Origin of the sequence: Alteromonas sp. MmMcT2-2 (genome assembly GCF_022348305.1) — a bacterium.
Lineage (GTDB): Bacteria > Pseudomonadota > Gammaproteobacteria > Enterobacterales > Alteromonadaceae > Alteromonas > Alteromonas macleodii.
This window is the reverse complement of the sequence record NZ_JAKRFA010000011.1, coordinates 57,672-115,342: the sequence shown is the minus strand read 5'-3', so window position 1 is coordinate 115,342 and position 57,671 is coordinate 57,672. Positions and strand designations below refer to the sequence as shown.

Annotated in this window: 56 protein-coding genes and 4 tRNA genes (2 of these 60 cut by a window edge); 17 read left to right on the top strand and 43 right to left on the bottom strand. The window is 44.5% G+C overall.

Going from position 1 to position 57,671, the window contains the following annotated elements; translation table 11 throughout:
• A protein-coding gene (locus tag MHM99_RS09110; protein WP_343213276.1) for a diguanylate cyclase crosses the window boundary here: on the top strand, window positions 1-172 show its 3' portion. It extends 125 nt beyond the left edge of the window; only the last 172 of its 297 coding nucleotides appear in the window; its start codon lies beyond the left edge, outside the window; the stop codon is at window positions 170-172.
• Here the strand turns inward: MHM99_RS09110 and MHM99_RS09105 are convergent.
• Window positions 149-715, bottom strand: coding sequence for a cytochrome b (locus MHM99_RS09105; protein WP_014948879.1), 567 nt, complete (start codon window positions 713-715; stop codon window positions 149-151). The two genes, MHM99_RS09110 and MHM99_RS09105, sit on opposite strands and share 24 nt — an antisense overlap.
• Before the next feature lie 480 nt (window positions 716-1,195).
• Between MHM99_RS09105 and asd the strand changes: the two genes are divergently transcribed.
• The gene (asd, locus tag MHM99_RS09100; RefSeq protein ID WP_014948878.1) at window positions 1,196-2,320 is read left to right on the top strand and encodes an aspartate-semialdehyde dehydrogenase; all 1,125 of its coding nucleotides are present in this window, start codon (window positions 1,196-1,198) and stop codon (window positions 2,318-2,320) included.
• A gap of 118 nt (window positions 2,321-2,438) precedes the next feature.
• Here the strand turns inward: asd and MHM99_RS09095 are convergent, their stop codons facing one another.
• Window positions 2,439-2,798 carry a VOC family protein gene (locus MHM99_RS09095; protein WP_168532646.1) on the bottom strand — a complete coding sequence of 120 codons (360 nt, stop codon included), beginning with the start codon at window positions 2,796-2,798 and terminating at the stop codon, window positions 2,439-2,441.
• A 125-nt stretch (window positions 2,799-2,923) separates the two neighbouring features.
• Between MHM99_RS09095 and MHM99_RS09090 the strand changes: the two genes are divergently transcribed.
• A complete protein-coding gene (locus MHM99_RS09090; RefSeq protein ID WP_239219067.1) occupies window positions 2,924-5,449 on the top strand; it encodes an ATP-binding protein in 2,526 nt (841 codons plus the stop codon).
• Between the two features lie 4 nt (window positions 5,450-5,453).
• Here MHM99_RS09090 and MHM99_RS09085 read toward each other — a convergent pair whose 3' ends face one another.
• Together MHM99_RS09085 and MHM99_RS09080 are read right to left on the bottom strand one after the other, a co-directional pair.
• Window positions 5,454-6,644, bottom strand: a complete 1,191-nt coding sequence (locus tag MHM99_RS09085; RefSeq protein ID WP_239219065.1) for a porin — start codon at window positions 6,642-6,644, stop codon at window positions 5,454-5,456.
• 163 nt (window positions 6,645-6,807) lie between these two features.
• On the bottom strand, window positions 6,808-7,824 hold the full coding sequence (locus MHM99_RS09080; RefSeq protein ID WP_239219063.1) for a 2-dehydropantoate 2-reductase: 1,017 nt from the start codon (window positions 7,822-7,824) through the stop codon (window positions 6,808-6,810).
• Between the two features lie 220 nt (window positions 7,825-8,044).
• Here MHM99_RS09080 and MHM99_RS09075 point away from each other — a divergent pair, with 220 nt between their 5' ends.
• The 4 genes from MHM99_RS09075 to MHM99_RS09060 all read left to right on the top strand — a co-directional run bounded on the left by MHM99_RS09075 (window position 8,045) and on the right by MHM99_RS09060 (window position 12,505).
• Complete coding sequence (locus MHM99_RS09075; RefSeq protein ID WP_239219061.1) at window positions 8,045-9,214, top strand: patatin family protein; 1,170 nt, start codon at window positions 8,045-8,047, stop codon at window positions 9,212-9,214.
• A 225-nt stretch (window positions 9,215-9,439) separates the two neighbouring features.
• Window positions 9,440-9,874, top strand: a complete 435-nt coding sequence (locus MHM99_RS09070; RefSeq protein WP_239219059.1) for a hypothetical protein — start codon at window positions 9,440-9,442, stop codon at window positions 9,872-9,874.
• Between the two features lie 373 nt (window positions 9,875-10,247).
• On the top strand, window positions 10,248-10,415 hold the full coding sequence (locus MHM99_RS09065; protein WP_239219057.1) for a hypothetical protein: 168 nt from the start codon (window positions 10,248-10,250) through the stop codon (window positions 10,413-10,415).
• A gap of 212 nt (window positions 10,416-10,627) precedes the next feature.
• Window positions 10,628-12,505, top strand: a complete 1,878-nt coding sequence (locus MHM99_RS09060; RefSeq protein ID WP_239219055.1) for a GGDEF domain-containing protein — start codon at window positions 10,628-10,630, stop codon at window positions 12,503-12,505.
• Between the two features lie 300 nt (window positions 12,506-12,805).
• On the opposite strand, the gene MHM99_RS09055 is transcribed toward MHM99_RS09060, so the two are convergent.
• The 18 genes from MHM99_RS09055 to aspS form a co-directional block, all read right to left on the bottom strand.
• Window positions 12,806-13,126 (bottom strand): hypothetical protein, encoded by a 321-nt coding sequence (locus tag MHM99_RS09055; RefSeq protein ID WP_239219053.1) that lies wholly within the window; start codon window positions 13,124-13,126, stop codon window positions 12,806-12,808.
• Between the two features lie 299 nt (window positions 13,127-13,425).
• Window positions 13,426-13,516, bottom strand: a tRNA-Ser gene (locus MHM99_RS09050).
• Between the two features lie 122 nt (window positions 13,517-13,638).
• Complete coding sequence (nadA, locus tag MHM99_RS09045; protein ID WP_239219051.1) at window positions 13,639-14,694, bottom strand: quinolinate synthase NadA; 1,056 nt, start codon at window positions 14,692-14,694, stop codon at window positions 13,639-13,641.
• Between the two features lie 241 nt (window positions 14,695-14,935).
• A tRNA-Lys gene (locus tag MHM99_RS09040) sits at window positions 14,936-15,011 on the bottom strand.
• 38 nt (window positions 15,012-15,049) lie between these two features.
• Window positions 15,050-15,125, bottom strand: a tRNA-Lys gene (locus tag MHM99_RS09035).
• A gap of 24 nt (window positions 15,126-15,149) precedes the next feature.
• Window positions 15,150-15,225 (bottom strand) — tRNA-Lys (locus tag MHM99_RS09030).
• A 292-nt stretch (window positions 15,226-15,517) separates the two neighbouring features.
• Entirely contained in the window at window positions 15,518-16,312 is a 795-nt protein-coding gene (gene ybgF, locus MHM99_RS09025; RefSeq protein WP_014948871.1) for a tol-pal system protein YbgF, read from the bottom strand.
• Entirely contained in the window at window positions 16,312-16,878 is a 567-nt protein-coding gene (gene pal, locus MHM99_RS09020; protein WP_014948870.1) for a peptidoglycan-associated lipoprotein Pal, read from the bottom strand. The genes ybgF and pal overlap by 1 nt, the downstream gene beginning before the upstream one ends.
• A gap of 40 nt (window positions 16,879-16,918) precedes the next feature.
• Window positions 16,919-18,274, bottom strand: coding sequence for a Tol-Pal system beta propeller repeat protein TolB (gene tolB / locus MHM99_RS09015; protein WP_014948869.1), 1,356 nt, complete (start codon window positions 18,272-18,274; stop codon window positions 16,919-16,921).
• 4 nt (window positions 18,275-18,278) lie between these two features.
• Window positions 18,279-19,172, bottom strand: a complete 894-nt coding sequence (gene tolA / locus MHM99_RS09010; RefSeq protein WP_187446119.1) for a cell envelope integrity protein TolA — start codon at window positions 19,170-19,172, stop codon at window positions 18,279-18,281.
• A gap of 7 nt (window positions 19,173-19,179) precedes the next feature.
• Window positions 19,180-19,599 (bottom strand): protein TolR, encoded by a 420-nt coding sequence (tolR, locus tag MHM99_RS09005; protein ID WP_061485248.1) that lies wholly within the window; start codon window positions 19,597-19,599, stop codon window positions 19,180-19,182.
• 29 nt (window positions 19,600-19,628) lie between these two features.
• Window positions 19,629-20,318, bottom strand: coding sequence for a protein TolQ (tolQ, locus tag MHM99_RS09000; protein WP_014948866.1), 690 nt, complete (start codon window positions 20,316-20,318; stop codon window positions 19,629-19,631).
• Window positions 20,308-20,706 (bottom strand): tol-pal system-associated acyl-CoA thioesterase, encoded by a 399-nt coding sequence (gene ybgC / locus MHM99_RS08995; RefSeq protein WP_187446118.1) that lies wholly within the window; start codon window positions 20,704-20,706, stop codon window positions 20,308-20,310. Before ybgC ends, tolQ begins: the two co-directional genes overlap by 11 nt.
• Window positions 20,707-21,291: 585 nt before the next feature.
• On the bottom strand, window positions 21,292-22,296 hold the full coding sequence (ruvB, locus tag MHM99_RS08990; protein WP_187446117.1) for a Holliday junction branch migration DNA helicase RuvB: 1,005 nt from the start codon (window positions 22,294-22,296) through the stop codon (window positions 21,292-21,294).
• A 68-nt stretch (window positions 22,297-22,364) separates the two neighbouring features.
• Complete coding sequence (gene ruvA, locus MHM99_RS08985; protein ID WP_014948863.1) at window positions 22,365-22,985, bottom strand: Holliday junction branch migration protein RuvA; 621 nt, start codon at window positions 22,983-22,985, stop codon at window positions 22,365-22,367.
• A gap of 36 nt (window positions 22,986-23,021) precedes the next feature.
• On the bottom strand, window positions 23,022-23,540 hold the full coding sequence (gene ruvC, locus MHM99_RS08980) for a crossover junction endodeoxyribonuclease RuvC (protein ID WP_025254596.1): 519 nt from the start codon (window positions 23,538-23,540) through the stop codon (window positions 23,022-23,024).
• Window positions 23,540-23,980, bottom strand: a complete 441-nt coding sequence (gene nudB, locus MHM99_RS08975) for a dihydroneopterin triphosphate diphosphatase (protein WP_014948861.1) — start codon at window positions 23,978-23,980, stop codon at window positions 23,540-23,542. Before nudB ends, ruvC begins: the two co-directional genes overlap by 1 nt.
• 3 nt (window positions 23,981-23,983) lie before the next feature.
• On the bottom strand, window positions 23,984-25,744 hold the full coding sequence (aspS, locus tag MHM99_RS08970; RefSeq protein WP_239219049.1) for an aspartate--tRNA ligase: 1,761 nt from the start codon (window positions 25,742-25,744) through the stop codon (window positions 23,984-23,986).
• A 247-nt stretch (window positions 25,745-25,991) separates the two neighbouring features.
• Between aspS and MHM99_RS08965 the strand changes: the two genes are divergently transcribed.
• Both MHM99_RS08965 and MHM99_RS08960 read left to right on the top strand, forming a co-directional pair.
• Window positions 25,992-26,843, top strand: a complete 852-nt coding sequence (locus tag MHM99_RS08965) for a DUF72 domain-containing protein (RefSeq protein ID WP_239219047.1) — start codon at window positions 25,992-25,994, stop codon at window positions 26,841-26,843.
• 124 nt (window positions 26,844-26,967) lie between these two features.
• Window positions 26,968-27,453 (top strand): GAF domain-containing protein, encoded by a 486-nt coding sequence (locus MHM99_RS08960; RefSeq protein WP_110287783.1) that lies wholly within the window; start codon window positions 26,968-26,970, stop codon window positions 27,451-27,453.
• A gap of 86 nt (window positions 27,454-27,539) precedes the next feature.
• On the opposite strand, the gene MHM99_RS08955 is transcribed toward MHM99_RS08960, so the two are convergent.
• From MHM99_RS08955 to MHM99_RS08920, 8 genes are all read right to left on the bottom strand, one after another.
• Window positions 27,540-28,880, bottom strand: coding sequence for a sigma 54-interacting transcriptional regulator (locus MHM99_RS08955; RefSeq protein ID WP_014948857.1), 1,341 nt, complete (start codon window positions 28,878-28,880; stop codon window positions 27,540-27,542).
• Window positions 28,877-29,461: a hypothetical protein gene (locus MHM99_RS08950; RefSeq protein WP_014948856.1), complete on the bottom strand. Its 585-nt coding sequence runs from the start codon at window positions 29,459-29,461 to the stop codon at window positions 28,877-28,879. The genes MHM99_RS08955 and MHM99_RS08950 overlap by 4 nt, the downstream gene beginning before the upstream one ends.
• A 1-nt stretch (window position 29,462) precedes the next feature.
• Window positions 29,463-30,860, bottom strand: a complete 1,398-nt coding sequence (locus tag MHM99_RS08945) for a HAMP domain-containing sensor histidine kinase (protein WP_110287782.1) — start codon at window positions 30,858-30,860, stop codon at window positions 29,463-29,465.
• A gap of 60 nt (window positions 30,861-30,920) precedes the next feature.
• Window positions 30,921-31,202, bottom strand: coding sequence for a calcium-binding protein (locus MHM99_RS08940; RefSeq protein ID WP_223866688.1), 282 nt, complete (start codon window positions 31,200-31,202; stop codon window positions 30,921-30,923).
• A 298-nt stretch (window positions 31,203-31,500) separates the two neighbouring features.
• The gene (locus tag MHM99_RS08935) at window positions 31,501-33,573 is read right to left on the bottom strand and encodes an EAL domain-containing protein (protein WP_239219045.1); all 2,073 of its coding nucleotides are present in this window, start codon (window positions 33,571-33,573) and stop codon (window positions 31,501-31,503) included.
• Between the two features lie 181 nt (window positions 33,574-33,754).
• Window positions 33,755-34,195 carry a TerB family tellurite resistance protein gene (locus MHM99_RS08930; protein WP_239219043.1) on the bottom strand — a complete coding sequence of 147 codons (441 nt, stop codon included), beginning with the start codon at window positions 34,193-34,195 and terminating at the stop codon, window positions 33,755-33,757.
• A gap of 251 nt (window positions 34,196-34,446) precedes the next feature.
• Window positions 34,447-36,123, bottom strand: a complete 1,677-nt coding sequence (locus MHM99_RS08925; RefSeq protein ID WP_049585867.1) for a fused response regulator/phosphatase — start codon at window positions 36,121-36,123, stop codon at window positions 34,447-34,449.
• Window positions 36,124-36,166: 43 nt separating this feature from the next.
• On the bottom strand, window positions 36,167-36,472 hold the full coding sequence (locus tag MHM99_RS08920; RefSeq protein ID WP_014948848.1) for an STAS domain-containing protein: 306 nt from the start codon (window positions 36,470-36,472) through the stop codon (window positions 36,167-36,169).
• A 171-nt stretch (window positions 36,473-36,643) separates the two neighbouring features.
• Between MHM99_RS08920 and yciH the strand changes: the two genes are divergently transcribed.
• The 3 genes from yciH to pheA all read left to right on the top strand — a co-directional run bounded on the left by yciH (window position 36,644) and on the right by pheA (window position 39,377).
• Complete coding sequence (yciH, locus tag MHM99_RS08915; RefSeq protein ID WP_014948847.1) at window positions 36,644-36,976, top strand: stress response translation initiation inhibitor YciH; 333 nt, start codon at window positions 36,644-36,646, stop codon at window positions 36,974-36,976.
• Window positions 36,977-37,039: 63 nt separating this feature from the next.
• The gene (locus tag MHM99_RS08910; RefSeq protein WP_014948846.1) at window positions 37,040-37,840 is read left to right on the top strand and encodes a response regulator; all 801 of its coding nucleotides are present in this window, start codon (window positions 37,040-37,042) and stop codon (window positions 37,838-37,840) included.
• Window positions 37,841-38,195: 355 nt separating this feature from the next.
• On the top strand, window positions 38,196-39,377 hold the full coding sequence (gene pheA, locus MHM99_RS08905; RefSeq protein ID WP_039227282.1) for a prephenate dehydratase: 1,182 nt from the start codon (window positions 38,196-38,198) through the stop codon (window positions 39,375-39,377).
• Between the two features lie 42 nt (window positions 39,378-39,419).
• Here pheA and MHM99_RS21365 read toward each other — a convergent pair whose 3' ends face one another.
• From MHM99_RS21365 to MHM99_RS08870, 7 genes are all read right to left on the bottom strand, one after another.
• A complete protein-coding gene (locus MHM99_RS21365) occupies window positions 39,420-41,180 on the bottom strand; it encodes a GGDEF domain-containing protein (RefSeq protein WP_239219041.1) in 1,761 nt (586 codons plus the stop codon).
• Between the two features lie 17 nt (window positions 41,181-41,197).
• Window positions 41,198-41,410, bottom strand: coding sequence for a hypothetical protein (locus tag MHM99_RS08895; protein WP_239219039.1), 213 nt, complete (start codon window positions 41,408-41,410; stop codon window positions 41,198-41,200).
• A 171-nt stretch (window positions 41,411-41,581) separates the two neighbouring features.
• The gene (locus tag MHM99_RS08890) at window positions 41,582-42,085 is read right to left on the bottom strand and encodes a GNAT family N-acetyltransferase (protein WP_239219037.1); all 504 of its coding nucleotides are present in this window, start codon (window positions 42,083-42,085) and stop codon (window positions 41,582-41,584) included.
• The gene (locus MHM99_RS08885) at window positions 42,085-42,855 is read right to left on the bottom strand and encodes an SAM-dependent methyltransferase (protein ID WP_039227276.1); all 771 of its coding nucleotides are present in this window, start codon (window positions 42,853-42,855) and stop codon (window positions 42,085-42,087) included. Before MHM99_RS08885 ends, MHM99_RS08890 begins: the two co-directional genes overlap by 1 nt.
• Window positions 42,856-42,883: 28 nt before the next feature.
• A complete protein-coding gene (locus tag MHM99_RS08880; RefSeq protein WP_239219035.1) occupies window positions 42,884-44,176 on the bottom strand; it encodes a pepsin-like aspartic protease in 1,293 nt (430 codons plus the stop codon).
• A gap of 45 nt (window positions 44,177-44,221) precedes the next feature.
• Complete coding sequence (gene tyrA, locus MHM99_RS08875; protein ID WP_014976023.1) at window positions 44,222-45,376, bottom strand: bifunctional chorismate mutase/prephenate dehydrogenase; 1,155 nt, start codon at window positions 45,374-45,376, stop codon at window positions 44,222-44,224.
• 75 nt (window positions 45,377-45,451) lie between these two features.
• Window positions 45,452-46,540 carry a 3-deoxy-7-phosphoheptulonate synthase gene (locus MHM99_RS08870; protein ID WP_014948838.1) on the bottom strand — a complete coding sequence of 363 codons (1,089 nt, stop codon included), beginning with the start codon at window positions 46,538-46,540 and terminating at the stop codon, window positions 45,452-45,454.
• Window positions 46,541-46,969: 429 nt separating this feature from the next.
• Here MHM99_RS08870 and MHM99_RS08865 point away from each other — a divergent pair, with 429 nt between their 5' ends.
• Window positions 46,970-47,686, top strand: a complete 717-nt coding sequence (locus MHM99_RS08865; RefSeq protein ID WP_239219033.1) for an enoyl-CoA hydratase/isomerase family protein — start codon at window positions 46,970-46,972, stop codon at window positions 47,684-47,686.
• A gap of 97 nt (window positions 47,687-47,783) precedes the next feature.
• Here MHM99_RS08865 and MHM99_RS08860 read toward each other — a convergent pair whose 3' ends face one another.
• From MHM99_RS08860 to rpsP, 5 genes are all read right to left on the bottom strand, one after another.
• Window positions 47,784-48,413, bottom strand: a complete 630-nt coding sequence (locus tag MHM99_RS08860; protein ID WP_014948836.1) for a trimeric intracellular cation channel family protein — start codon at window positions 48,411-48,413, stop codon at window positions 47,784-47,786.
• A gap of 129 nt (window positions 48,414-48,542) precedes the next feature.
• A complete protein-coding gene (rplS, locus tag MHM99_RS08855; RefSeq protein ID WP_024015986.1) occupies window positions 48,543-48,902 on the bottom strand; it encodes a 50S ribosomal protein L19 in 360 nt (119 codons plus the stop codon).
• A gap of 18 nt (window positions 48,903-48,920) precedes the next feature.
• On the bottom strand, window positions 48,921-49,682 hold the full coding sequence (gene trmD, locus MHM99_RS08850) for a tRNA (guanosine(37)-N1)-methyltransferase TrmD (RefSeq protein WP_080986369.1): 762 nt from the start codon (window positions 49,680-49,682) through the stop codon (window positions 48,921-48,923).
• Window positions 49,683-50,204 carry a ribosome maturation factor RimM gene (gene rimM, locus MHM99_RS08845; RefSeq protein ID WP_049585864.1) on the bottom strand — a complete coding sequence of 174 codons (522 nt, stop codon included), beginning with the start codon at window positions 50,202-50,204 and terminating at the stop codon, window positions 49,683-49,685.
• A 23-nt stretch (window positions 50,205-50,227) separates the two neighbouring features.
• The gene (rpsP, locus tag MHM99_RS08840; protein WP_014948832.1) at window positions 50,228-50,479 is read right to left on the bottom strand and encodes a 30S ribosomal protein S16; all 252 of its coding nucleotides are present in this window, start codon (window positions 50,477-50,479) and stop codon (window positions 50,228-50,230) included.
• Window positions 50,480-50,867: 388 nt separating this feature from the next.
• On the opposite strand from rpsP, the gene MHM99_RS08835 reads away from it, so the two are divergent.
• Complete coding sequence (locus tag MHM99_RS08835; protein ID WP_239219031.1) at window positions 50,868-51,362, top strand: hypothetical protein; 495 nt, start codon at window positions 50,868-50,870, stop codon at window positions 51,360-51,362.
• A 25-nt stretch (window positions 51,363-51,387) separates the two neighbouring features.
• On the opposite strand, the gene MHM99_RS08830 is transcribed toward MHM99_RS08835, so the two are convergent.
• A complete protein-coding gene (locus tag MHM99_RS08830) occupies window positions 51,388-52,062 on the bottom strand; it encodes a DsbA family protein (protein WP_061094607.1) in 675 nt (224 codons plus the stop codon).
• A 191-nt stretch (window positions 52,063-52,253) separates the two neighbouring features.
• Between MHM99_RS08830 and MHM99_RS08825 the strand changes: the two genes are divergently transcribed.
• From MHM99_RS08825 to MHM99_RS08815, 3 genes are all read left to right on the top strand, one after another.
• On the top strand, window positions 52,254-54,062 hold the full coding sequence (locus tag MHM99_RS08825) for an ABC transporter transmembrane domain-containing protein (RefSeq protein WP_239219029.1): 1,809 nt from the start codon (window positions 52,254-52,256) through the stop codon (window positions 54,060-54,062).
• 131 nt (window positions 54,063-54,193) lie between these two features.
• The gene (locus tag MHM99_RS08820; RefSeq protein WP_101563870.1) at window positions 54,194-55,252 is read left to right on the top strand and encodes an efflux RND transporter periplasmic adaptor subunit; all 1,059 of its coding nucleotides are present in this window, start codon (window positions 54,194-54,196) and stop codon (window positions 55,250-55,252) included.
• On the top strand, window positions 55,245-57,671 hold the 5' portion of the coding sequence (locus tag MHM99_RS08815) for an efflux RND transporter permease subunit (protein ID WP_239219027.1). It continues 690 nt past the right edge of the window; the window shows 2,427 of its 3,117 coding nt (coding positions 1-2,427); its start codon is at window positions 55,245-55,247; the stop codon falls past the right edge of the window. Before MHM99_RS08820 ends, MHM99_RS08815 begins: the two co-directional genes overlap by 8 nt.

Genomic DNA, 57,671 nt, shown 5'->3' with positions numbered 1-57,671 from the left:
ACTCACAGGTATTTATAATCGCAATGGCGGTGAAAAACCGATTGCGAAGTTAATGAGAAAAAACCGCCACTTCGCTCTCGCGTTAATTGACCTGAACGGCTTCAAAGCGGTGAACGATATTTTCGGTCATGATACGGGCGACGAAGCACTACTCCCCAATGGTTTTGCCTAGCATGCGCTTCAATGTGCCATCTTTATCAACGAAATGATGCTTAAGAGCGCCAGCAATATGTAGCAAGAGTGCGACAATAACGGTATAACCAAGATAGAAGTGTATAGCGCCACCTGCTTTGGAAAGCTCGTAATTTATCGGTAGCGTTTTCTCAGGATCTTCAACACTATAATTTGGCGCGAAAACCTCCAGACCAAAAACTGACAGCCCGTGCCCACCCAATACCGACGCCATCAAGCCTGAAATTGGCATTAAGAGCGTGGCGATAATTAACACCCAGTGCACAACTGACGCTAATTTATGCTCTATTGGCTTATAGTTAGCAGCAGCGCTAGGCCAACCATTTTTCATGCGCCATACCACACGTGCTAGTGCGACAAAGAGTACAAGAAAACCAATCGCTTTGTGCCAGGGGTATAGTGCATACACACCGTTTTCCGACATGTAAATCCCAGTGGCAAGCAAGCCAATAATGGTTAATCCAACCAACCAGTGCAAAAATACCGTAGTGGTAGCAAATTTGTTATGACTATCGTACTGCATGCGTTCCTCACTTTTATTTTCATATTAAGAACTACGTTTTCCTTAAAGCGTATCTCAATATTGTATATCTCCTCACACATTGTGAGGGATTAATTCTATTTATAAAGCAATTTTTAGACCGTAAGCAGTGCATAGACACAATGAGGGGTTAATACAGGTTCACTCTCTACCCTGCGCTTTGATTGCTCCTTCAAGTGTTTTGTTTAAATTTTTTGCCATGAACTAGCCGTTTCTAAAATGCTTATATCAGCGATAGATTATTTATAAAAACCATCTAGCCAGCGGGATAAATAACACTTAGACTGCAAAGACAAAAATAAAAACGACAGGTATTGCGCCAGCACAATAAAGCAGCGGCGTTCGACATCATTCTACGTTCAATTGATAGACACGTTAATTCATAAGTACATGTGTTAGCGTTGAGCAAAAGACATAGGTGGTGAAGTACTTTTCATTTTAGTAACAAGGGTTCTCAATTTAATGTCACAACAAAAAGTAGGTTTAGTGGGCTGGCGCGGTATGGTTGGCTCAGTATTAATGCAGCGCATGCAAGAAGAGCAAGATTTCGCGCACATTGAGCCCACCTTTTTCACTACCTCGCAAAAAGGTAGTGCAGCACCAGATTTTGCTGGAAAGGATGCTGGTGTTCTAGAAGATGCGCACGATATTGAAGCGCTATCTAAACAGGATATCATTATTACCTGTCAGGGCGGCGACTACACAAAAGCCGTGTACAACGATTTAAGAGCCACTGGCTGGAACGGTTATTGGATTGATGCTGCGTCAGCGCTTCGTATGAAAGACGATGCCGTAATTATTCTAGATCCAGTAAACCGTAAAGAAATTGATAGTGGCATTGAAAAAGGCATTCGTACCTACGTAGGTGGAAACTGCACGGTTTCCCTTATGCTTCTGGCACTCGGTGGCCTGTTTGAGAAAGACTTGGTTGAATGGGCTTCGCCAATGACCTATCAAGCCGCTTCAGGTTCAGGTGCACAGCACATGCGTGAGCTAATTAATCAAATGGGTGCAATTCACAGTAATGTGAAAGCTAAAGTTGAAGATCCTGCTACCGCGATTTTAGAAATTGACCAGCAAGTGTCTGAGTTTATTCGAAGCGCAGACTATCCTAGTGAACAGTTCGGTGTTCCGCTTGCAGGTAGCTTAATTCCGTACATCGATTCGCAACTACCTTCAGGTCAAAGCCGCGAAGAGTGGAAAGCCCAAGCGGAAGCCAACAAGATTTTAGGTATTAAAGGCAGTGAAGTGCCGATTGACGGTATTTGTGTACGTGTTGGCGCCATGCGCTGTCATAGCCAGGCTATCACACTTAAGCTAAAGAAAGACTTGCCTCTAGCCGAAATTGAAACAATCTTGGCTAACCACAACGACTGGGTAAAAGTGATTCCTAACGATCGCGACGCGACGATGCAAGAACTTACGCCAGCGAAAGTGACCGGTACACTGTCTATTCCCGTAGGCCGTATTCGCAAGCTTAACATGGGTCCTGAATATATCTCGGCATTTACTGTCGGCGATCAGCTATTGTGGGGTGCCGCAGAGCCGCTTCGCAGAATGCTGCGCATTGTGCTTGAGCAAAAGTAACGACAAGCCAATAGCTAATTAAACTGAATTTAGAGCGCCTTGCTGTGTCGTTACACGCAAGGCGTTTTTTATCAGACTATAAAAGCCAGAATCACTAGACATCGTAGACACGATAGCGCTATTTTGCCGACTCAGACCAAACAGCAAGCTCATTACCACCTGGCTCGACAAAATGAAAGCGACAGCCCCCCGGGAAGTCAAACAACGGTTTAGTAATTGTTCCACCTGCTTTTTCTACACATTCTTGCGATTCAGAAATGTTATTGGAATACAACACCAATAAAGGCGCACCACTTTCTGCCTTCATCACACGTTGTGCAGAAAAAATCCCTCCGTCCATGCCAGCATTGCTAAACGCACTGTATTCACTGCCATAATCGGTAAAACACCAGCCAAACGCACTTTCAAAAAACGCTTTTGAGCGGCGAATATCTAGAGATGCAAATTCGACATAGTTGAGTTTGGTGCTTTCTTGCATGTCACTCTCCTCTTTTTAAAAAATGATGAGCTCATACTATCACCAACTTTAGACTTATTGATTAAATTCTAAACGTGCTTAATCGTTTAATATAAGACAAATAGCATTTATTCGGGTCACTTAGTTTGCAGCATTTTATTAGTTTGGCTTTATTGCTTGCCCTAACTTGGAGTATGGGAGCGGTTAGTGCTCATGCATCTATCTCAGACAAGGTCAGCGAAATTAAAGTGGACGTTGAGACCTTAGTGCCTATGCCTATAGGGGCAGCAATAAAAAAGCTTGAAACTTGGTTGTTATCTGACACATTAACGCAAGATGAAAAAAGAAAAGTGGGCGCGCTTTATGTTCAGTACCAACTCTCGATACACCAACGCCCTTCCGAAAAAATCTTAAATTCGCTGATTGCGTTGCAAGACAACTCGAGTGAAGGGCTTACAATCGCTACTGGTGTAGCAAGAATGTATGGTATTTCAGCAGACTACGACAAAGCCTACGAGCACTTTAACCGCGTTGTTGCAGCGCCTGATATTCCACCAAGCGTAAAGGCCTACGCGCTTATTTACCAGGTATTAACTTACAGCGAGGGGCAGGTTTTTGCGCCTAACGCTGAGCTTATCAACACGGTAAACGATATACTAACCAAACATACGCTTACCAAGCTTCGACCGTTGTACTATGCAATTGTGGCAGACTACTATCAATCAGTCAGTGCTTATGACATTGCGCTGTCTTACTATGAGAAGTCGCTTGATGGCGCCAAAGTTGAAAACCAGCGAATTTTGGTCAGTGACAACCTATACGCCATTGGTATTCTGTATAGAAATTTAGGAAACTATAGCAAGGCCATCGACTACTTTGAGCGCGCCATAGAATTCGATTCGCAAATTGATATTAACTATTCTGAGTTTCTTGCCACTTACGGTATCGCTACAACCTATTATCGTTCAGGTAACCTCCAGAAAGCACTGACACTGTCTGATATTGTTCTTGCTCATCCTCTCTCATCTTCTTTTTACAATAGCGAAATTTACCGTTTAAAAGCGGAAGCTCACCTTAGTTTAGGAGAACTGGATAAGGCGTCAAACGCGCTTAGTAAAGCACGTGTACTCTACGATGAAAACCGCGAAGCCGAGCAAACGACTTGGCGCGCACAGCTGGACAAAACAGAAGCCTACATTACTGCTGCGAAAGGTGATCACGCGCTGGCATTCAAACAATTTGAGGTTTTCCATGAAGCCTATTTGAATGCAAAGAAATATGAAGACTTAGAGCTAATAAAAAGCGCCAACTTAATTGATCAGATAACCCAAGAGAAAGACAGAGCAAATCAACTTGAGAATGAGAATAAAGCATTCGAGGAAGCGCTTTTGTTGAAAACAGAGGCTCAGCGCACCCAATCACTTTTTTCCACGTTGCTCGTCATACTTATTACACTCACACTAGTAACAATTGTTATCATTCTGATTTTATTGAGTAAATCAAGACAGGCTAATGCGCTTTACTTAACGGCGAAAGAAAAAGCAGAATTAAACAATCGGTTGAAGTCTGAGTTTATTTCTAATATTAGTCACGAGATTCGCACGCCTTTAAATGCCATTATTGGTTTTGGACAATCATTAGCGAGCCGCGCAGCAGACGTGCAAGCAAAGGATCTTACCAAGAAAATCGTCAATGCATCTGAAATGCTGCTTCAACTTATTAACGACCTACTCGACTTTTCGAAGATTGAAGCGGGCAAGCTAACGTTGGCTATCAGGCCTCACGACATCAATGAAAGCCTGTGTACATTAGTCGACATATTTTCAGACCAAGCGAAACGCAAAGGATTAGTGCTCCAGCTTCATATCGACAAAAACCTTAATAACGATTTGATGTTTGACGAACTTAGATTTAAGCAAATATTGGCAAACTTAATAAGCAATGCCATCAAGTTTTCTGATAAAGGAATTATAGAAATTGGATTATCCGTATCAGAGTCGAACGATAGTCATTGTGCCCTGCACTGCTGGGTAAAAGACAACGGGATTGGTATTTCGAAAGAAAACCAAGTAAAGCTGTTTACGCCTTTTACGCAAGCTGAAAGCTCCATAGCGAGAAAGTATGGCGGCACAGGCCTAGGGCTTAACATCAGTAATAATCTGCTTAAGCTAATGGGCTCTTCACTAACGCTTGAAAGCGAATTAGAACGAGGCTCTACTTTTTCTTTTGATGTCACGTTTGCTGTTGCAGCAGATATTGATGCTCCGCTGTCTGAGACAACTCAGCAACACGTTACGCTAGAAGGCGCTCGTGTCCTCCTTGCAGAAGACAACGACATAAATGTTGAAGTAATAAAAGCGCTTCTTGATGAATTCCATTTAGATTTAACACACGTATCAAACGGACAAAAGGCCATTGATGCATTGAAAGCGTGCACTTATGATTTGGTACTAATGGATATTCAAATGCCTGAAGTTGATGGGCTTAGCGCCACACGGCATATAAGAAATGTGCTTAAGTTAAAAACCCCCATCATTGCCCTGACGGCTAACGCCATGCAGCAAGATATCGACAGCTGTCACGCGGCAGGAATGGATGCCCATGTGGGCAAGCCCGTAGACAAGGCTCGCCTTGTTAACACACTAGGTGAGTTTCTTGCTCACTCGGCGTGAGTAGTTAAAAACTGACGTCCCACTGCAGAGAATAGATGGTCTCGTCCCCTACTTCAGTATCGAACTGATCCAGTGAAACCCTGCTTACCTCTGCGGTTAGTTTGTTTTTGTGGCCATTAAAAAAATAGTTGAATGCTACTGTCTTTTCAAAAAAGCGTTCGTCTTTTTCACTGTCTCGGGGCGAATAGGTCCCGAAGCGTGCAGCCATTTCAAGGGGCTCTGGCCACCAGCTGATTGATTCACTCAAAAAATAACCCGCCTGCACATAATAGCCGCGCAGCGTAGTTTCTCTATTGTTGTTCGCTAAATCTACAATATCTTTTTCATGATATTCCGCTTGAGCATTAAACCCTTTATAAAAATAGGCACCATCAATCACAAACTGCTGAATGTCGTACTGACCTTCGATTTCGCCCGCACTAAAGTTAGCTAAATTACCAGCGCCAGACGATGAAAAACGTGTAAACTGGCTTTTGAACTTCGCCCCTGCTATTGCTAGCGCTGCTTTGGGGGTAGCTGTTCGTTTAATGTCACTGTTTTTAAACCCGACAGACTCACCTAAGAAATTCCACTGTAATCGCCCTGTATACATATTCTCGCCATCGTGATTGCTATAATCACCACGGCCTGAGCCATTGAATACTCCTACCCAGTAATTGAAATTGGCCGCGCCTGGGCCATCAAGATTTCCGTAAAGGGATGCCCCCATTTGCCTATCTAGCGTAAATATTCTGTTGATGATTGAACGATCCATCATTTGCTGGCCGCCACTGCTAACACTGCGCTCTCTGGAATACTCGACTTTCCACTGACCAACCTTAAACCGAAGCGCGTCATACTTTTCAAAGGATAGTGTAGCGGTGAGCGTGCGCTGATCGACAGCATCGTATTCCACACCATATTTAATCCAGGGCAAACCAATGTGACCGTCTAATTTAACCCGCGCCCTGTTAACGCCAAATTGATTACCGGCATTATGCTCAAAGTCAGCACGCTCGGTAGGCTGGCTTATACCGGGATTGGCATAGCGAAACTGAAGTCTACCGCGCACGCGTAGTGAGAAGGTATTGTTGTCGCTTTGAAATGAAAGGCCGTTGCCATTGTACTGAGAGAACGTTGCGCTAGATTCACGCTCGACATCAACCTCAGACGCTAAAACCGTCGTATGGAAAAGCGACGCACATAAAGTACTCAACAGAAGACAAGAAGAAAAATGATTTTGGAAAAGCAAAGCACACTAAATATAACGGAAGTTTGCACGCAGGATATATATTTTAGTACAAGAATCAAGTGCTCTGACATAAAAATGACACAAAACTGTAATATTTAACGTTGAAATACACCGTTAGATAGATCTTTCACTTAAGCAGTAAAGCATTTGCCGGTAAGTGAGGACTTCCTTTCTGAGCAACTTCGTGTTGTTTGATCAGGTTAACAATATGCTTATTCACTGGCGTAGCTATGTGATTTTTTTCACCGAGCCTGACTATCTCGCCGTTCAAATAATCAATTTCCGTTCGTCGCCCCAGCGCTAAATCTTCAAACATTGATGAACGTGCTTCGGGATCTATTTTAAGCGTAGATGAAGCCACCACATTGAATAAAAAATTAGGTAGCTTCATAATTTTTGGCATCAGTTTGGGAATGACCTTACCGGTTCTTGCTGGTGTAATTCCTTCCGCTTTTAATACTGCTAACGCCTCTGACAACACCTTTGCCATAACCAACCTGTATTGCCTATCCCCTAGCTGAGATTTTAGCGGTATACCCGACAGTGCATTGACCGCGTTATTCAAGTTCATAATGAGTTTGCCATACTGTACAGCTTCCATATCGTTATAGACCTTAACGGGCAACGACGCGTTGTTAAGCGCTTTTATGATGTCAATACATTGGTTATTGGGGTCTTCAAGGGCAATATTACCTTCAGTACCACAGTGAAAATGGCCGTTACCTTTATAAAAAACATTGAAAGGTACCATGCCTGCAATTACGCATTGTTTTATGTACTGGCGAAGCAGGTGTGCATTACCCACTCCGTTTTGAAGACTGACTACGACTGCAGATTGCTTTGCATGCTGATTGATTATCGCAGCAGCCTGCTCGGTATCTTGGCTTTTAACGCAAAGCAAAATGACGTCAGCATCAACTAAACTATCGTTCTCAATTGAAAAAGCTAAATGCTCAGGCTTTGTTAGCTGCTCACGCCCTTGCCAATCCGATACTTTAAGACCATTGGCAGTAATATCATCATATAAACGCTGACGGCCAATGAGCGTAAGCGCATTAGCGGCGCTTAAGGTGGGGTCAGAGGCTAACAGGCAGCCCGCTACATAACATCCAATACTTCCCGCACCTAAGACGGCAATTTTCATTATTGACTCCCAATGAAAGTTTAGCTTTCAACACTTTGTTAGACTGCGATTAAACGATCAAAATGTAAACACAAAAATCACAATGAAATAACAAAAAGTGTTTCAGTATCAGTTATTTCCTATCAGTCCGATTTATTCTTTCAATTTTCCCCGGCGTCGTGATCTCCCTACAATTAGACCAAGTAGTCAATTTATAGTCATGGTCAAATAGAGGGTTATCATGTCGGGTCAACAATCTGCTCCTTCTCTCGCTTATTCAAAAGCACACAATGCTGAAATGTCGAACAATGGCAAAGTTGCCTTGGTTGCGGAAGGTGGTGGACAGCGAGGAATTTTCACGGCAGGCGTACTCGATACATGGCTAGACGCCGGACACGACCCTTTCGATATTCTTATCGGCACATCAGCAGGTTCTCAGAACTTAACGAGTTTTGTGGCGCGTCAAAAAGGCTATGCAAAGCGTCTTATTCGCGGCTTAACTCGACACAAACGCTTTTTCCAAATGGGAAGAGGTTTAATGGGCAAACATATTGTCGATTTAGACTGGTACTTTGACAAAACCCAAGAAGCGAACCGTTTACTTGATCTTGATACTGCGAAGGCTAATGTTGCGGACAGAGAAATTTTATTTACCGCCACAAATTCCAGAGACAGACAGGCGTATTTTCTCGATCCAATGAAAAGTACTCACAACTGGGTCGATCTTATCAAGGCTTCGAGCGCCCTCCCCTTACTTTACAAACAGGGCGTACCGCTGCACATTGATGTCGAAACAAAACAGGCAGCCAATACCGATTTCTTTCTAGACGGTGGCTTGGCTGCACCGTTGCCTGTTACCGAAGCATACAAGCGCGGCGCGACGAAAATCGTAGTTATTCGCACCGTAGATAGAGGCTTTCAAGTACAGTCGCCTTGGCTACAAAAGTTAAGCGCGGTAATGTGCGCAACGGGCACGTGCCCAAAGACCATCGACTATCTGCTGCAGCACGAACAAGCGTATCAAAAAGAATTGGCATTTATTGAAAACCCGCCAGAAGGCGTAGAGGTTATTCAAATTTTTGCGTCAGATAAGCTTCAAAGTAAATTGTTAGGTAGTACAGACGCACAACTTCGTCATGATTATAAGCTCGGTAAGCAAGCTGGAAGTGCCTTTTTAGAAACCGAAAACAAAGTCATTGCTTACCAGCTAGAGGAAAACAGACAGCCTGCTGCTCCGTTTTTCGATGTAACTGATCCACCCAAGGGCATGCATAGTAAAGACAGCGCTAATTATAGTGTGAAATCAGAACATGCTGCATTAAATGGTAAACGTCCAATTAAGTTGCCTTTCCCAGCACGTCGAACAGGCAAGATAGAAAAAGTAGACAAAGAGAATAGGATCTCCGCGTAGCCCGTTTACTCATTTGATAAAGGGTGCTTGGCAGCAGGTGCCTTTTCTCTATTTTGCTACTCTTTCAGTAATATTTCTGTGTTATTTCGGTGCTTGGTTCGCCATGTTTACATAATGACTTAGCAAGCCCCCCTCCCGTTCTTGCCTCTATTAGCGGCAAACGGGTTGACATTGTCTGGCAGAATATTTATAACGCGCTCACCCACATAATCATTAAATGTAACCATGTCAGAATTATCAACACCCGTAAAACAAACTGAAGCCCATAAACTTATCGAAGGCCTATTGAAGTCGAACGACCCAACTGCTGATCTAGATAAGATTGCTGAAGAATTCAACATTGCGAACTGGGGACAGTCTAACGCTGTTTCTGCTGATTTATACTCAGCAGTTAGAGACTTGCTTGGCAAAGGCGTTGTGACTGGTAATGACCTAGTTTCTGGAAAAGACACCATGGACCCGATTGTACATAAAGTACAAGCGGAGACAGAAAAGCTTATTGCTAACCCAAGTGATGCAGACGCTGATCGCGTTCAAACGTTTGTACTTGGCTTCCTACGCACGTTCGTGAGCCAATTACTTCACCCAGGTACAAAGAAAGCGATTTACGCGAAAAAGCTTCCTGACCTAATTAAGCTTCATCAGCAAGTTGCGAAGTAATTCGCAGCGGCGCGACATAAGAGATGAGAAGCCGTAGGCTTTAGCATACCAGCGTCGCCATAAACGCGTTTAAAAAGAAAGGTATTGCTGCGTTGATAAGCACTAATTGATAGACACAAAAAAACCGGCATAAAGCCGGTTCTTTGTATTTGGCGGAGAGAGAGGGATTCTCCGCCAGACATTTTTTATCACATAACCTATTGATTTGTGGTAGCAACATAGCAGTTTTGATACATTGTGGCAAAGTTTTGTGGTAAAGCTCATTGCCCCTTTGCTTGCGCTTTCACTGCCCCATTAGTCGCTTCCATTTGTTCATCAGCGGTTAAGAAGTTGAACGTATTTGTCATCATTTTCAAAGCGAAGACCAGCATCAATGACCTCTGACAGACATGGATTCCACGCAACGAAAAAAACTCACGCTTTCGAAATCGCTGACCCAGCCATGTCAGAAAATGAGGTTGTAAAGTGCACTAACGCGATTGACGCAATGCGCATCAATGCCTTAGAAGATAACGTCATCAAAAAGCCCAATAAAGTATAGGTTTAGTGCCACTATTCCCCCCTCACCTTCGTCGTTTGATGTCGATTTCGCGAAGCGTATGCTAAAGGTAACGACACCTTCTTTTCTCTTCTACTTCGTGGCATACTCATTTTAGACGCAGTGTTAGGGAAGTCAGCACAATGAGAGATAAAAGGATATGTCTGAATTGCGGTATCAGTGTTTTTATTTTGCTGAGTAGCTGCCTGCCTTTTATGGCGTTCGCTGAAAGTGATATTGAAAAAGAAAACCGTTATTACCGTGTCTCTTCCAAAATCTGCTGGAATTGGGAAGATAGTGCAGCCCCTGAAAAAAATGCGCCGCTAGCGGCGTTATACCAAGAGTCTGGTATAGCCACAGACCCATCCCCCCTTGGCGTAATCTATCGAGCTTTACAATGGGAATGCGAGCATTGGTCCTCTTCGGCATCAAATGTCGACACCCCACACCCCATTTCTGGTGACGATTGGGCGTATATGAAATCCCTTAACCCTGTTCATTATGCAGCGGTAAGAGTAGGGTTAATGACATACGAAATTGGCATTCCTCGTGACGTAAATAAAAACATATTGTTCGGTTATATCGAAATGCTGAGAATCTTGAAGCGCGAGATGCTGAACGAAAAAAACTCATTAGCGGTAGCCATCTTAAGCGCCCGGATTGGCTATTATTTATCTTTCGTCGGAGTAAAGGCTATTGAGGAGTACGAGTACGCATTCCCCCACTTAAATTCAAATACCACTAATGAGCAATGGCTGTGGGAAGACGCTATTGTTAGAGAAGACTTAATGTTGAACTTAGCAGACGAGTATAATGATGTGGGGATGCACACAATGGCGCTGCCTTACGCAGAACAATTGATTACATCGACACCTTATGAGGAGCGCAGCCCTGCTACATACAACCCTGCTATTTATGCGTTGGTAAAACTTAGACGGTTTGATGAAGCATTTGCATATGCTAGCGAGGCCTATGAGATAGCGGGAAACAACCCGTCATACCAATTTGTTGCATTGCTGCTGAAGTTGTCCGTATTCACTCACAGGCAACAGCCTAGTGACAAAGAAAAAATGTCATTAACCATAGACCAAGCGTTGGCTCTGAAAGACAAGGTAGACTTTGAAAGAGCGGAAAAATATATAGCACTCCTTAGGGCATTCCACGCGGCAATAAATAGTAAGAGATCAGAAAGATTTGAAAGCATCGTTGCTGACTACATAGACACTGTAATGGATGACCCAGAGAGAAAATGGCTAAATGAAAGAATAGAACAAGAAAGCCTATATAGTAAATTAGCCAGGGTTTATCAGCTTCGAGGCGACTACCAAACCGCGTACGAGTACGAACAGCGTTTAAAGCAGACTATCGTAGATTTCAACGCATTGGAAAGCGAAGCCCGTGCGTCGAGTCTTATTGAAGATCCCCTGATGCAGGATATCAATATAATTGCATTGCGCCAGCTCGAAGCGCAACAACAACAGCAAGCGCTTGAGCTTCAGTCACAAAAACAGCAATTTATCATTGTTGCCCTTCTTGCGTTAATGCTTGCATTACTGGCATTTTGGTTTTGGCAATGTCAGCGCATTAATAAACGGCTCGCTGAGCACGACTCGCTTACAGGGGCAATGACACGACGTGCATTTTACTCCTGGTATGACAAAGCACTTAGCCACGATTCTGCGGGCTGCGTAGCGCTGATTGACCTCGACCACTTTAAACAAATTAACGATACCTATGGACACCTGACCGGGGATGAAGTGCTCACCACGTTCACACGCATCGTTCAACAGCGAATAAGAAAGACGGATAAGCTTTGCCGATTTGGCGGCGAGGAATTTTTGCTGATCCTGCCAGATGTCAATAAAACCGAAACAGAACGACTAATCGATGATATTCGGCAGCAGATCAAGTTACATGCTAAGTGGACTTCTACCGACGCTACCTTTTCAGTTAGCTTCTCTGCTGGCGTGATTGAAGTCACCCGAAAAGGGGAATTGAATGCAATTATTAGCCAGTGTGATGCTCTACTTTACGATGCAAAAAGGAACGGACGTTCACGAACAGAGTCAGCGGTATTTGCAACAAGCTTATAGACTTACCTAGCTGTAGTTTTTGGCCATTACCCACTCACTGTTTGTTTAACTGCCATGTTAACTTCTTCCACTTGCTCGACAAAGAGTAAGAAGACGAATGTATCGCGCATCATTTTCAAGTCGAGGTTCCGTCGTTATGATCTTGACCAAAGATTGACTCAACTCATTTTGAATACAGTCTTGTTCACCAATCAGTAGACTCAGAAACATTAGCGATGCTTCAGGTTGAGTTTCGCATAGGTTTTATTGATGTAGCATATGTAAAATATAGTGAAAGTGCTGAATAGGAACAAACCAGTTTTACAGTAATTCCACCGCATTGGAAAACTCTGCGCCTGAGGCAATGGCGAATCGAGCAAGCGATTCTGATATTTCGCTATTGACTAATGCTACAGACTTAGGCCATACCTTATGCCAGAATGGTTTGATTCGATTGTTCCAGTATTCTTTTTTTTGTTCACCGGCTGCCTCTACAGCTTGAACAAGTGCCTGAGCGCATTCTGCTAACCCACTTGCAGGAAAAGCCGCGAACGCTTCTTGATATTCGGCTTGACTAAAGTTGTCCGTCATGTCTAACGCAGCAAAGGTTAAAAATACTGCATACTGTTCTACGTTTTCCATGTTCACTTCTCCCTTTTAATCGTTTCACTATGAATTGTGCTAACCACATTGCCTCATCAAACTTAGAGGTCTTAAGCGATGCGACAAAATGTGACGAGTCGAGGGTAAGGTAGCTTAATTTTTGAAAAACGAGATTTTTTCTTATACGAAAATAATAATTTTTAGAGTTTTTAATGCGGTATAGATATAAAGGAGTGCGCAACATAATTCACCTTTTGCGTGGCAAAGTTATGTGGCAAAAAAGAAAACCCCATTTTTAAAATCAGATAAACTGTTTTAAATCATGGGGTTATAGTATTTGGCGGAGAGAGAGGGATTCGAACCCTCGATACGCTATAAACGTATACACACTTTCCAGGCGTGCGCCTTCAGCCACTCAGCCATCTCTCCAAATTTTGTATCAAGAAGATTTCAACGACGAAAACCCTTGAGCGCGCGTATAGTAGGTAAAGCCGCGCGCTTAATCAAGAACTTGCTGGAAAATATTCAGCAAGTGCTTATAAAACGTGCGCTTATAGCCCGCCTTTCGCTTTTAACTCGGCTGAGAAGTTAAGCATGCGATCAAGTGGAACTAGTGCACCTTTACGCAACTCATCATCAACAAAGATTTCATGACCATCAGTTTCGCCCGTTAAAGACGCCTTAATCGCTTCTAAGCCGTTCATTGCCATCCAAGGGCAGTGAGCACAGCTTTTACACGTAGCGCCGTTACCGCCCGTTGGAGCCTCTATAAACGTCTTATCTGGAGTAAGTTGTTGCATCTTGTAAAAGATGCCTTTATCGGTAGCAACCATAAAGGTGTCGTTATCCATGGTTTGCGAGGCTTTTATTAATTGACTGGTTGAGCCAACTGCATCTGCCATTTCAACCACGCTCGCGGGTGATTCAGGGTGAACCAGTATCGCGGCATTTGGATACAGTGCTTTCATGTCTGCTAGTTTCTGTGCAGAGAACTCGTCGTGAACGATACACTCGCCCTGCCACATTAGCATGTCGGCACCTGTTTGCTTGGCAATGTAAGAGCCTAAGTGTCGGTCAGGGCCCCAAATGATTTTCTTGCCTTGGCTGTCTAAGTGCTCAACGATTTCAAGCGCGATGCTCGACGTCACTACCCAGTCAGCGCGCGCTTTTACCGCTGCAGATGTATTTGCGTAAACCACTACAGTATGATCGGGGTGCTGGTCACAGAACTCGCTGAACTCCTTTACCGGGCAACCAATATCAAGTGAACACGTCGCTTCAAGCGTTGGCATTAGCACGGTTTTTTCTGGGCTAAGAATTTTTGCGGTTTCGCCCATAAAGCGAACGCCTGCAACAATTAAGGTCTGCTCTTGAGCGTCTCTACCAAATCGCGCCATTTCCAACGAGTCCGCTACACAACCGCCGGTTTCTTCAGCAAGCGCCTGAATTTCATGGTCGGTGTAATAGTGTGCGACAAGCACAGCGTTGCGAGCCTTAAGTAAGGCTTTGATCTCTGCCTTTAACTCAGCTTTACGTGCTTCTGATAATGGCTGTGGTTTTGCTGGGAACGGGTACTCTACCTGATCCACTCGAAATGCTACTGACATTAACCTACATCTCTGTTGCGACAAGGGTGCGGATTATACCCAACTGTCATAAAAATTACACACTACCTAATCAACATAAGCGTAATTAAATAGTCGTATTTGTACTTACTCTTCTACTACATGGGGTTAAGTTAACCAGATCAAAGTAAAAATGAGATAAGTGACAGTGCAAAGAGAAATAAAATTTTGATTTCAGAAAGTGCGATTTGAGTAGCGTTGTTTGAACATTAAGAAGACTTGATGGTGGGTCGTGCTGGATTCGAACCAGCGACCAATTGATTAAAAGTCAACTGCTCTACCAACTGAGCTAACGACCCATCAAGTGACACACAGATAAGTTTCGCAATTCAAATGATGGTGGGTCGTGCTGGATTCGAACCAGCGACCAATTGATTAAAAGTCAACTGCTCTACCAACTGAGCTAACGACCCATCATTTGATGCTAGGATAGAAAGTGGTGGGTCGTGCTGGATTCGAACCAGCGACCAATTGATTAAAAGTCAACTGCTCTACCAACTGAGCTAACGACCCTTTCTTTCCTGTTGTTGCCTGTGTCTTGGCAACGGCGGCATATAATACTCAGATTTTTATTCGACGCAACCCATAACGTCCTTTTATTTTCATTTTTCTGTCAAATTACGACTAAACGGTCAAAATGAAAACAAATCGCTGAGTATTTATACCAGTACTAATTGAGTTTAGTCAGGTTTCTACGAAATACAGTGAAATTTGGTGCAGAAGTTTTATGCACTCTAAATGGAATTTTTTGAAAAAAACTTTTCTCTAACTCATAAAAAAGCCTCTTTAAAAGAGGCTTTGTTCATTACAAGTTATTTAACCGAGATTCAGCGAGGCGTTTTGCCGAAGAATCAGGGTAATCATTTACAACTTGTTGGAATAGCTGACGTGCCGTTGAACTGTCTCCCGTTCGCTCAGCAATGACACCTAGTTTTAATAAGGCATCAGGACGCTTGGAAGAATCGGTAAAGCGATTAGCTACAATATTAAATTGCTCACTTGCTTCGCTCCACTGCTGCTTATTAAACAGCAACTGCCCTAACCAATAGTGCGCGTTTGGTGCGTAACCACTGTTGGGAAAGCGTGAAATGAACGATTGAAACGCAGGAATGGCTTTATCGTACTCACGAGACTTAAGGATCAAATTCACCGCATTTTCGTAGGCTTCATCTTCACCTGCTTGCGGAGCTTGCGTTGGCGTAGATGCTGTTGGAGAGCTCACAGAGCCCGAATCAACACCTGCACTAGGCATGGCACTACCTTGTAGCGCGCCGCTTTGCTTAAGTGCTTCCACGCGTTTATCTATTTCAAGGTAAAGCTCACGCTGACGCTCAAGTACTTTTTGAAGTTCATTGGTATTAACTTCAACCGCACCACGCAGCTGGTCGACTTCCATTTGCATATTGTCTAGTTGCGTTTGAAGCCTGTGTTGCATTTCGGTTCGGCTCTTAACAATACGCTCTAGCACAACAATACGCTGCTCTAATTCACTGCCGCCATTGGCGTCTACCACAGGCGCTTGCGCAAATGCGGTAGAAACAGCAAGGGCGGCACATAAAGTGACGCCCATTTTTAATGTCTTATTCGTTAGAATAGTCATTAGCGGTAAACAACCACTCCGCGACGGTTTTGAGCAAACGCATACTCAGTAGAACCCATCACTGCTGGTTTTTCTTCACCGTATGAAACCACGGTTACTTGGCTGCTGCTTACGCCAGCATTAAGTAGGTAAGTTTCAACAGACTGTGCACGACGTTCGCCTAGCGCGATGTTGTACTCAGGCGTACCACGGCTGTCAGTGTGACCTTCAATAGTCACTTTAGTGCTTGGGTTTTTCACCAAGAACGCCGCGTGCTTGTCTAGAATACGCTGGAACTCTGGCTTGATGCTTGAGCGGTCAAAGTCAAAGTAAACGGTTTGTTCGTTCTTCAGCGCTTCCATTTCTTGCTGAACCATTTCTTCCTGACGCTTCATACGCTGTGCAGCTTCTGCTTTAACGCGCTGTGCTTCTGCTTCACGTGCCTCTGCTTCTGCAGCCGCTTGTTCTTGAGCAAGGCGGTTACGCTCTGCTGCCAATTCTTCTTCGCTAGGGCCTGAAGAACATGCCATCATTGTCACTACTGGCAATGCGATAATGAAGCTCTTCATCACTTTATTCATTTGCATCCTACTAATCCTTAAATTTTATTGTTTAGTCGTTAAATTGTTAGAACAAAAATGGTGACCAACTTGGCGATTTAACTTGCCCATTGGCTGCTGGTAACCTAGCTTTAAAACGCCCATCTAAAGAAACCAGTGACAACACTTGGGTTCCCTCGTGAAGGGTGCTGTATATGATCATGCTTCCATTCGGCGCTACGCTTGGTGATTCATCTAAGTACGTCCGTGTCAGTACTTGAGGTGATCCACCATCCAAAGACTGCTTCGCAATGTGATAGTTCCCATTAGTTTGGTTTACCATAATCATTTGCTTGCCGTCTGGGGAAATCGTACCGCCAAGGTTCTGTTCACCTACAAAGGTAACTCGCCTTACTTTCCCAGAATTTAAATTTACGCTATATATCTGGGGTTTACCACCCCGTTCCGAGCTAAATATTAACCCACTGCCGTCTGGTAGCCACGCGGGCTCCGTATCAATCGCTCTATTTCGTGTTACTCGGCGAAGATTTTTTGTCGCTAAGTCCATCACATAGAGTTCAGGGTTTCCATCTTTCGATAAAACCATTGCAAGTTGCTTGCCATCTGGTGAAAACACCGGGCTACTATTTATTCCCGGGAAATCAGTAATGCGCGTACGCTCGCTGGTGTAGATATTCTGAATGAATATTTGCGGTCTACGATTTTCAAAACTAACGTAGGCAAGCTTCTCGCCATCAGGCGACCACACTGGCGACATAAGCGGCTCTGGCGAAGACAACAAGCGCGTTTCGTTCTCACCATCGTAGTCTGCAATGACTAATTGGTAAGGTTTTTCTACCGTGTCACGGTCGCGAACAATGACGTAAGCAATTTTCGTTAAAAATGCACCGCGAACACCGGTCAATTTTTCATACACAATGTCGCTAATTCGATGCGCATACTGGCGAAAATCTCGGCCGTTGATCACTGCCTGACGGGCGGCTAGTACGTGATCATTACTCGATACCAAATTGCCGTCTTTGAGTACTTTAGCTTGCCCATTGTCAACTTGCCCTTTAAGTACATCAATCAACTCATAGGATACAAGGTAACGGTCGCCTCCTTGTGGCTCAATACTTCCTACTAAAACCGTGTCCACACCTAAGGTTGCCCATGCAGTGAAAGACACTTGCTCCGCTGTCTCCGGGTACTGTGGCATTTTGTCGACAGATACCGGATTAAACTTACCACTACGCATTAAGTCGGCCATCACCACTTTAGAAATATCGCCAGGCATGCTGCCCTGACCTTTCCATTTAAATGGCACAACCCCGATTGGACGTGCACTATCTACGCCCTCGGTTATCACAATTTCTAAGGATGCAAACACTTTGGCACTGAATGCCATCGTAATAAGCGCTATCCATAAACCTAGTTTTTTCATACCACTATAATTCCACTTTTAAAGTAATGTCTTTTAACTGCTCGTAAACGTCTGGCGCATCAGATACCGGTAACTTTTCGGCCCTGCGAACCGCGCTTTCAGCCGCTCTACACAGCGCATCATTGCCGCCGAGTACACGAATACTCGTAACAAACCCTGTCGTTGCTAACCGAATATTCAATCGACAGGTTTTGCCTTGATAGCTGTCGTCCGAATACAAATTGCGCTTTATGGTTTGCTGAATAAGCGCGGTATAACGCTCTACTTCAGTAAGTACCTGTTTTCGCCTACGTTCTTGCTGAGCAGCTTGTTCTTTTGCAAGCTGCTCTTGCATGATCCTTTCCATTTCAGCGCGTTCAGCTGCTTCTTTTTTCTTTCGCTCAGCCTCAGCTTTCGCTTTTGCTTCGCGCTCCTTACGCTCTTGTTCCTTCTGCGCCGCTAAGCGCTCTAAGTCTTTCTGACGTTTCGCTTCAGCCGCTTCTGCTTCACGCTTCTCTTTCGCACGCTTGGCTGCTAGCTGCTGCTGGCGTTTTTTCTCTGCCGCGGCTTCTGCTTTTCTTTGCCTTTCTTGCTCTTCGGCTCTTGCTTGAGCTTCAGCTCGTGCCTGCTCCCTTTTTTTATCCGCAATCGCTTGCGCATCAATAAACGTCGCTTCTATCACAGGCGCATTCGACGGCATACTCGGCAAAGGGTCAGGAGAGAAACTGACGCTAATTAGCAACAGCGCAGCAATAAAAAGATGCAAACCAATGGACTTGTACAAGCCTACTTGTTCTGGGCTTATACTGTTGGCTTGCTTGGCACGTTTGCCGTTCTTTTTATCACCACTTACACCGTTACTCGCGTTGTTTGAGTGACTAGCGGTTGACGTGCTTTTCGACACTTCAGGTTTCGACATATCTATATTACTCAACCGGATCCGTCATTAACCCTACTGAAGGTACACCTGCCTGCTGTAATAACACCATTAGCTGTATCACTTCGTTATACGCTACTTGTCCATCGCCTTTTACCACTACGGGCGTATTGGGCTCTTTGGTCAATTGTGCTTTTACAATAGCGCCAAGCTCATCTTCGCTAATTGGCGATTCCTGGTCTTCGCCTACATTAAGGAAGTAGCGACCTTTAACATCCACTGACGCAATAATAGGTGGTGTATCTTCTTGCTCTATCGGGTTGGCACTTGCTTTAGGCAAATCTACCTTTACCCCTTGAGAAATAAGCGGCGCCGTTACCATAAAGATAATAAGCAACACTAACATCACGTCGATGTAGGGCACTACGTTTATCTCTGATACCGGCCTGCGGCGTTTTCTTACATACATAACAAGTCCTCCGTTTGGAATGTAAACGCTTAGGCTTGTTGTTGTGCTTGCGCAGCAACGGCTTGGCGATGAAGGATTGCAGAGAACTCTTCCATGAAGTTGCCGTAGCTATTTTCTAGCTTCTCAACCTGATGGCTGAAACGGTTGTAGGCAATAACCGCAGGAATAGCGGCAAACAGGCCAATAGCAGTCGCTATAAGCGCTTCTGCAATGCCGGGGGCTACCATAGCAAGGGTAGCTTGCTGCACTTCACCTAGTGCGATGAAGGCATTCATGATCCCCCACACAGTACCGAATAGACCGATGTAAGGACTGATTGAGCCCGCCGTGGCTAAAAAGGGTAAACGACTTTCTAATTCTTCGACTTGGCGAGACATAGAAACACGCATGGCACGATATGTACCGTCAACAATGCCGTTGGTGGCGGTGTTAGATTTGCGCAGGCGAACAAACTCTTTGAAGCCTGAGCAAAAGATGCTGCCCATGCCTGTTAGGTTAGTTCTGGCGGAAAGCTCTTGATAAAGACGATTCAGGTCAGCGCCTGACCAGAACTTATCTTCAAACTGACGCATTTCGTTGCGTGCCGCCGACAACGCTTTGCTGCGTTGGAAGATAAACGTCCACGACGCTATCGACACGCTTAGCAACAAAAGCATAACTAGTTGAACAATAAAACTCGCTTGTAAAAACAAGCCAATAAAAGTGAGATCAGATGACACGCGAAATTTCCCCTAACAAAGTACGTGGTAATCTTTTTGGCTTCATAACGGCCAAATCGACGCAGGCAACCTTGATATCTCCCGATACCAACGTAACGCCTTGTTCATTTTTAATAATTTGTTGAAACGTCATACTAGCGCCTTTTAATTCTACAACGCGAGTTTCAATACTCAACAGTTGATTAAACCGTGCAGGCGCATAGTTATGCATTTCAACGTGTTTGACGACGAAAGCGATGGATTGTTCCATCAGTGTGTCTTGTTCAAAACCTAACTCGCGAAGCCACTCTGTACGGGCTCGCTCCATAAACTTTAGGTAATTCGCATAATAGACGATACCGCCTGCGTCGGTATCTTCGTAATACACTCTTACCTGATGAAAATGCATAACTATTCCCTTACCCAAAAATTTAATAATCCAAAGCAGAGTTGAAATAACTAATTATCGCGACAAAATACAGAACAAAAACACTTCACAAGCCCCATAAAATCTAACATTTAATCAAAATCAAACCAATATTAAACACCCAGTTAACACATTAGTTTTTCTAATTCAAAACCACAATTTTACTCAATTGTGGTTTTTTCTGCTCTCTCTATAATGCACAGCATCAGTCGTACAGAGCGTGATGGTGCTTAGCACGGTCATGCAAGAGTTATTCTCCTGTTAGACATGAGTTCCCTGGATTTATTTCCTTCAACACTTGTTGTTTTAGCCCGCTCAATGAGCGGGCTTTTTTTTGCCTGTAATTTAGCATCGGTACAACACAAAATATTGGCGGCCCATGCTTAACCTGCGCTACGCAATAATTCGCTATCCCCTTTCAATGCTCTGAACTGACAGCTCCCCCATACGAGCATTTTCTTGTAGCGTTTGAAACGGCTTCTGTATTTTCTGTATTGCCAAAAAAAGCCCAGCAATCCTGCTAGGCCTTTAAAACGAATCTCAACCTTCTTACAAAGGGACGGTAAATTATTCTGACGGAGCGAAGCCAAAATGAAGATAAGCGCGCTGCGACACAATACGGCCTCGAGGCGTGCGCTGTAAAAAGCCCTGCTGGATAAGGAAGGGTTCAATTACGTCTTCTATGGTCTCTTTCTCTTCACCAATGGCTGCTGCCAAATTGTCTAAGCCTACTGGCCCACCATCAAACTTTTCGATAATAGCAGTAAGCAATTTGCGGTCCATGTAATCGAAACCTTCTTTATCTACGTCAAGCATATCTAAAGCTTTAGCAGCAACGTCGGCGACCACAGTACCGTCAGATTTGATTTCGGCATAGTCCCTAACACGGCGTAACAAACGATTGGCAATACGCGGCGTGCCCCGCGAGCGACGTGCCACTTCTTGCGCGCCTTCCTCGCTCATGTCTAAATTAAGATAGCTGGCGCTTCTTGCCACAATACTGGTGAGGTCTTTTACGTTGTAAAACTCAAGGCGCTGAACAATACCGAAACGGTCGCGTAATGGAGACGTTAGCGAGCCTGCGCGCGTGGTTGCGCCCACAAGAGTAAACGGAGGGAGATCCAGTTTAATAGAACGGGCTGCAGGCCCCTCGCCTATCATAATATCAAGCTGGTAGTCTTCCATGGCAGGATAGAGAATTTCTTCTACTACTGGGCTTAGGCGATGTATTTCATCGATGAACAATACATCGTTGCGCTCAAGGTTGGTAAGCAGTGCAGCCAAGTCCCCAGCTTTCTCAAGCACGGGGCCTGACGTGGTTTTAATGTTCACGCCCATTTCATTTGCCACAATGTTCGCAAGCGTGGTTTTACCCAGTCCTGGCGGACCGAAAATAAGTAGATGGTCTAGCGCATCGTCGCGATTACGCGCAGCTTGAATAAAAATTTCCATTTGCTCACATACGTGAGGCTGCCCCGTATAGTCTTCCAGCATTTTAGGGCGAATGGCGCGGTCGATGACCTCGTCTTCGGTGCTGGCTTCAGGCGTAATCAGTCTGTCGGCTTCAATCATGATAGTTCTACTTTAAACGGTGACGTGAAGACAGGCAGACTAAGAACCGCTGTCTTCGTTGAGCGCCATTATATGGCCGCTTTTAATGATTCGCGAATAAGGGCTTCACTTTCCATGCCCTCTTTATATACGCTGTCGACTAGCTTGCTCGCTTGAGCAGGTTTATAGCCCAGTGCAATAAGCGCGCTTTGTGCTTCTTCCCGAGCGTCGTTTACAGCAACAATAGTGTTGGTGGATAGCAAGTCGCCACTTGGAGGTGGTACAGCAATACTCTGCGCCTTGCCAAATTTTGCTAGGCGGTCTTTAAGCTCTACCACTAAACGCTCTGCGGTTTTCTTACCTATACCCGGTAAGCTGACGAGTGCAGAAACATCTTCATTTTGTACACTTGCCAAGAACTGGCTTGCCGACATTCCAGATAAAATAGCAAGGCCTAACTTTGGGCCTACACCGTTGGCTTTGATCAATTCTCGGAAAAGCCCTCTTTCCATTTTATCAGCAAAACCAAACAGCAATTGGGCGTCTTCACGAACCACAAAATGTGTGTACACCACCACTTCCTCACCGACTGCTGGCAGCTGGTAAAAACTGGTCATAGGCATATGAATTTCGTAGCCAACACCGGCTACATCTACAAGAATTTCTGGAGGCTGCTTTTCAGCCAACGTACCGCGAATTCGTCCAATCATGAATAATCTCTGTAAAAGCGTTAGCTTTGAGCAGGATTAGCGCAAGCGTCCGCGTACAGTTTTGCGAGCTTGTCCTGCCATATTTATTAGGCTCTGTTCGGTGTGTGCATGACATAAGGCAACGGCTAAGGCGTCAGCAGCATCGGCTTGCGGTGTACCGCTTAAATTCAACAGGTGTTTAACCATGTGCTGAACTTGCGTTTTATCAGCACCACCTTTGCCAACTACCGACTGCTTAATTTGCCTTGCACTGTATTCAGCTACTGGAAGCTGCGCTTGAGTGGCTGCAACGATAGCTGCACCTCTCGCTTGACCAAGCTTTAACGCTGAATCAGGGTTTTTCGCCATGAATACTTGCTCAATAGCAAACTGTTCAGGCTTATATTGGCGAATAATATCGCCAACGCCGGTAAAAATGTTAGCAAGACGTGAAGGCAAATCGGTTGTACCAACGCGAATACATCCGCTCGCCACATACACTAGCTTACCTTGCTTTCGCGCTATTATGCCGTAGCCTGTAATCCGAGAACCTGGATCTATACCCAGTATAACCATTAAGGCACACTCGGTACAAACAAAGATACCGCTTCTTTATTAGAGGGAGACCATAAACGCGCGAGCGCTTCGTCTTTCGACACCCATTCGTACTGCAAGTGCTCTGTTAAGACAAGGGGTAAATCGCTGTTTATTTGAAGGGAAAATACGTGTTCTGTGTTGTGCACAGTACCAGGAGGATAGCGATGTAGCCAGCGGCTACGAATTTCGTATTGGTTTTGCTTATCGTGATCGTTAACCACAAAGCCGTGCGCTTTGGCATCGATGCCAATTTCTTCACACACTTCACGATATGCTGTTTCTAAGGGTAACTCCCCCTCTTCTAACGCGCCGGTTACCGACTGCCAAAAGGTGGGGTCATCTTGTCGTTGCAAAAGCAGCACTCGGTAGTGTTGGTCATACAACACTACCAGTGCAGATTCAGGCTTCTTATACGCCATAAATTACGATTGCTTTTTCACCGTTGCAATAGCTAGCTCTTCAAGCTGCTGTGGATTTGCAGGGCTAGGCGCCGATGTTAACGGACATGCCGCTGTGGTCGTTTTAGGGAATGCCATGACATCACGAATAGACGTCGCGCCAGTCATAAGCATTACCAGACGGTCTAGACCAAACGCAAGACCTGCATGCGGCGGCGCACCAAAGCGCAGCGCGTCAAGCAAGAAGCCAAACTTGTTCTTCGCTTCTTCATCGTCAATGCCAAGAATGTTGAATACCGTAGACTGCATGTCTTCATTGTGAATACGTACAGAACCACCGCCTAATTCAACACCGTTCAATACCATGTCGTACGCATCAGATAAGGCTTCAGCTGGGTTAGCTTTAAGTTCTTCTGGCGTTAGACCACGTGGTGCAGTAAACGGGTGATGGATAGCGTGAAGCTGACCGTCGAACTCTTCAAACATTGGGAAGTCAACAACCCAAAGTGGCTTCCACTCGCCTTCAAGAAGCTCAAAGTCTTCACCAAGCTTCAGACGAAGTGCGCCCATCGCTTCAGTAACCACAGTGTAGCTGTCTGCACCGAACAATAGAATATCGCCACTTTGTGCGCCAGTGCGCTCTAGCATGGCGTTAGTGATGTCTTCCGTTAGGAATTTAAGGGTGGGCGACTGTAGGCCTTCAAGACCAGCGCCAGCATCGTTAACTTTAATCCATGCTAGGCCTTTCGCACCGTAAATACCTACGAACTTGGTGTATTCGTCAATTTGCTTGCGCGAAAGTGACGCACCGCCAGGTACGCGAATAGCCGCAACGCGACCTTTAGGGTCATTTGCCGGGCCGCTGAATACTTTAAAGTCAACGTTGGCAAGCAAATCTGCAACGTCGGTTAACTCAAGCGGATTACGTAGGTCTGGCTTGTCGCTACCAAAGCGCGTCATGGCTTCTTTATACGTCATGCGCGGGAAGTCACCAAGGTCAACGTTTAGCATTTTGTTGAACAAGTCGCGGATCATACGCTCGGTAATAGACATTACGCCATCGGCATCTAAGAACGTGGTCTCAATATCGATTTGGGTAAATTCTGGCTGACGGTCGGCACGTAAGTCTTCGTCGCGGAAGCACTTAACAATTTGGTAGTAACGATCCATACCCGACATCATCAGAAGCTGTTTGAAAAGCTGTGGCGATTGCGGAAGTGCAAAGAACTCACCTTTGTGCGTGCGGCTTGGCACTAGGTAGTCACGTGCACCTTCTGGCGTTGCCTTAGTAAGAATAGGGGTTTCAATATCAAGGAAACCTTCTTCTTCTAGGAAGCGACGTACAGCACCGGTTACTTTTGCACGGAATTGTAAACGCTGGCTCATTACAGGACGGCGAAGATCTAGATAACGATAGCGAAGGCGCTGTTCTTCTGAGTTTTCTTGGTTCCAGTCTAGTGGAAGTACGTCAGACTTGTTGATCACTTCAAGGCCTGTGCCTAGGATCTCAATCTCACCTGTGCGCATGTCTTTGTTAACTTGACCTTCAGGGCGCGCACGCACTTTACCCGTTAGCTTCACGCAGAATTCGCTACGCAAGGTGTTAGCTACCGATAGCACGTCTGGTAAATCTGGGTCGAACACCACTTGTACGATACCTTCGCGGTCGCGTAAGTCGATGAAAATTACACCGCCTAAATCGCGACGCTTATTAACCCACCCGCAAAGGGTAACTTCTTGTCCAATGTATGATGAATCGATATTCCCACAGTAATCTGTGCGCATGGTCCTTGACCCCTGATGTTTTTTCTTGCTTCGCATGCTGTGAATTGGCGTTCAAAACCGCTTACTTTTGGGCTTAAGACTTTGCCAAAAATCGCGTAAACTTGCTGGCCAATTAGCTGGCCCGCCCACAACATGCATAATGTAATGATTTAAAGGCCGCATAGTATAAACAAATGCTTGATAAAGCCCAATGACAAATATGCACAAATCAGCCATATCACAAGGAAATCTCTATATTGGATTGCCAATGTGGCAACACAGCCATTGGCCAAGCACGTGGTTTGCTAATTATCCCAAGTCTGATAATGGATTGTCGCTGTATGCCAAGGAGTGTAATACGGTTGAAGGGAATACCACATTTTACTCTCTTCCCCACCAAGACGCTGTAGCGAGATGGTGCGATTCAGTACCCGACCACTTCAGATTTACTTTCAAGTTTCACCAGAACATTACTCATGTACATCAATTACAGCATTGTGATGAAGAGGTTGCCCAACAGCTTGCTTTATTAAGCCCGTTAAAAGAAAAGCTAGGAGTCATGATGCTGCAACTGCCCGCTTCTTTTGGGCCAGAAAAGCTACCCATTTTGGATACCTTTTTAGCGGCGTTACCTCAAGAATTAAACGTAGCGGTTGAGGTGCGCCACCTGGCATTTTTTGCAAAGGGTGACGAGGAAAAGGCGCTTAATCAAATTTTGATCCGCCACGGTGCGAACAGAATCATTATGGACACCCGAGCGCTTTTCACTGGCTCTTTAGACGCAGGGGGAAACAATAGACGAGCGATGCTAGAGGAAGTGCGAGAGAAAAAGCCTCGTGTACCAGTAAATGTTATTGCTACAGGCCATACTCCCATTGTGCGCTTTGTAGGCAATGATGTTGATGATGACAACCAACGCTGTTTATTGCCTTGGGTGAAAAAAGTGAAGATTTGGCAAAGTGAAGGAAAAGACGTGTACTTTTTTTGTCACCGCCCAGACAACAAAGATGCTCCCTGGTTAGCGCAGCAGCTTATCGATTTGTATAACAACACTACTCCATCACTCGCGCTAAATAACCTGTCTATTAAAACTCAACCAGAGCAGAATTCACTGTTTTGATGACGAGCAACTGACATTGAGCCTATCAATATTTTTTAATAGATAGCGTTTTTCTAATTCAGCGGTAAACTACTGCTCTTATCTATTTTGGTACTACACCATTATTTACCGTGAAATAACCCCAATGAACCATGAATATGAGAAAGCGCGTATTGCTGCGCTTGAATCGTTAGATATTTTAGATACTTCCCCAAGCGAACAACTTGACGAGCTCACCAAAGCTGTACAAGAAGAGTTTAATGCTAAAACCTGCTTAGTAAGCCTTGTTGCAGAAGATCGTCAATGGTTTAAGTCTCGCCAGTGTATGGATGCTACCGAAACACCGCGTAATATCTCGTTTTGCACCTACGCGATAGCCGAAGAAGAATACTTAATTGTTCCCGACGCTAAAACCGATAAGCTATTTGCTAATAACCCGCTGGTTACTGGCAGCCCTTTCATAAGAGCTTACGCAGGTGCTATCTTGCGCAACAAAGATGGCTATGAATTGGGTACGTTATGCCTACTGTTTGATGAACCACGTGACTTTTTAGATGTTGAGATAGAAAGCTTAAAAAACCACGCCCGCACAGTTGAAACCATTATTTTTTCAGAGCACCTTCCAGCATAACTCCAGCCCTACGCTTTTCGTATCGCAAAACAAAAACGCATCACTAAAAAGTGATGCGTTTAATAACTCTCTAAGCTCGACTATGTCTATCTGAAATCAGCTGCGTCTAGCTCGTGCTTTTTCATAAGCTTGTGCATATCAGTTCTATTTCTACCAGCAAGCTCTGCCGCGCGCGTTACGTTGCCGTCGGTCATTTTAAGAAGCTTGTGCAAGTATTGCTGTTCAAACGCGTCTCTAGCCTCTGTAAGCGTTGGCCAGCTTTGTTTAGTGGCAGACAAGGCCTGCTCTACTAAGTGAAGCGGAATCACAGGCGTTTGCGTTAACGCAACACACTGCTCGACCACATTCACAAGCTGACGTACGTTACCTGGCCAAGATGAGGTTACCAGCTGTTGCATCGCGTCATCAGAAAATTGGCTTACATTCACGCCATGACGCTGTGCGCTTTGCTGCAGCAGCGAGCGAGCCAGAAGTGGAATATCTTCACTTCGCGATTTCAGCGACGGAAGTTTTAGGTTCACCACGTTTAGACGGTAATATAAATCTTCGCGGAAGGTGCCTTCTTCCATTTCTTTGTGCAAGTCTTTGTGCGTTGCAGAAATGATACGCACATCGATGTCTACGTGCTTGCTGCTACCTACTGGACGAATTTGGCGCTCTTGTAATGCACGCAGCAGTTTTACCTGCAGCGTCATCGGCATATCGCCAATCTCATCCAAGAACAAGGTACCGCCGTCGGCTTCTCTAAACAGACCAGGGTGAGCAGCTACAGCACCGGTAAACGCACCTTTGGCATGACCAAATAGCTCAGACTCAAGCAAGTTTTCAGGTAATGCTCCACAGTTAATAGCCACAAATGGTTTGTCGCTGCGGTTACTGGCTTTATGAATGGCATTAGCAAGTAACTCTTTACCTGTACCGCTCGCGCCGCTAATAAGCACAGACACTTCACGCTGAGCTATGCGGAACGCCTGGTCTAGTACATTTAGCATTTCTGGAGAACGGGTAATGATGTCCTTTGCCCAATCCCCAGGCTGTGCAGCTTGAGACTGGCTAAGTGCTTTTTGCAGCAGCGCGCGTAATTCGTCGTGATCGACAGGTTTAGGCAAAAACCCAAATACACCACGCTGAGTGGCTGCTACCGCATCAGCAATGGTGCCGTGAGCCGTCATCAGAATTACAGGAATATCTTTTCTAATTCCCATAATTTCTTCAAACAAACTCAGACCATCTAAGCCCGGCATACGCAAGTCACTTAATACTACATCGTAGTTGTCGTTTTGAAGCTTTCTTAACGCTGATTGACCGTCTTCCACTGCGGTCACCTCATAACCTTCGCCTTCCAGACGAATGGTTAATAAGCGCAATAAGCTCTTATCGTCATCTACCAACAATAAGTTAGGGTTACTACTCGCCTTTTCGCTCACTGTTGTGTACTCCTGTTTTTATCCATCAGTGTTGCTTCAATCTGCAACAATTCTTCTAGTTTTTTGCGCAGGTTAACTGCTTCAATTTCAAGTGCTTTTACTTTCTCGCCACGAGAAGTATTTTCTTGCTCCAACACCACCATGGCAGATTCAAGCTGCATAATCTGATTGTTGTGCGACGCAGCAATAACAGTCACCACTTCTTGCGCAGTGGGTGTAAATGTTCCAGCAATATCATTTAGGGCAAGCTGCGCGCGCAACCTGTCTTGATAAGGTGTATCTGTTGGTAGTGTTAAAACGTAGGCGTGAAGCGTGTCAGATGCTGTATCACCTAACGCTTTTAATGCTTGCTTACGCTCTAACCAAGGTTGGTTGGCCGCGTCAATCCACGCGTTAAGCCAATAGGTTGCATCGCAATTGTGCTCGAACCCCTGTGGAGGCTCAACAAATAAACAAAGGCCACGTTCTATTTTAGCTACAGGCGTCACCTTTTCTGGCTCACCTGCGTTGTCGTTGTTCCTGGTTAAACTCTGACATCCTGTCAGCACCAGTAAGGCGACAATTAAACCACTTATTCTCATTTTATTTTTCCTGTTGCCCAATGGTCACTCTAAAGCAAACATCGGCATAGTCTACATCTACAACACGCACATCACCATGCATCAGTCGAGCGCAATCGGCAACAATTGATAACCCTAAACCCGTCCCAATGACATTGTCGTTTCTCGGCTCGGTTCCTCGGATAAAAGGTTCAAATAAAGTATGTACTGACTCTGGAGCAATACGCTTACCGCGATTGGCAACATCGAGTACAAGATTATCGTTTTCGTTATAAAGGCTAATATTTATCGGTCTTCCCACTGCGCCATGCGCGACAGCATTGGACACCAAGTTATCAAGTATTCTTCTAAACAGCTCCTCGTCTATACGCACCTCGGACGCAGTTATCTTTACTTCCACTTCTCTATCCTGAATGGCGAGCGCGTAATCTTCTAAACAAGCAGAAACTAACTTACTAACGTCACTTTGTACCATTTTTGGCTGAGCTTGTTGCAACAGCAGGTTGTAGTCGAGCAACTTTTCCACCAGCGTGTTGAGCCTTTGCGTGCTAGCAGTAAGTAGCGAAAGTACTTCGCGTTGACTGTTATTCAACTCGCCCACCACGTTTTCAGACAACAAGCTGCAGCCTTCTTTAATACTGGCAAGCGGAGTTTTGAGCTCGTGAGCAGCGTGTCGAAGCAAGGCGGTTCTAATATGCTCCAACTGCTGTAGTCGATCATAAAGCCAATGTAAATCTTTCTCTACATCAATCAGTTCTTTTGGCGCTTGTCTTGAAAGGGGTGGAAGCTGACCATCGCTGTGGGCCATGATCCTTATAATCTTTTTTAAGTTGTTAACGGGGTTCACAATAAGTTGACTCCCCATCAGTATTAGCAATAACGAAACGCTTACAAGCATAGCTGTAGACCAAGCTTGTTTTGCTTGCATGGCATTTAAATCATCTTGCTGGACTTTGACACGTTCAGTAATAGCGGCTTCTACATCGTCGCGAAGCTGGTCGACGCTATCGCCCACTGACGCAAGGTATGCATTAAGTAAAAGCTGGTCTTCAATCGCTCGATATTCGGCTAATTGATTTAGCTGTTCTGAAAGTCGTGTGCAGGTAGTTGGTACCGAGAGAGCCTGACATAGATTGTCAGCGGCCACGGCAAATTGATCGATGGCGTTATCAGAAAGAGAGGCCACCCTTTCATTTCTCAACACAGCAAATTGGCGAATGCTGCGCTCTACGTCAACGACCGCGTTATCGAGTCTTTGCATGTCGCTAACAACATCGACAACAAACCGTGTTTCAAGTGTTGTCATTTGACCCACTTTGGCTAAGTCGCTTTGACTTTGCCAAAGTAAGGCTATAAGAGGGATAAGGGCCAGTACAAAACTACCTAGCGTCAACTGCCTTAGTGAACCAAGTTGTACCAAGCGTTCACCAAACGAAACCTTGTTTATCAGAACCTTACCCTCTTAAATATATTATTTTATCTACTCACTTGCTGTGAGCTTTTCATTGCCTGGCGTCAACTTGCTTTTTGCCAATTCGGCTTCGGAAAGTTTGCCATCTTCGTTGTCATCAATCAGCCCAAAGTTACGCAGTAGACCTGTGTGTCGAACCGCTTCTTTAAGTGATATCAGACCATCTTTATCTGTGTCTAATTCCTGCATCAACGAACGCGCTGGACTTGCGTACGCGTCCGCTACTGAAATGGCTTGTACTGCAGCAACAGCACAAAGTGCTAAGAAAACTTTTTCGAGACGTTTCATCATGAATCCTCCGCTAAACGCTTTTAAAATCCTTCTCAATCCGCTTTGATACCAGCCCTGTGTTATCAGGTTATGCTGCTATTAAAGCTCATGGATACTACCACTAGTCTTCAATTAACCACTATCATAATTGCATTCAAACTGCTTATGCGATTTTCAGACCAAAAAGAAAAAGCACATTAAAAACAGCAGCATATGCAAATAAGTGTACTATCAACCACTCAGCATACAGGTTAAATGTTGCAAAAAAGAAACACCACTTTGAAACACTGTATGTCAAAGTGGTTTTATCGATACCTTGCTATACAGAGAAACTACTATCGCTGTAATGGGAGGGAGAGCAAGTGAGCTCCGATAAGGGGATGGGCTTGCTAAACATAAATCCTTGCACATTGTCACATCCATGCTCTCTAAGGTAATTCCACTGTTCAAGGTTTTCTATACCCTCAGCACATACCGAGAGTGACAGTCTTTTCGCCAAATCAATAATTGCCCCAGTCACAAGACGGCTTCGTTCTGAAGTTTGAATTTCCATTACAAACTGTCGGTCAACTTTTAGCGTGTCGATATTGATTTGCGTCAGGTAACTTAACGAGGAGTAACCCGTTCCAAAATCATCTAGAGCTATGGCGCACCCCATGTTTCCGATGCGTCTGAAGAACTTGTTTGAAAGAGTAAAGTTTTCTAGATTCGCACTTTCTGTCACTTCAAATTCAATGTTTTCTGGGTTGATGTCATAGAGCTTGAAAGTATTGTAGATGTAGTCAAACAGCTGCGAGCTTCGCAAATCATGTCCAGATAAATTGATTGAGGCTCTAAACGGAGACGTGGCCCATTGTTTTAGATCTGGCATATCAATACAAACGCGCTTAATTACCCAACGGGTAATTGCAGTGATCTTACCGCCCTGCTCAGCAATGGGGATAAACTCGTTCGGCATGACCAAGCCAAATTCAGGATGTTGCCAACGAATAAGCGCTTCTACGCCTATTACATTCCCTTCGTTGTTAACTTTAACCTGGTAATAAACAACAAATTCATCGTTGCTGATTCCTTGCTCAATACCGTTAGCTAAGTGGAGTTTACGCTTATGTGACTCAACCATATCAGGTGTAAACAGTGTGTAGCTGCCCCGCCCTCGCGCTTTTGAACGATACATTGCAAGGTCTGCATTGCTCATCAGCTCGCTTAGGTCGTAGCTCGCATCGGAAGCCGTAGCGATTCCAACGCTTAAACCTACCGTTAGTGATAAGCCACGCAGTTCAAAAGGCTCATCAAATGCGGTAATAAGTCGCGTTGCCAAGCTTTGCGCTTGGTCGGTAGTCACATCTCTATCGGGCAGTACTAAGAACTCATCACCTCCCAATCGCGCGAATAAGTCGCCGTCGCGCAGCAAACACTGAACTCTGTCAGCAACCTCTATTAGAATGAGATCTCCGGTTTCATGTCCTAAAGAATCATTGATGCCCTTAAACCCATCTAAATCAAAAAACAGGAGCAGTAAGTCTTCATCATTTCTTTTGGCTCTGGCTAGCTCAAGTCTTAAGTTATCGAGAACAAACTGTCGATTGGGCAGACCGGTTAAACTATCGAAGTTTGCCAGACGAGACATGGTTTCTTGTTGATCAACCAATGTTTGCTTTTGCTCAAAGTTGATAAGTAACTCAACTTCAATGGTATCCAATAAACTATTAATGTTATTCGATAACTGTCCAATTTCATTAGATGTATTAAGTGAACTGCGCAGCGCATAGTCTTTTGACTCAAATACTTCTTGAGTAAACTGCCTCAGCGACCCAATAGGAGAAATCAAACGGTATAAAATAAAGACACAAGTGCCAGTGCAAAGCAGCCAAACCGCGATAACGATAGGCACTTGCTTAATGAGCTGGCGGGCTGAACTTGCCGCCATGGTGTCTTCAATATCCACATAAAGAACAACATGTCCAAGTGGGTATAGGCTACTACCTACAATTTGATGGGCAGTGATAACATTGTCGTATTGCGTAACACCAAATGGAATTTCTGCAGGATCAAGAGGAACAGATTGATTGGAAAGCTGGCTTAAGGAATCAGGTTGAATAGTGGAAATGACTTGATAGTCGTTGTCATATAGCGTGGCGGAAATAAGATTATCGTGTTCTTTTATCGGTTGAAAAAGAGAGGAAAATAATGCGTTATCACCGGGACTTCGTTCCATGACAACCGATAACTGCAGCGACAAAGCGTTACTTAACGTCGCGGTATTGCCTTTAACCACATCCACCACAGAAGCGTTGTGTTCTAATTTATTAACAATTACCACAGAGAGCGCCAGCACCGACATCGTCAATGCAATGACAAGCCCAATTGGGATTTTCAACGTTCTAAACACTCAACTACCCTTACTTCAGTACTGCAAGCTGTTGTAAGCAAGTGATGCCATAGGCTCTGAAACAGCACTGTCACCGCTAAGCTTTTATTATTATTTGTTCACAATAGTAAGGTACAGGTCGCTAAATTTGAATCCATTTTTTTAGCTAATACAAAAAAGACTAACTGAGTGATGATGAACGCTATGTCCTTTCAACTACTTCAAGTTTAGTTTTAATGTATTGGCTATGGGGAACGTACAATAAATCAGCTATTTGACGAATAGTACTCTCTTCAAGGGGCGCTAAAGATTCATCCGCGTATGCAATAGCCCAGAGGCTCTTTATCACATCTCTTTTCTCGTCAGCGCTGCAGTGTTTATTTAGTACTTGAGTAAAACGCACTAAGTCAACTGAATCGTCAGCCGTCTCTTGCCCTCTTTCAAGCAACAACGACATCGCTTCCTCATCTATGTTTACATGCTTTCTGAGCTGTTTCTCGTATTCATTTCTCTCGCTATCCGTTACTTCATTATCAGCGTTAACAATTTCACTAAGTAATGCAGCAGTCGCCAATTCAACGGTATACGTTGGCTCTGTGCGCTTATGCGTGTCTTCGAAAAGTTTAAGAAATGATTTCAGCATGGGGCCCTACTTCTTGTGTCACCGCAGAAACGCCCGCGGTTAATGAAATTTGAGTATCGATAAAACTTTTACTCGGTAAAAGCTAAATTCGATTAATTGCTGGATTAGATGGACAGATTTACAGCGATGACTAAGTAAGCAAGTCTATGTAAACTGTACTCAACGACTAGAGCTGTAAAGTGAGAGTTTAAAAGCCCTCAGAGAAACATGAATATGAACATTTTGCTCGTAAAGATATTTTCTAAAGGCGCCTAAATTTTAGTATCAAGTAAGCAAATTACTTTACTCCCGCCATTTTCGAACCACACTCGTTCGCACAGCGCGTGAAGCAAAGGGAGCCCACGCCCAAAGCTTTCGTCATGAACGGAATGACGCCGGCCTACCGTACTTGCCTTGTTCCACTCAAAGCCTTCACCACTATCTTCAACCGCTATCAGCACCTTACCTTTAAGGGGTAAAGACTCTATCCTAATATTAATTCGCCCGTGACTAAGCGCTTTTAGTGAAGCCTCGCGGTTTTCGTAATATTGATGGAACCCTGTACTATCAGCTTTGAGTTTTGAGTCGAGTTTCAAGATCCCATGCTCTAACGCATTATTAAACAGTTCCGACAACACGGTATAAATTATCGAACGCACCGCTTGAATGCCCTCACATTGCCCCGCAAGCTGTAGCACGCGTTGAAGAATGTCAGGCTGTTTCAAATGTTGTGCGTCAAGCGCAACTTCATGCACCGATGGCAATCCAAAATCCATCTTTGGTGATACGGGCGTTTTAATGGGTTGAGAGGTAAACACGACTAGCGTGACATCATCGTGAAATGAAGAGGCTGCGCAATGCTCTTTCGCCTTAAGAAAAAGTGAATTGGATTCTATTTTCCCATGCGTCTGCATTTGCTCTTTTACTATTCTTACCAAGCCTTCCTCAAGAAGCATTTCTCCCTCTTGATTAGTACTCTCAATTAGCCCGTCGCTACAAATTACAAGCTGTTCATTGCATCCTAATTGAATGGTATCGCAATCGGTGTTGAGTTCATGCTCGTCTAGGATCCCTAATGCCATGTGACGTGAGGGAATGCAGCGCAATGCTAAATCAGTTTTCGCAGGAACAATGACAGCCGGCATTCCACCTTGCCATAAGTTTATTCTATTGCCCCCCGCATTAATTTCGCCCACCACTGCGGCCATAAACATGTCACTTGGTAGAAACTTAATTAAAATTCGATTTAATTCTGAAATAATCTCAGAAATAGATACCCCTTGCTGGCTGAGTTCCTGAAAGGCTCGGGTTACAGGCAACGCACCAATTGCAGACGCCAAACCATGGCCTGTAAAATCTCCCACCACAAAATAAATACCACCACTAGGGCTTGATTCGCATAGAAAGAGATCGCCATTAAAGGTTTCAGCTGGCTTTAGGAAGCAGTCGAAATGCGCCATTACCTCGGGTCGATTGACAATAGCGTGGCTAAAAATATGCTCCACGATGGCGTGCTCTCTCGCCACTCTTTGATTGAATAAACGAAGTGCTTTATTTTGCTGTTCTATGTGTTCACTCAAAGCACGTATTTTTAAGTGGGCTCGAATTTTGGCAATTAGAATGTGTCGGTCGAAGGGCTTTGTGGCAAAGTCGTTCCCGCCAACTTCCAGACACCTCACTAAACTTTCTTTATCTTCTAAAGCGGTGATAAAAAGAATAGGTAGATACGGCCCTTTCGCAAGCTTGCGTATTTTGGGTGCAACGTCAAAACCACTGAGCCCAGGCATCACAACATCCAACAAAACCAAGTCGGGTTTTTCGTGCGTAAATTTTTTGATAGCTTCAACACCATCCACCGCTTCGATACACTCTTTATAACCTGCGTTATAAAGCATGTTAGTAAGCAATGTACGGTTGATAGCCTCGTCGTCAACAATGAGGATCTTCACGTATGTCTCTTCGATAAAATGTTAATTTAGCGACTTGCTTTTCTTACTTAATGTCGAACTTTTTATCGAATCGAGATATTTTCAGGATTTTAGCAACCTGAGGACGGGCATTTTCGATACTGTAGGTTAATTCTCTTTCAGCGAGTGTCTTTTGCATGTTTAACAACATACCTAAGGCAGAGCTATCCATGTATTCAGTACGCGATAAATCTACGGTGATGTGAGAGACATCGGCGCCCAGTTCGCCATAGGCGTTTCTGAAGTCTTCTACCTTACTAAAGTCAAACTTAGTGCCTACATCTACCACTAGTACTTTCCCTTGATTTTGATAGCTCGACGTTATTTCCATATTCGCTCCTTAAAAATGTAAGCAGAAATGCTTCATCACATGCTTTTAACTTTGCTATTCTTATACTAGTTGAACTTTTACACATCGCCATGAAAGTCATCTTAAACTTTCGTATGGTAATGCTTTTTTTATCGCCATTTAGATGGAAAGACGCAATTTATTGAGGTATGTATGCAAGACTGGCAAGACGCCCTTTTGGTCTATAGTACTGAAAGTGGCAAAATAAAGCCTGAGCCAAAAGAGCAAGCGCGTTCGGTGTCTTCTGACGGCGTTGTTCGTATTCACAGGGAAACTAAAGGTCGCAAAGGAAAAGGGGTGTCTCTGATTAAGGGATTAGACCTCGCGTCTGATGAGCTGAAAAAGCTAGGCTCTGAGCTAAAGAAAAAATGTGGTTGCGGCGGCGCAGTGAAAGACGGTGTCATTGAAGTACAAACTGATGACAGGGAAAAGCTCCGCACACTACTTACCGATAAAGGGTATAAAGTTAAGCTTGCTGGGGGCTAATGTAACGCTAGCCAGCTAGCGAGCTCTCACTTTTTCATAAACATATAACAAAAAGAGTCTGAAATGGAAAAGCTGTCAATTTCTGATCTACACATTATTTTAGTTGAGCCTTCTGACACACAAAGAAAGATCATCACCACTTTGTTGTTAAAAGAACACGTAAAGGAAATTGACCCCGTCAGTACCCTTTCCGAAGCTCGTTCAGCGGTAAAAGCGCACGGTGCTGACCTAATCGTAAGCGCGATGTACTACGAAGATGGAACCGCACTAGAACTACTTAAATTCATCAAAGAAGACGACGCATTTAAAACAATTCCCTTCATGTTGGTTTCCAGTGAAAATCGTTTGAGCAAACTAGAAGAGTTTAAGCAGGCGGGTGTTGCGGCAATTCTTCCTAAACCATTTGAACCCCTTCATTTGTCTCGTGCGTTAAACGCAAGCTTAGATTTAATCAATCACGATGAACTAGAATTAGAACTATTTGACGTACACGATGTTCGCGTACTACTTGTTGATGACAGTAAATTAGCGCGTAATCATATTCGACGGGTACTAGAAGGCATGGGGCTTCAACGCATAAAAGAAGCAGAGAATGGCGCAATGGCGCTAACTTATATAAAAGATGAACCTTTTGACCTCGTGGTTACCGACTACAATATGCCCGAAATGGATGGCAGGGAACTATCGGAATTTATCCGCTTTAATCCAGAAACCACACATATACCGATTATCATGGTAACGTCAGAGTCAGCTGACAGTGCACATATGGCTAATATTCAGCAAACAGGTGTGAACGCGCTATGCGATAAGCCTTTTGAGCCCAACGAAGTAAGACAAATGCTTTCAGCACTATTAGGTAACTAAGCGCAAAAATATTTAACGGCGTTCTCAAATTACCCACCGGCAGGTGTATATTTACGGCACCTGCCAACGCTTCATGCCCTAACCGTTTGGCTTTTTATAAAGCCAAAAGCGCATTTTAATTACTTTTTCAAGTCCTCCACATTAAAAACAACTATTCAATTTGTAAAAATGGGTTGACACACATAGGCGTTCAACATACATTCAAACCTATGAAACAGAATACTATGCACGTAGCACTTTTCTTTTTTGCGTTTATATCCTTTAACTAGGGAGGCGCGGCTACATGCATGAAAACCTCCCAACTGGGAGGTTTTTTTTTAGCAGAATTTTCTTATACGATACGCACGGGAATGATATGTCAGACAATGCATTAGATACTGTTAGAGAGCGGATTACCGCTTTAGACAGTGAATTACTTACTTTACTCTCAGAACGCAGAAAGCTAACCAACGAAGTGGCTGAGACGAAAATAAAGCATCACATTCCTGTGAGAGATCAAAAGCGAGAAGAACAGCTATTGGTGCGCCTAATAAAAGAAGGCCAAAACATCGGCTTAGACCCTCATTATGTGACACAAATTTTCCACGTTATTATTGAAGACTCTGTTTTAAACCAGCAGGCTATGCTTGCTGAACGCGCTAACCCTGGCAGTACATTGCCCTTAAACCGAGTGGCATTCTTGGGCGACAAGGGCTCTTACTCTTATCTAGCAACGCAAAAGTACTTCTCTCGTCGCCCAGGCGAATTGCTGGAAATTGGCTGTCAGAGCTTTGCTGAAATTATTCACAAAGTTGAAAGTACTGAAGCCGATTACGCGGTATTGCCTATTGAGAACACGACGTCTGGCAGTATCAATGAAGTGTATGACCAACTACAGCATACCCAACTTAGTATTATTGGTGAACTCACCCACCCTATCCGCCATACATTGTTAGTGGGAACCAACACCAGTATCGATAAAATCAAAACGCTTTACGCTCACCCTCAAGTGTTCACTCAGTGTAGCCATTTCTTAGCAGAACTAGGGAACGTAGAAGTGAAAACCATGGACAGCACCTCGTCTGCCATGTTGACAGTTAGTGAGCTTAAACGCGATGACGTAGCCGCAATAGGCAGCGAAGCGGGTGGTAACTTGTACGGCCTAATGGCAATAAAGAGTAACTTAGCAAACCAAAAAGAAAACCATAGCCGTTTTATCGTTGTTGCGCGCAACCCAGTAGTGGTTCCACTTCAAGTTCCTGCTAAAACAACACTTGTTATGTCTACCATCCAAAAGCCAGGTGCACTTGTAGAGGCCTTGTTGGTGCTACGAGAGAACAGCATCAATATGACGAAGCTTGAATCGCGTCCTATTCCAGGCAATCCATGGGAAGAGATGTTCTACATTGATGTAGAAGGCAATGTAGAAGATGGCCCTGTACAAAATGCCCTTGATGCATTGCGTGGTATTACCCGCTACATCAAAGTATTGGGCTGCTATCCAAGCGAAGAAATTAGCCCGACCAAAGTGGCCGCGGCGAGCGCGCTGGCTGATTAAGCCAGCACACGCCCCATTGTTTACTTTCTTTCGTTGTAATATTTAGGCAGGCTGAAAGGCTTGCCCAACATTACCAACGTCACTTTCACCATTAACCGGGAAGACAGAAACTCGGTTACGGCCATGCTTTTTACTGCCATACAAAGCTTCATCAGCATTGGCATACAGCGCCTCGAATTGATACTTTGATGACGCAGTGCTGGAGATACCAAAGCTTGCTGAAATATCGAAGGTAAAACCGCTTTCAGCTGTATCAATCTGACGGATACTATTGCGCATACTTTCCGCTATTTCTTTTGCTTTTTTCTCATTACACCCTGGTAATAGTAGGCCGAACTCCTCACCACCTAAGCGCCCGAAAACATCTTCTTTTCTGCAGTGTTTCCTCACCGCGTTAACTACTGCCTTTAATACCCAATCGCCTGTTGGATGACCGTAGCTATCGTTAACTGACTTAAAGTGATCAAGGTCGAAAATTACAAAAGATAATACGTCCTGCTGCTCTGACATTCGATCAAGCGCTTTCGATGCCAACTCAGTAAAATAGTGACGGTTCGCCACTTTTGTTAACGAGTCAGTTTGCGCCTTTTCCCTAAGTGCTGCATGTAACTTACGATTTATTATTGCCCACATAAGGACAAGTATCGTGGTGGAAGCAAGCAATGTTATCAACAGCCTGTGATTTTGCTTTTCTTCTCGGGAAAGGGCTGCTTGTGCTTTCAGTAGGCTATTCTCTTTGTCCAGTAGCTGAATTTCGATATTCTTCTCGAGGTTATCGAACTTAGCCTGTTGAATCGCCATTTGCTTAACGTTGTACTCATCAAGGTACGCTTTATCAGCCTCAGCGTATTGAATAAATGCATCTAATGCTTGTGCATTATCCCCTTTCTCTATTGCCGACTGGTACAGTATATAATATGCCGTTTTTCTGGGTTTTGAATATCCCATGCCTTTTGCAAGCTCCGCGCCTTTAAGCGCACTCTCCTGTGCGTTATGAAAGAGCTTATTGGCAAAATAGGCTTGTGCTAGCGCTGTATAGTACTCTGACGTTAATCGTGGATAGTTAGTACTTTCAACATCTGCTTGGATAGCAAGTAAGGCGTCTAACGCCCCTGCGATACTGTCTGGCGATGCTAACATCAGTTGAGCAAGCCATAATTTTGCTAAATTCAGAGCGATTGGCTCTTTACTCGCATTACATACCTCAATAGTTGTATTTAGCGTTTCTCGGTCAAGTCGTCCTAAATTGTGCAGCGACTCACTACGCAGATTGTGAGCCAGACACGCATTGCGGGAAGAAAGCTCTTGTCCAATTACGCGAGCACTGTACTGCAAACTCTGCTCAAACTCTTCCAACTGATTATAAAAAAGCGCAATCGTCAAAATTGAAAGGTGCTTATCTTTATCTTTCGCTAACGAAAGTAGAGGAACAATATCAGGAATTTGCTGAAGTGCTTTGGGAAAATCCCGAACTAACGCGTAGTTGTTGAGAATTGAATTTTTGGCTCGTAGTTGTAACGATTTATCTGAAGCACTTTGAAAAACACTTTCATAAAGTGGAACTGCCTCTATGAGTTTTCCTGAATACGATAAGCTATAAGCATTGAGATAGTTAAAGTATTGGACTTGGGCCGGTGAAAAGGAGGCTGATTTATTACTGAGAGCCGACAATGACGTACGAAACGCCTCCACGTCTTGACTGCGAAGTGCATCAGCGCGCACTAACTGCTGATCAATTTCGTCAGCAGAAAGCGGAAATATGAAAAAGGGGCAAAGTAACGCCCCTATTAAAAACCTAACCACAATTTAAACTATCAAAGTTAGTGAAGTGACACTTGGTTCTTTTCTTCACTCTCTTGTGCATCACCAGGCGCGTCTTGCTCTTCATCTTCTGGCATCAAAAGACACCACATTTTTTCTTTCTCTTGAGAAAGTGCGTCTGCGTGGTCAGCTTTAAATTGTGCAATTACATCAGTGTCACGTTGCTTAGATGCATCTTGTGCAATAGCGAGAAGTTCTTTTAGCGCTTTCATGAGTTTGTTCTACTTTATAGTTATTAATGTTTAATAGGTTAGCAACTATTTGATGAGTTGTTAATCAAATATATAGCATTTTAGACATATTATACCAGTTACTATTTGCATCAATTACCTTTGAAAACAGAAATACTTACTGGTTTATTAGGTATGAAGTAACCAAATATTCTAGCGATTAAAGGTAAATGTGACCAAGTTGGTTTTACTTGGCTGAAAACGGCTGTCCTTTGACTGTTTGAAGTTTAATTGGGTAACTAGACGTTTTGTAGCGAGGTGACGCTTTTCAAATTGGGCAACAATTTGGTGAAGATTGAGATTTTCCAAGCCAAATTCGACTAGCGCGCCCATCGCTTCTCGTGCCGCGCCTTTTCCGTTCATTAAAGGCGCTAATATAATTCCAATCTCTGCAGTGTCTTGTAAAACGCTTTTACAAAGCATCTGAATTCCACAAAATGCCTGCGTTTGATTACACGTTATCGACCAGACCTTCTGTGCTGGCCAAGGCCTTTTGTTTGCTTCAATGAAAGTACTAGCGACTACTTCACTTTCCTTCTCAGAAAGGGGCTCACCTATTAATCGCATAATTTTTCTATTTTGGTACAAGCTTGCTGTTTCCTCTTTCCACTGCTGGCAAAGTAAAGCGCTGGTAAAACGAGGTGTAGCGAACTGCACTAGTTAGTACCTTTGGAGTAATCGACATCATCTATCACTGGTTTACTAACTGGTGGTATGACAAGTGTAGAGTGCTGGTTAATTTCGTGATTATGCAGTTCACCAATAGCAATCGTCGTAGCTCTGAACTCATCGATGGGCAAGGTTGCAGCTTCATATAAAATAGCGCTGTCATTCGCTTGGTAAATAGATAACAGTTTATCAGTAAGCTTTTTTCGTTGAAGAGAGCTGGAGGTAAAAACGGCACTTGAGAAATCTCCTGCAACCCCAACCTGCCATAAAACTAAATACGCAGCCGTATCTACTTCTCGTTTATATACTAGAAACTGGTTTGCCTCGTAGTGTTGGCAACCTAGAGCACCTGGGTCTATGCCCAAATCGGCGTATAGGCACGATTCAGCTGAGATCCCCGGCAACATGTAAGCATCAAACCCTCGACTTTTAGCGATTGCGATAGCGTCATGAGGCACCTTTGCAAAAACCCCAGGGTGTCCATAAAAAGCGCCAACTACTTTTTCGCCTTTCTCCACACGCTCTAGCATTGCGCTAGTCATTTGAGCATAGGTATCGTGGCGATCTTTGCCTTCACCATAGAAAGTTTGTAGGTTTACTGTGTTTTTGTTCAAAGAGGTGATCCATGCCTCCATGTAGTGCTCAGCTACACATACGAAAACGACGTCGGCTTGCTCAATATGACTTTGACAAATAGGCGATAAATGCGCTCCAACCATCATCCCGGTTCCTACACATACTAGGCTGCCTTGTTGCATGTAACTGTTCCTTTCTTATTATTAGGTTTTAGCTGTTTTTATCAAAAACATGTTTAAGCGCGTCAACCGTATCACTCAATGTCACTTTTCGTGCAAACGATACAACACCATTAGTGCCCTGTCCTCTGTCAAAAATTGTATAGTATTGAGAGATCAGCGGAAGACCGAGGATGCTTTGATTCGGCCAGTGTTTTAGTGGGAATATTTTAAAGGACGCTTGGTTAAATGTGGGGGCGTGCTCCTGCCAGTAGGCTTCAGGCGGTAGCGAAAGTAAAATATCTTCACCCTCATCGCCTTCAAGAACAAACGTTAGTTCAGGCCATTGTGCCAAATCTAGCTTTTCCAAGTCTATTCCTTGCTCCTCTAAAGAGAAAGCAGCGAAGGGCTCAAGCAATGTTTTCGCGTTATCAACACAGCAAAAAATCTGCTCGATCACTTCGTTATACAAAGATTCTGGCAAACCAATCACCGTTGCTCCTGAATCTACTATCGCATTTGAACACCAGCGTGCTTCGTCCGATTTATCCAAAGCCGGCGCTTTAATGCCTTCGTTTTCTCCACATTTTACGGCTTTTAACGTGACGTTATAATACTTATCGCGGAGTACCTTCACAGACATAATAGGAGGAGCATATAAGTCTCGATGAAAAATAGGCTCACCTATTACAAAAAGGCCATGATTTTTTCTATGTGCAAGCGCAGCGCGAAGACAATTTCCATCTACGTTATAGACGCTTGAGCGATGTAGCCAAAAAGCGAATTTATCGGCGTTAATTTGACGCTGCTCTAACTCAGAAAAGTAGCTAGGGAGTGTGGTCGCAACGTAATCAGCTGTCTTTAGGTTAATAATTGCTGACTCGTTAGGCTCGGCCAACGCTTTTTCAAAAAACGCTTGCTCGCTCATTTCACACGTAATTTTGTCAGTGCAACGATAGGCGTGATTTAGCGGTTGATAAGCTAACCCCATAATTCCGTCAGCTTTTTTAAAACAAGATTCTTTTGTCTCTTGCGATTCTTTCGCTATTGCTACATAAGTTTGCGGCAACGAAATGCTGTGACCGAAAATGCCCAGGCGCACCGTGGTCTTAACAACAGGGCCATGCCAACTTCCTGCAGCATATTTAATTGATTGAGAGTAGTAGGTGAACCTCACATCACCATCACGTTCAACATGATAATGAATGTCGCCTAGCACTAAGGTTGAGCTTCCCGTATCTAAAATAAGATGAACGGTCTGCTGATGCGCGCCTATATGTGCTCTCACACAATAGCCGCCATCAGCGAAAGTATTGGTAATTGGCAAACGAAGAGAGCGAGTCACGTTGGCTACCTTAAATTAGCTATCGCTATAAACAGTCGGTCAAAACTACTTGTCTCTTAAAAGCTGACCATCATCCGCTTTTAACAACATCTGTTTGCTGTCTACTAAACACTTCTTCGCATAATCTCCGAACCACGCGCCGACCTTCATGAACTGTTCTACAAAGCCTTTTTTGTCGCCATTCTCAAGTAATGACAATGCAATCCCAAAACGTTCGTAAAAGCGACGTAGAAGTGCAAAGTTATCAGGGTTATTGAAAATAATATCGGCATAAAGTTGTGGTGACTGAGCGAATAACCTGCCTACCATTGCGAGTTCTAAACGATAAATAGGTGAGCTAAACATGGTGAGTGATTCCAGATTAGGATCTTCACCTTTTAAGTGTTGCCCGTACACAAACGTGTTGAAGTGACGCATTACCTGAATATAAGCCATGGCTTGGTCATGTTCTTGTGCGCTGGAGTCGTGAATGGTAGCACCCCAAATTCGCATTTGCTCAATGAGCCAACTGTATTTCTCACTGCCACGCCCGTCGCACACTACCACTACCTGTTTAATCATGCCAGGCGCGTCAGGACCAAACATGGGGTGCAGTCCAACAACCGGACCATTGTGTGCGGCAAGCATCGCCTCAAGTGGCTTAGCTTTAATACTGGTTATATCTGCAAGCACGCAATCCTCTGGCAGCATAGTAAGCTTGCTAATCACGGCTTCGGTTAGATTAATAGGCACTGCAACAACAACCAGTGAAGCACAGCTTAATAACGAGGTTGCTCTACCACTTTCCCAGTCGTCTTTTTCAACAACTGAAACGTTGTAATTACTTCGTTCGAACAAGCTCACAAACACACGGCCAAGTGCCCCTGCTCCACCAATTACAACAACGTTGTCGACATCAGGTTTCACACAGCGATATTTGTTGTTTTGCGTGTGATAAGACTCTCGCATTACTCGACGTAATAAGTCTTCGGTGAGATCGGGCGACACCCCAAGTGCTTCTGCCTGAGCACGGCGGGATGCGATCAACGCTTTTTCACGCTCTGGTACATAAACGGGCATACCAGCTTCAGCCTTAATTTGACCGACCTGGGTTGTAATTTGATTGCGTTTTGCGAGTAATTCGACAAGCTGGGTATCCAGCTCGTCGATACCTTCACGCAGCGTATCTAACTTTTTTAAGTGCTGCGATAAATCGGCCATTCTGTCTTATCCTTGAATCAAATGGCACGGGGCTTATTGGCAAATTTTTCTTGCCACTTTAGGCGTTGCTTGGATTTATGCCACCGTGCGCTTATTTTGGCGTAAGGGTAACACAGTTATTAACTTATCTCTGGTTTGAGATATTAAGTTCTCTGTTGTTTCCCAATCAATACATCCGTCTGTGATTGAAACACCATACTCAAGTTCTTCTGGCTTTTTACCTTCAGCTTTTTGATTACCGGGTTTCAAGTGACTTTCCAACATAACGCCAATGATAGACTGATTGCCTTCTAGAATTTGATTGACCACGTTCTGTGCAACCAATGGCTGACGGCGATAATCTTTTGAAGAGTTCGCATGGCTGCAATCTACTACTAAGCCCGCTGTTAAACCAGCATCCTGCAACTCAATCTCGCACTCTGATACGCAAACCGAGTCGTAGTTAGGCTGCTTTCCACCGCGCAAAATAATGTGGCCATCTGGATTACCGCTGGTCCCGATAATACTTACCTGGCCTTGCTTATTGATTCCCATAAAGCGGTGACCCGATGCCGCCGATTTAAGGGCGTTTATGGCAATATCTAGGCTTCCATCTGTACCATTTTTGAATCCTACAGGCATAGACAGGCCGCTGGCCATTTCACGGTGGGTTTGCGATTCAGAGGTACGCGCACCGATAGCAGCCCAGCTAAATAGCTCAGCAAGATATTGTGGACTAATTGGATCCAGTGCTTCTGTTGCAACAGGCAGCTCTAATTCTGCAAGCCAAATTAACAACTCTCTTGCCTTACGAAGACCGGTTTCAATATCAAATGTACCGTCGATATGCGGGTCGTTAATTAAACCTTTCCAACCTGTTGTGGTACGCGGCTTTTCGAAGTACACACGCATAACGATAAATAGTGTGTCTTTGCATGATTCATGAAGCTCTTTAAGCTTAAGTGCGTACTCTTTCGCGGCTTCAACGTCGTGTATAGAACATGGTCCACACACTACAAGCAATCTATGGTCGCGACGATGAATGATATCTGAAACAATCTTTCTAGACTCAGAGATAGCCGCTAACGCTTTGTCTGACACAGGCAATTCAGCACTAAGCGCTTCAGGGGTTATAAGTACATCTTCGGTACTTACGTGAACATTATTTACGGTGTCCTTGATCATGGGAGCTCTCTTACTCTCTTAACTACAAATAAAAAACGGAAAATTAAACGCCAAAAGAGTGTGTAATCTGCATGTAAACTTTATTGTACAACCAGCTTTTTCTATATTTCTTTAACGTCATTGACTTTTTAGCAACTCAAGCGTAATAGCGCAAGTAATAACGAATAATACTTTAATCTAGGGTAGATTCGAAGCGAATGAGCATGACTGAATGGCAATAGTGCATAGGGATAGCACAATTTTTAATCGACAGTGAGGCTTGTTCCGAATTACCTCATTAGTCAAACGCTTTGTAGTGACATCCCGCCCTTACGTTTTCAAATGCTCCACGAATTTAATGGCGTAATTGACCAACATAAATAAGCTAAATTTCTCATTTATTGTCAGGATTTTGTATCATTGCGACAATGAAATAATAATGAGAACACAATGCAAAATTTAGCCCTAACCTACACTGGCGACGTCGCCATTCTAACCATGCAAAATGGAGAGAACCGCCACAATCCTCTCTTCGCAAAGGAGATGCTTTCAGCGTTAAATACCTTTAAAAGTAATGAAAGCTGTAAAGCGCTAGTGATCACATCAAATGATGAGAAATGCTTTAGTCTAGGTATAGACACAGACTGGCTAATGCCAGCGATGAAAGCAGCTCGCACTGAGGAAATAAAGCAATTTATGTACGGTATGGATGACGTGTTTAAAGCGCTGCTTCTGTTCCCTCTTCCCGTTATTGCTGCAATCAACGGACACGCCTTCGGAAACGGAGCAATTTTGGCGTGCGCTTGCGACTTCAGATTTATGCGCGCAGACAAAGGCTTCTTCTGTTTCCCTGAAGTAGATTTATCAATCCCCTTTCTGCCCGGTATGATTGAGTTTGTTAAAAAAGCGATGCCGTATTACAGATTTAATGAAATGAAGCTTTCCGGAAGGCGTGTATCTGGTAAAGAATTAGAGCAAGATCACGTGGTAGAAAAGGCGTACGATACACAAGAGAGCTTGATGGAAGGTGCGCTGAACTACGCTAAGACCTTTGATAAAAAGCGTGGCATTTTTGGCGAACACAAAAAGCGTCTACACAAACATATCATCCACACTATCGATAACGAGAACAAACCGTTAATAGAATCGCTATCACTCATGGCATAACAATAACCGGCGCTATGGTGAAGCGTCACTTAAGACGCTTCACCGATATTTGCTAATAAGTCTTTTCATGGGCATATCGATGTTGGACTCTACACTGTTAGTTAGGCCTTGGTGTTCTCTTCCTAAAAAGATCGACTTTAACCCCCCAATGCAACGATGCAATTCTCATTAAAACTGTTACAGAGATAGAACCTAAAATGCACCAAATGTAAGGGATGTCTAGGGCAAATAAGGCGGCGTAAGTGAGACCACCGGCAAAACATGCACTCGCGTAAACATCTCCACGCATAACGTAAGGTACTTCTCTGCAAACCACATCGCGCATCAAGCCCCCGAAGATACCGGTTGTCATACCCATCGTTAGGGCGACAATCATTCCGGTTCCACTAATAAGTGCTTTCTCGATGCCTATGACATTAAAAATAGCAAGCCCTATGGTGTCGATAAGTATAAAGTAAAAATTGGAAGGAGAAGGCATATAGCGAATGAATAAGACTGTCGCGAATATAGCTGAATAGGTTGCTAGTAGATACTCTGAGGTTTCTACCCAGAAAATAGGTTTTCCTAATAGGAGGTCTCTTAAAGTACCTCCGCCAAGGGCTGTCATCACGCCGACAACGACGATGCCAAACCCATTGATACTTTTGTCATGCCCCAGCAATGCTCCCGATACAGCAAAAAATGCGACGCCAACAACGCCTAACACGATAAAGTATTCTGTACTCATCCTTCTCTCTATTAAGAAACCTTAATGCTTGTATTAAAAAACAGATTGAATGGATCGAATTGCAGGCACAAAAAAGCCCGCTTAAAGCGGGCTTTTTCGAAGTTAACAATAACGCAAGGATTAGTAATCTTAGTTAAGCTTCTCTTTGATACGTGCAGATTTACCTGAACGCTCACGTAGATAGTAAAGCTTAGCACGACGAACCGCACCGCGACGTTTCACTTCAATTGAAGAAACTGCCGGGCTGTGTGTTTGGAACACACGCTCAACGCCTTCGCCGCTAGAAATTTTACGCACGGTAAAAGACGAGTGCAGACCACGGTTACGTTTAGCGATAACAACACCTTCATAAGCCTGAAGACGCTCTTTGTCACCTTCGGTAACGCGAACTTTAACAACTACTGTGTCACCTGGACCAAACGCAGGAACATCAGTCTTTAGCTGTGCTTCTTCGATTTTTTTGATGATATCTTGACTGACTTTGCTCATCATATCCTCTCGTCCTAGTTAACTGTCATCTTGCTGCAGTTGCGCTTGGAATAATTCAAGCAAACGCTGCTGCTCCTCAGTCAGAGCTAGGTGATTTAACAATTCAGGGCGACGCTGCCAGGTTCTACCTAATGATTGCATCAATCGCCACTGCCTAATTTTTTCATGGTTCCCACTTAACAACACATCAGGTACCTTTTGACCATCGAGTATTTCGGGCCGCGTATAGTGCGGACAATCCAAAAGACCGTCAGTGAAAGAATCTTCAACTGCTGAGGCTTTATGCCCCAACACGCCAGGAACTAATCGAGCAACCGCGTCCATAAGGACCATTGCTGGCAGTTCACCGCCGCTTAGCACGTAATCACCAATAGAGACTTCTTCATCTACATGGCTTTCGATTACTCGCTCGTCGATGCCTTCATATCGGCCGCAAATTAAAATTGTGCGGTCAATGTTAGCAAGGCGCTGTACGCCTGCTTGGTCAAGGGGTTTCCCTTGTGGTGATAAGTAGATCACCTTACTTTTTTCGCCACCAACTTTCTTGGCAGCTTGTATTGCGTCGGTTAGCGGTTTTACCATCATCAGCATACCGGGTCCGCCTCCGTAGGGGCGATCGTCTACTGTACGATGGCGATCATGTGTAAAGTCACGGGGGTTGAAGGTGTCAACCGATAACGTTCCAGACTTAACTGCTCGACCTATAACACCCTGTTGGGTAAAAGGGGCAAACATATCTGGAAACAGGCTAACAACGCCGAACCACTTTTCCGGTGTCACTTAAAACCCCGGGTCCCAGTCAACTTTAATGATCTTCGCTTCCTTATCCACCTCTTGTACGACTTCGTCGAACACAAAAGGTAATAGTCTTTCTTTTTGACCAAAAGCATCGCCTACATTCGCTTTAACGTGAATCACGTCGTTAGCACCTGTATTAAACACTTCTTTCACCACACCCAAGTCGTAACCTTGCGTTGTTACTACTTTCATGCCGGTGAGCTCACGCCAATAAACCCCTTCGTCGCCTAAATCAGGCAGCTGTGAAGCATTTATGTTGATATCCAAGTTTTTGATGCGCTCAGCATCATCTCGACTATCAACGCCCACAATTTTTGCAACGAGGCTTTTACCGTGCGGTCGCCACTGGTCAATTTGGTATTCCTTTTCATCGCCAAGAAACCATGGCGCGTAATCAAAAATACCTTCTGGCGTTTCTGTATAGCTGTTGATTTTGACCCAACCTTTAACACCGTACGGTGCGCCAATTTTGCCAACAATCACTTTGTCAGACGCTAGACTCATCTATACCACCAGTTAATAACAGCTTACGCTGCAGATTTTTTCGCTTCTTTTACCAAGCTAGAAACGCGATCTGATAAGCTCGCGCCTACACCAACCCAGTATTCAACACGCTCTAGATCTACGCGAAGACGTTCCGCTTGACCTTGTGCAGTTGGGTTGAAGAAACCGATGTTTTCAATGAAACGACCGTTTCTTGCACGACGGCTATCAGCCACCACTAGTTGATAAAATGGACGCTTTTTCGCGCCACCACGCTGTAAACGAATAGTAACCATAAATGCCTCAAACTCGTTGTAGCGTTACCGTTAACTTAAGCCTTCAACCAACGTCTAAAAATTAGACACCAATTAGAAGGCCGCCGAATTATACGGATATCACCACTCAATGCAAGTAAAAACCTGATTTATCCTTTGTTTAGTTCAATATCGCTCCCGTAAGTAGGTGATGGTCTAAGAACGCAAATACACATGCATGACCTTTCGTAAATTTCTTTAAAATATCATCTGGTGGTGTATTGTTAACGTAGCACTAGGATTTAGTGTGGATAAAAAACTTAAGCCATATGCAGTTTAAAGGATGGCAGTTAACCGGATTTTAGTTTTTCTCTGGCGCATTTGTTAATCAAAGGCTTCAGTAAATGGATCACGAAGAAGGATTATTCGAATGAAATTATCATCACTCATACTCGCTGCATCAATTGCTCCACTTTTCGCGTGTTCATCCGCTACAGATATGGTCACACAACAAGCAGAAGTCCAACCCAATGAAGCTCGTATAGACTTTTTCGCTAACCGCGGAGAAGCCTTTGACAATAAGCGAGAGTACGTAAAGTTGATGTGTTTTAACCAACGCCCTAACGGTGCGTTAGTTCTTCGGGATGTTGAGCCGGGAGAGCATGTTCTATTTGTTCAAGCCAGTGTCGTAAACACTGACCTGCCTGATGGTACCACTCGCGAGGCGATAGTTAGGCTAGATGTAAACTTAGAAGGCGGCAAGCGTTACTCGCTCAACCAATCTCGTGACCATCACGATATGAAAGTATGGCTCCAAGAAACGGATTCTGGCGTCCCTGTTTCTGACATCGTTACAACCCGTGTTGAATACCCAAAATCGGTGGGAGATTTACGCCTTGAACAATGCAAGGAAGGCACAGTTTAAAAGTACTCGCTTTTTTCAATAACGATTATAGACGACGCAGGGTTACACTTGCGTCGTTATAGTCGTAGGGAACGTTTTGCCACTGTGGCTTTTTAAGCGCTTGTGATTTTGTCTCTTCTGCCTCGGCAAATTTGTTTGATTTGAGTATTAAGCTGGGAAAGCCTTGGGCGCCTATACTACGCGCCATATGCATTTCTTCGTTTAATTTCTCAATTGTACTTTCACTATTGAGTGCTATTTCAAAGCGCTCGACATCGAGCCCTATTTCTTCAGCAAATGCTATCAAGGTATCAAAATCCGACGGGTTTTTCGCATTCAGGTAATACCCTTCTTGAATTGCCTTGATCATTGCCTTCTCTAATGCTTTTGCTTCATCGCTATCTCTAGCCTGCGCTTTTGCAGCAAGAACTGCTCGACACGAAGGATAGGTCGAACGACGAGGCTGACACTTTGTCCAAAAATCATAGTTGAATTGTGTTCCAGGCACACGATCTTGAATAGTTTGCCAATAGCCTGCAATAGTAAGTTTCATTTGTTCCGGCATAGGTAAATCACTATCCGGTGCGAGCCCGCCAAGCAAGTAGACAACCTCAATGTCGTTGGGTAACTCACGCTGTATTTGCTCCCAAGTAGGAACGAATGCCCAACACCAACTGCACATAGGATCATGAACATAATACAAAGTACGTGCTTCACTCATCGTTATTTTCCCGTTTTAACTATTTTGCTTTGCTTCTGCGACGTTAACTTTCATCCCAGCGTAAATACTGCCGCTGTAATCGCATTGCCTACGTCCAATGTACATGCTTTGCCGTATAATCCAAATAATGAATTTTAATAAGCGTAGCGAAATCAACGCTATGAATTAGTTATGCGCATGAAGAGGTAATTTTGACAACACCACTCGCTAGTGTATCAACCAAACAAGTCTTACAGTGGATTGGCTCACATTTACTTCGCTACAAAACGCGCGTTGTAGGTGCAGTTATAGCACTTTTCACGGCCGCAGTTGCATGGCTTTTACTTGGGCAAGGCATTAAGTACGCTATCGACAGCGGCTTCATAGAAAACGCAGCGGATACGTTAAACAAAGCCACAGTATTAGTGCTAGCCATTACTATCGTGGCCTGTTTAGCAACATATGCGCGCTTTTACTTAATGACTTGGCTTGGCGAGCGGGTTAGTGCTGATATCAGAAACCAGGTATATGCGCACTTGCTGTCTCTTCCGCCTTCATTTTTTGCGGAACTTAGAACTGGCGAGGTCATTTCTCGATTTACCAGCGACACTACAATTATCCAGACTGTAGTGGGAATGAGTTTGTCGATGACCCTTCGCTCGGTCGTGACTTTCGTTGGTGCACTGGCACTTATGACGTTTTCTAGTCCCCTTCTTACCTTCTGTGTAATTGTTGCAGTACCCGCCGTGCTGGTTCCTATCAAAGTACTGGCGCCTCAAGTGCGCCGTTATGCCAAAGAAAGCCAAGACAAAGTGGCAGACTTGGGTGCTCGCATTGATGAAAGTCTCCATGAAATTATGACCGTACAGGCCTATACCGCTGAAAATGCCGAACGACTGCATTTCTCTAAAAAGGTAGAGCTTGCCATGGACGTAGCTAAAAAGCGTATTCACTATCGCTCACTACTTATTGGCTGCATCATGTGTATCAGTATGACGGCCATCATCTTTATTGCTTGGGTGGGGGCAAGACAAGTATTAGACGGCACTATGACCGTAGGTGAACTCTCCGCTTTCCTTTTCTATGCCGTAATGGCTGGCGGCAGTGTGGCCACAATCAGCGAAGTCATTGGTGAAGTACAGCGAGGAGTTGGTGCAAGTGAGCGTTTGTACGAGCTATTTACCACTGAGCCTTCTATTCGATCTTTGAATGGTGACACAGCTGAAGCCTCTGCTTCTTCAACGTACTCAGCATTAAAAGGAGCAAGCGCTAAACCGATAATCTCCAAAGCGGCACCAAAAATAGAATTGGAAAATGTCAGCTTTGCTTACCCCAACAGCAAACCTTTGTTTGATAATTTAAACATTAACATTCAAGCAGGAGAACGTCTTGCTCTGGTAGGAGCAAGTGGCGCAGGCAAAACAACGCTATTTCAATTATTAATGCGCTTCTACGACCCAAGTGCCGGACAAATACTGTTCAATGGTGCGCCTATCAACAAAATGCCTGTAGACGTTCTGCGCCAACATATTGCGATAGTTACCCAAGAGCCCGTCGTCTTTGCTGATACCGTGTTGGAAAATATTCGCTACGGCAGCCCACATGCAAGTGACGACGCCGTGATAAATGCAGCGAAGCAGGCATTTGCCCACGAATTTATCGATAACCTAGATGAGCGCTACAACACACAGTTAGGCGAACGAGGCGTAAAACTTTCTGGCGGTCAAAAACAACGTATTGCTATTGCTCGCGCTATTTTGGCCGACCGCCCAATTTTACTCCTCGATGAAGCAACAAGTGCGCTTGATGCGATGAGTGAGCGTATGGTTCAACAAGCGATAGATAGATTAATGGTAGGTAAAACCAGCATTGTGATTGCTCACCGACTTGCGACGGTGCAGCACGCCGATCGCATATTAGTTATGGATAAAGGTCAGGTCGTAGGAAGCGGCGACCATGCATCGTTAATGAAAAGCGATACCCTGTACAGGGAATACGCCGAACTGCAATTGCTTAGCTGAACCGCCTGTGGTGCTATACGGTACAAACAACGAGGTCGACCAATCGACTACAAAACATACGTTTTGGTAATACAAAAATAAAGGGCCAGCAGCTTTTTCTGCACAGGTTCCAATAACGCTACGGGTTTAAAATGAAAAATTCATTCTATGGTGCAATGAAGACATGGACAGGTCTTTGCGCTCTTTTTTTAATGATGGTGCAAACTGCAAATGCGCAGTTTATGGGAGACAGGCAAGCAAAGCTTGTAGTAACCAAGCCCATTGAATTTATGAACGAAACGCGAAAAGTGGAAGCAGTAGGTAGTGCTGAAGCCGTTCGTTCAATTGTGTTGTATCCTGCCGTCGCTGATGAAGTAACAGAAATTAACTTTGTCCCTGGGCAAACAGTAGAAAAAGGAAAGGTGCTTGTTCGTCTTGATGATAGACGCCAGCAAACGGCATTAAAACGCGCCAAACTCACTTTGGAAGACGCACAGCGCACCGTAGAACGATTAGCATCAAGCTATAAGCAAGGCGCTGTACCGGTCAGTGAATTGGACTTAGCACGCACTCAACGTGACCTTGCAGAAGTTGCATTGGAAGAAGCTCAAGCCGATTTACAAGACAGACACATCGTAGCGCCTTTTGACGGTGTTGTGGGCATAACTGACGTTGAAGTAGGCGATCGCATTAACGAGCAGACTGTGATCACTACACTGGATAACAGAAGCAAACTCTTTATTAACTTCAGAGCGCCTGAAGCAGCATTGCCCGTTTTACTGAATGCGCCAAACGTAACGCTTGAGCCATGGAGTGACAGAGAGAAACTAGTAAGAGCCGAAATAGCTCAGGTTGATTCTCGTATCAACGAGGCAGATAGAACGCTTCGCGCTAGAGCATTACTCGACAACTCTTCTGATCAATTTCGCCCTGGCATGAGCTTTCGGGTTAATTTAAGCATTGAAGGCGATCGCTTTGCTGCCATTCCAGAAGCCGCACTTTTGTGGGGAGCTACTGGCGCTTACATATGGCTTGCCGAAGACGGTAAGGCTAAACGTGTTGACGTGAGTGTTCATCAGCGTCTTAGAGGAACTATCCTTGTTTCGGGCGACATTGAAGAAGGTGACACACTAATTTCTGAAGGTGTACAACGCTTACGTACCGGACAAGAGATTACTACCGAACTGGCCGGAGGGCCTCAAGGTGAGTGATCCAAACCTATCTTCGTCAGTTAGCGACTTACCATCGCTATCTATTCGACGCCCGGTTCTTATTGTTGTACTAAATCTACTTATTGCTATCGCTGGGTTTGCTGCATTGAGCGGTCTTGAAGTGCGCGAACTGCCCGATGTAGATACACCTCAGGTAACCGTTACAGCAGAATTTCCCGGCGCATCTCCTGAAACAGTAGATGCCGAAGTAACTGGTCGCCTTGAAGGTGCGGTTGCGCGTGTGAGTGGCGTCAAAGACATCTATGCGCAAAGTGAAGAAAACTCGGCCCGTGTTCGGGTTGAGTTTCGCCCCGGCGTTAACTTGGAAGACGCGGCTAACGAAGTACGTGAGTCGGTCAGTCGAATTCAGCGACAGCTTCCGGAAGATGTCGAACAAGTATCGATCATTCGGGCCGACAGCGACGCTCAGGCGGTCGTAAGCCTTGCTATTTCAAGTAATACCTTGGACATGGAGACGCTCACCGAACGTGTCGACACCGATGTAGCACCATTGTTTTTAAGCATTCCTGGCGTTGCCGACGTTATGTTAGATGGAGAAAGAGAGCGTGTGCTGCGCGTTTCTGTGGATCCTCTACGATTAACCAGTTTTGGCCTATCGATGAGTGACATTGCTAATGCACTATCGCTTGCGCCTTTTGATGTACCCGCTGGCAGTATTCAATCTGCCGAACAAGCGTTAATCGTGCGAGCTGATGCAACTTCGGTATCGGCAGAAGATGTGGGTAACATTGTTGTAAGCGGTGACATTCGCATTAATGATGTTGCCAGTGTGTACTTCGGCCCTGCCGACACCACCAGCGTAGTTCGTTTGGATGGAACGCCAGTCATAGGCGTTGGCGTAATACGTCAAGCAAGCTCTAATACGATCGAGATTTCAGATGAAGTGCTGGCCATGGTCGCAGACCTCGACAAGCGTTTTACTGATATGCATATCGTAGTAACGTCCGATGATGCAGAGTTTATCCGCGACTCGGTTAAAGAAGTGGTCGTTTCTCTCAGCCTTACCGTAGCGCTGGTTGTTGTTACATTGTTAGTATTTATCGGTTCGTGGCGCGCCACCATCGTCCCAGCCCTGTCGATACCCGTTTCGTTAGCGGGTGCACTGGCTATTATTTGGGGCATGGGCTTTTCCATTAATATTCTTACCCTCCTCGCTCTTGTATTGGCCACGGGCATGATAGTAGACGACGCTATTGTGGTTTCTGAAAATATACAGCGTCGTAGAAGTATGGGTCTAGGTGCCCGTGCGGCTGCCGTGGTGGGCACACGAGAAGTATTCTTCGCAGTGGTAGCAACAACCGCTGTACTCGCCTCAGTATTTATTCCCATCGCATTCCTTCCTTCTACTGCAGGGCTTTTATTCAGGGAGTTTGGAGGCGTATTAGCTGGCGCTGTTATAATCTCATCTTTCGTCGCCCTTTCCTTGGTTCCTGCACTTACCGCCCGACTTAAGGTGAAAGAAGCGAAAGAAAGCGGTTTGTTTAGCAGGACCTTTGGCCGTTTTGGCAACGCTTGTTTGCGCCTGTATCAGGCGTCATTATTAAAAGCGCTCAAATATGGCTGGGTAGTTGGTGTGTTAAGCTTAGCAGCAGGCGGTGGCGCTTATATTTTATCGCAAAATATCGATAATGAATTACTGCCAAGCGAAGACAGAGGCACAATTCGTATTTTTGCACGAGGTCCAGACGGTGCTGGCCTAAACTTTATGGACAGACAAGCTGAAAAGATGGAAGAACTGCTGCTTCCCTATGTGGATAACGGCACCATAGATTCCATTTACACGGTAGTCGGTTCGTGGGATCCCAACATCGTCTTTATCACAGCGCCTTTGAAGCATTGGGATGACCGAGACAAATCTCTGCAAGAAGTAGTAAATGAAATACGCCCTAAGCTTCAGCAAATTCCTGGTGCGCCAGGTAGTGCCTTCGGCGGCAATAGTTTGAACCTTCGCGGTCAAAGCGGCGGGCTTGAAATAGCTTTAACTGGCGACACTTATGAAAACATTTTCGAAGCTTCACAAGCATTCTCTCGTCAGATTGAAGATGCACTACCTGAACTAGGTAGACCGAGAATCAGCTACGACCCTACCCAACCTCAGATGAGAGTAAATATTGACAGACGCCGTGCTGAAGAACTGGGCGTGCCGCTTACCGATATAGCAAGTACCCTGCGCGCCGCTGTGAACGGCGATGATATCGCAGATTTGAATGTGGGCGACCAATCTATCCCTATCATGCTGCAAACTAATAATCGCAGTACATTAGATCCATCTGAGCTTACTAGCTTATATGTGAAAAGTACTGACGGAAACTTGGTGCCTCTTTCTAGCGTAGCTTTCATCAGTGAAGAAGGTGTTGCCGCTGAATTAGAGCGTCAGGCACAGCGCCGCGCAATTAAG

Excerpts from the sequence above, each read along its gene's own strand:
- MHM99_RS09060 (WP_239219055.1), top strand. The coding sequence starts at position 10,628 with ATGGCGTTCGCTGAAAGTGATATTGAAAAAGAAAACCGTTATTACCGT.
- aspS (WP_239219049.1), bottom strand. The coding sequence starts at position 25,744 with ATGCGCACAGATTACTGTGGGAATATCGATTCATCATACATTGGACAA.
- nadA (WP_239219051.1), bottom strand. The coding sequence starts at position 14,694 with ATGTCAGTAGCATTTCGAGTGGATCAGGTAGAGTACCCGTTCCCAGCA.
- rplS (WP_024015986.1), bottom strand. The coding sequence starts at position 48,902 with ATGAGCAAAGTCAGTCAAGATATCATCAAAAAAATCGAAGAAGCACAG.
- MHM99_RS09105 (WP_014948879.1), bottom strand. The coding sequence starts at position 715 with ATGCAGTACGATAGTCATAACAAATTTGCTACCACTACGGTATTTTTG.
- MHM99_RS08940 (WP_223866688.1), bottom strand. The coding sequence starts at position 31,202 with ATGATGAAACGTCTCGAAAAAGTTTTCTTAGCACTTTGTGCTGTTGCT.
- tyrA (WP_014976023.1), bottom strand. The coding sequence starts at position 45,376 with ATGGCCGATTTATCGCAGCACTTAAAAAAGTTAGATACGCTGCGTGAA.
- MHM99_RS08895 (WP_239219039.1), bottom strand. The coding sequence starts at position 41,410 with ATGAAAGCGCTAAAAGAACTTCTCGCTATTGCACAAGATGCATCTAAG.
- tolB (WP_014948869.1), bottom strand. The coding sequence starts at position 18,274 with ATGAAAAAACTAGGTTTATGGATAGCGCTTATTACGATGGCATTCAGT.
- MHM99_RS08965 (WP_239219047.1), top strand. The coding sequence starts at position 25,992 with ATGTGGCAACACAGCCATTGGCCAAGCACGTGGTTTGCTAATTATCCC.
- MHM99_RS08835 (WP_239219031.1), top strand. The coding sequence starts at position 50,868 with ATGAAATTATCATCACTCATACTCGCTGCATCAATTGCTCCACTTTTC.
- yciH (WP_014948847.1), top strand. The coding sequence starts at position 36,644 with ATGCAAGACTGGCAAGACGCCCTTTTGGTCTATAGTACTGAAAGTGGC.
- rpsP (WP_014948832.1), bottom strand. The coding sequence starts at position 50,479 with ATGGTTACTATTCGTTTACAGCGTGGTGGCGCGAAAAAGCGTCCATTT.
- ruvC (WP_025254596.1), bottom strand. The coding sequence starts at position 23,540 with ATGGTTATACTGGGTATAGATCCAGGTTCTCGGATTACAGGCTACGGC.
- MHM99_RS08920 (WP_014948848.1), bottom strand. The coding sequence starts at position 36,472 with ATGGAAATAACGTCGAGCTATCAAAATCAAGGGAAAGTACTAGTGGTA.
- tolA (WP_187446119.1), bottom strand. The coding sequence starts at position 19,172 with ATGTCGAAACCTGAAGTGTCGAAAAGCACGTCAACCGCTAGTCACTCA.
- MHM99_RS08865 (WP_239219033.1), top strand. The coding sequence starts at position 46,970 with ATGCAAAATTTAGCCCTAACCTACACTGGCGACGTCGCCATTCTAACC.
- MHM99_RS08950 (WP_014948856.1), bottom strand. The coding sequence starts at position 29,461 with ATGAGAATAAGTGGTTTAATTGTCGCCTTACTGGTGCTGACAGGATGT.
- MHM99_RS09055 (WP_239219053.1), bottom strand. The coding sequence starts at position 13,126 with ATGGAAAACGTAGAACAGTATGCAGTATTTTTAACCTTTGCTGCGTTA.
- ruvA (WP_014948863.1), bottom strand. The coding sequence starts at position 22,985 with ATGATTGGACGAATTCGCGGTACGTTGGCTGAAAAGCAGCCTCCAGAA.
- MHM99_RS09095 (WP_168532646.1), bottom strand. The coding sequence starts at position 2,798 with ATGCAAGAAAGCACCAAACTCAACTATGTCGAATTTGCATCTCTAGAT.
- MHM99_RS08885 (WP_039227276.1), bottom strand. The coding sequence starts at position 42,855 with ATGCAACAAGGCAGCCTAGTATGTGTAGGAACCGGGATGATGGTTGGA.
- MHM99_RS09080 (WP_239219063.1), bottom strand. The coding sequence starts at position 7,824 with ATGAAAATTGCCGTCTTAGGTGCGGGAAGTATTGGATGTTATGTAGCG.
- ybgC (WP_187446118.1), bottom strand. The coding sequence starts at position 20,706 with ATGCATTTTCATCAGGTAAGAGTGTATTACGAAGATACCGACGCAGGC.
- MHM99_RS08960 (WP_110287783.1), top strand. The coding sequence starts at position 26,968 with ATGAACCATGAATATGAGAAAGCGCGTATTGCTGCGCTTGAATCGTTA.
- MHM99_RS08860 (WP_014948836.1), bottom strand. The coding sequence starts at position 48,413 with ATGAGTACAGAATACTTTATCGTGTTAGGCGTTGTTGGCGTCGCATTT.
- pal (WP_014948870.1), bottom strand. The coding sequence starts at position 16,878 with ATGCAAATGAATAAAGTGATGAAGAGCTTCATTATCGCATTGCCAGTA.
- pheA (WP_039227282.1), top strand. The coding sequence starts at position 38,196 with ATGTCAGACAATGCATTAGATACTGTTAGAGAGCGGATTACCGCTTTA.
- MHM99_RS08870 (WP_014948838.1), bottom strand. The coding sequence starts at position 46,540 with ATGATCAAGGACACCGTAAATAATGTTCACGTAAGTACCGAAGATGTA.
- MHM99_RS08830 (WP_061094607.1), bottom strand. The coding sequence starts at position 52,062 with ATGAGTGAAGCACGTACTTTGTATTATGTTCATGATCCTATGTGCAGT.
- tolR (WP_061485248.1), bottom strand. The coding sequence starts at position 19,599 with ATGTATGTAAGAAAACGCCGCAGGCCGGTATCAGAGATAAACGTAGTG.
- MHM99_RS09065 (WP_239219057.1), top strand. The coding sequence starts at position 10,248 with ATGACCTCTGACAGACATGGATTCCACGCAACGAAAAAAACTCACGCT.
- MHM99_RS09070 (WP_239219059.1), top strand. The coding sequence starts at position 9,440 with ATGTCAGAATTATCAACACCCGTAAAACAAACTGAAGCCCATAAACTT.
- ybgF (WP_014948871.1), bottom strand. The coding sequence starts at position 16,312 with ATGACTATTCTAACGAATAAGACATTAAAAATGGGCGTCACTTTATGT.
- MHM99_RS08820 (WP_101563870.1), top strand. The coding sequence starts at position 54,194 with ATGAAAAATTCATTCTATGGTGCAATGAAGACATGGACAGGTCTTTGC.
- MHM99_RS08930 (WP_239219043.1), bottom strand. The coding sequence starts at position 34,195 with ATGCTGAAATCATTTCTTAAACTTTTCGAAGACACGCATAAGCGCACA.
- ruvB (WP_187446117.1), bottom strand. The coding sequence starts at position 22,296 with ATGATTGAAGCCGACAGACTGATTACGCCTGAAGCCAGCACCGAAGAC.
- MHM99_RS09075 (WP_239219061.1), top strand. The coding sequence starts at position 8,045 with ATGTCGGGTCAACAATCTGCTCCTTCTCTCGCTTATTCAAAAGCACAC.
- asd (WP_014948878.1), top strand. The coding sequence starts at position 1,196 with ATGTCACAACAAAAAGTAGGTTTAGTGGGCTGGCGCGGTATGGTTGGC.
- MHM99_RS08910 (WP_014948846.1), top strand. The coding sequence starts at position 37,040 with ATGGAAAAGCTGTCAATTTCTGATCTACACATTATTTTAGTTGAGCCT.
- nudB (WP_014948861.1), bottom strand. The coding sequence starts at position 23,980 with ATGGCGTATAAGAAGCCTGAATCTGCACTGGTAGTGTTGTATGACCAA.
- rimM (WP_049585864.1), bottom strand. The coding sequence starts at position 50,204 with ATGAGTCTAGCGTCTGACAAAGTGATTGTTGGCAAAATTGGCGCACCG.